Origin of the sequence: Xinfangfangia pollutisoli (assembly GCF_020179405.1) — a bacterium.
Classification (GTDB): Bacteria; Pseudomonadota; Alphaproteobacteria; order Rhodobacterales; family Rhodobacteraceae; genus Pseudogemmobacter; species Pseudogemmobacter pollutisoli.
The window spans coordinates 1-45,192 of record NZ_JAICBZ010000026.1; the positions used below are offsets into that span (position 1 = coordinate 1).

The 45,192-nt window shown below is 68.3% G+C and carries 48 protein-coding genes and 2 riboswitches; of the genes, 14 read left to right on the top strand and 34 right to left on the bottom strand.

The window, feature by feature from the left end; genetic code table 11:
• The 16 genes from K1Y73_RS09840 to K1Y73_RS09915 all read right to left on the bottom strand — a co-directional run.
• The coding region (locus K1Y73_RS09840) for a DUF58 domain-containing protein (RefSeq protein ID WP_404819081.1) at positions 1–482 on the bottom strand (482 nt) is incomplete at its 3' end.
• On the bottom strand, positions 482–1,462 hold the full coding sequence (locus tag K1Y73_RS09845; protein WP_225028168.1) for an AAA family ATPase: 981 nt from the start codon (positions 1,460–1,462) through the stop codon (positions 482–484). The genes K1Y73_RS09840 and K1Y73_RS09845, both read right to left, overlap by 1 nt.
• A gap of 116 nt (positions 1,463–1,578) precedes the next feature.
• Entirely contained in the window at positions 1,579–1,953 is a 375-nt protein-coding gene (locus tag K1Y73_RS09850; RefSeq protein WP_225028121.1) for a hypothetical protein, read from the bottom strand.
• 5 nt (positions 1,954–1,958) lie between these two features.
• A complete protein-coding gene (locus tag K1Y73_RS09855) occupies positions 1,959–2,609 on the bottom strand; it encodes a hypothetical protein (protein ID WP_225028122.1) in 651 nt (216 codons plus the stop codon).
• The gene (locus K1Y73_RS09860; protein WP_225028123.1) at positions 2,606–3,292 is read right to left on the bottom strand and encodes a response regulator transcription factor; all 687 of its coding nucleotides are present in this window, start codon (positions 3,290–3,292) and stop codon (positions 2,606–2,608) included. Before K1Y73_RS09860 ends, K1Y73_RS09855 begins: the two co-directional genes overlap by 4 nt.
• Positions 3,277–4,836, bottom strand: coding sequence for a sensor histidine kinase (locus tag K1Y73_RS09865; protein WP_225028124.1), 1,560 nt, complete (start codon positions 4,834–4,836; stop codon positions 3,277–3,279). Before K1Y73_RS09865 ends, K1Y73_RS09860 begins: the two co-directional genes overlap by 16 nt.
• The gene (locus K1Y73_RS09870) at positions 4,833–6,227 is read right to left on the bottom strand and encodes an ATP-binding protein (protein ID WP_225028125.1); all 1,395 of its coding nucleotides are present in this window, start codon (positions 6,225–6,227) and stop codon (positions 4,833–4,835) included. Before K1Y73_RS09870 ends, K1Y73_RS09865 begins: the two co-directional genes overlap by 4 nt.
• The gene (locus K1Y73_RS09875) at positions 6,227–7,357 is read right to left on the bottom strand and encodes an FIST N-terminal domain-containing protein (protein ID WP_225028126.1); all 1,131 of its coding nucleotides are present in this window, start codon (positions 7,355–7,357) and stop codon (positions 6,227–6,229) included. Before K1Y73_RS09875 ends, K1Y73_RS09870 begins: the two co-directional genes overlap by 1 nt.
• Positions 7,357–8,058, bottom strand: a complete 702-nt coding sequence (locus tag K1Y73_RS09880) for a response regulator (protein ID WP_225028127.1) — start codon at positions 8,056–8,058, stop codon at positions 7,357–7,359. Before K1Y73_RS09880 ends, K1Y73_RS09875 begins: the two co-directional genes overlap by 1 nt.
• 147 nt (positions 8,059–8,205) lie before the next feature.
• Positions 8,206–8,802: a hypothetical protein gene (locus K1Y73_RS09885; protein WP_225028128.1), complete on the bottom strand. Its 597-nt coding sequence runs from the start codon at positions 8,800–8,802 to the stop codon at positions 8,206–8,208.
• On the bottom strand, positions 8,802–9,602 hold the full coding sequence (locus K1Y73_RS09890) for an ABC transporter permease (protein ID WP_225028129.1): 801 nt from the start codon (positions 9,600–9,602) through the stop codon (positions 8,802–8,804). Before K1Y73_RS09890 ends, K1Y73_RS09885 begins: the two co-directional genes overlap by 1 nt.
• On the bottom strand, positions 9,599–10,342 hold the full coding sequence (locus K1Y73_RS09895; RefSeq protein WP_225028130.1) for an ATP-binding cassette domain-containing protein: 744 nt from the start codon (positions 10,340–10,342) through the stop codon (positions 9,599–9,601). Before K1Y73_RS09895 ends, K1Y73_RS09890 begins: the two co-directional genes overlap by 4 nt.
• Entirely contained in the window at positions 10,339–10,590 is a 252-nt protein-coding gene (locus tag K1Y73_RS09900; protein WP_225028131.1) for a PepSY domain-containing protein, read from the bottom strand. The genes K1Y73_RS09895 and K1Y73_RS09900 overlap by 4 nt, the downstream gene beginning before the upstream one ends.
• A gap of 18 nt (positions 10,591–10,608) precedes the next feature.
• The gene (locus K1Y73_RS09905) at positions 10,609–11,046 is read right to left on the bottom strand and encodes a cupredoxin domain-containing protein (protein ID WP_225028132.1); all 438 of its coding nucleotides are present in this window, start codon (positions 11,044–11,046) and stop codon (positions 10,609–10,611) included.
• Positions 11,047–11,067: 21 nt separating this feature from the next.
• Positions 11,068–12,036 (bottom strand): PQQ-dependent catabolism-associated beta-propeller protein, encoded by a 969-nt coding sequence (locus K1Y73_RS09910; RefSeq protein ID WP_225028133.1) that lies wholly within the window; start codon positions 12,034–12,036, stop codon positions 11,068–11,070.
• Positions 12,033–13,214: an ABC transporter substrate-binding protein gene (locus K1Y73_RS09915; protein WP_225028134.1), complete on the bottom strand. Its 1,182-nt coding sequence runs from the start codon at positions 13,212–13,214 to the stop codon at positions 12,033–12,035. Before K1Y73_RS09915 ends, K1Y73_RS09910 begins: the two co-directional genes overlap by 4 nt.
• Before the next feature lie 176 nt (positions 13,215–13,390).
• On the opposite strand from K1Y73_RS09915, the gene K1Y73_RS09920 reads away from it, so the two are divergent.
• Positions 13,391–13,927, top strand: a complete 537-nt coding sequence (locus K1Y73_RS09920) for an SRPBCC family protein (protein WP_225028135.1) — start codon at positions 13,391–13,393, stop codon at positions 13,925–13,927.
• On the top strand, positions 13,924–14,844 hold the full coding sequence (locus K1Y73_RS09925; RefSeq protein WP_225028136.1) for a YncE family protein: 921 nt from the start codon (positions 13,924–13,926) through the stop codon (positions 14,842–14,844). Before K1Y73_RS09920 ends, K1Y73_RS09925 begins: the two co-directional genes overlap by 4 nt.
• 3 nt (positions 14,845–14,847) lie before the next feature.
• Here K1Y73_RS09925 and K1Y73_RS09930 read toward each other — a convergent pair whose 3' ends face one another.
• From K1Y73_RS09930 to K1Y73_RS09965, 8 genes are all read right to left on the bottom strand, one after another.
• Positions 14,848–15,546 (bottom strand): RES family NAD+ phosphorylase, encoded by a 699-nt coding sequence (locus K1Y73_RS09930; protein WP_225028137.1) that lies wholly within the window; start codon positions 15,544–15,546, stop codon positions 14,848–14,850.
• Positions 15,543–15,944: an MbcA/ParS/Xre antitoxin family protein gene (locus K1Y73_RS09935; RefSeq protein WP_225028138.1), complete on the bottom strand. Its 402-nt coding sequence runs from the start codon at positions 15,942–15,944 to the stop codon at positions 15,543–15,545. The genes K1Y73_RS09930 and K1Y73_RS09935 overlap by 4 nt, the downstream gene beginning before the upstream one ends.
• 104 nt (positions 15,945–16,048) lie before the next feature.
• The gene (locus K1Y73_RS09940) at positions 16,049–16,858 is read right to left on the bottom strand and encodes a substrate-binding domain-containing protein (protein WP_225028139.1); all 810 of its coding nucleotides are present in this window, start codon (positions 16,856–16,858) and stop codon (positions 16,049–16,051) included.
• 1 nt (position 16,859) lies between these two features.
• Complete coding sequence (locus tag K1Y73_RS09945) at positions 16,860–17,369, bottom strand: c-type cytochrome, methanol metabolism-related (protein WP_225028140.1); 510 nt, start codon at positions 17,367–17,369, stop codon at positions 16,860–16,862.
• A gap of 215 nt (positions 17,370–17,584) precedes the next feature.
• A complete protein-coding gene (locus K1Y73_RS09950; protein WP_225028141.1) occupies positions 17,585–19,390 on the bottom strand; it encodes a methanol/ethanol family PQQ-dependent dehydrogenase in 1,806 nt (601 codons plus the stop codon).
• Positions 19,391–19,636: 246 nt separating this feature from the next.
• A complete protein-coding gene (locus K1Y73_RS09955; RefSeq protein ID WP_225028142.1) occupies positions 19,637–20,053 on the bottom strand; it encodes a c-type cytochrome in 417 nt (138 codons plus the stop codon).
• Positions 20,054–20,102: 49 nt separating this feature from the next.
• Positions 20,103–20,936, bottom strand: a complete 834-nt coding sequence (gene fghA, locus K1Y73_RS09960) for an S-formylglutathione hydrolase (protein ID WP_225028143.1) — start codon at positions 20,934–20,936, stop codon at positions 20,103–20,105.
• Positions 20,937–21,151: 215 nt separating this feature from the next.
• On the bottom strand, positions 21,152–22,282 hold the full coding sequence (locus K1Y73_RS09965; RefSeq protein ID WP_225028144.1) for an S-(hydroxymethyl)glutathione dehydrogenase/class III alcohol dehydrogenase: 1,131 nt from the start codon (positions 22,280–22,282) through the stop codon (positions 21,152–21,154).
• A gap of 303 nt (positions 22,283–22,585) precedes the next feature.
• On the opposite strand from K1Y73_RS09965, the gene K1Y73_RS09970 reads away from it, so the two are divergent.
• From K1Y73_RS09970 to K1Y73_RS09985, 4 genes are all read left to right on the top strand, one after another.
• Complete coding sequence (locus K1Y73_RS09970; RefSeq protein ID WP_225028145.1) at positions 22,586–23,347, top strand: ABC transporter permease; 762 nt, start codon at positions 22,586–22,588, stop codon at positions 23,345–23,347.
• Between the two features lie 22 nt (positions 23,348–23,369).
• The gene (locus K1Y73_RS09975; protein WP_225028146.1) at positions 23,370–24,380 is read left to right on the top strand and encodes an ABC transporter substrate-binding protein; all 1,011 of its coding nucleotides are present in this window, start codon (positions 23,370–23,372) and stop codon (positions 24,378–24,380) included.
• Positions 24,371–25,174, top strand: a complete 804-nt coding sequence (locus K1Y73_RS09980; RefSeq protein ID WP_225028147.1) for an ABC transporter ATP-binding protein — start codon at positions 24,371–24,373, stop codon at positions 25,172–25,174. The genes K1Y73_RS09975 and K1Y73_RS09980 overlap by 10 nt, the downstream gene beginning before the upstream one ends.
• Positions 25,175–25,281: 107 nt before the next feature.
• Positions 25,282–26,295 carry an MDR family oxidoreductase gene (locus K1Y73_RS09985; protein ID WP_225028148.1) on the top strand — a complete coding sequence of 338 codons (1,014 nt, stop codon included), beginning with the start codon at positions 25,282–25,284 and terminating at the stop codon, positions 26,293–26,295.
• A 19-nt stretch (positions 26,296–26,314) separates the two neighbouring features.
• Here the strand turns inward: K1Y73_RS09985 and K1Y73_RS09990 are convergent, their stop codons facing one another.
• Positions 26,315–27,052, bottom strand: coding sequence for a FadR/GntR family transcriptional regulator (locus tag K1Y73_RS09990; protein ID WP_225028149.1), 738 nt, complete (start codon positions 27,050–27,052; stop codon positions 26,315–26,317).
• A 279-nt stretch (positions 27,053–27,331) separates the two neighbouring features.
• Here K1Y73_RS09990 and K1Y73_RS09995 point away from each other — a divergent pair, with 279 nt between their 5' ends.
• A complete protein-coding gene (locus K1Y73_RS09995; RefSeq protein ID WP_225028150.1) occupies positions 27,332–28,132 on the top strand; it encodes a substrate-binding periplasmic protein in 801 nt (266 codons plus the stop codon).
• Between the two features lie 105 nt (positions 28,133–28,237).
• Here the strand turns inward: K1Y73_RS09995 and K1Y73_RS10000 are convergent, their stop codons facing one another.
• The 7 genes from K1Y73_RS10000 to K1Y73_RS10030 all read right to left on the bottom strand — a co-directional run bounded on the left by K1Y73_RS10000 (position 28,238) and on the right by K1Y73_RS10030 (position 35,455).
• The gene (locus K1Y73_RS10000) at positions 28,238–29,560 is read right to left on the bottom strand and encodes a TRAP transporter large permease (RefSeq protein ID WP_225028151.1); all 1,323 of its coding nucleotides are present in this window, start codon (positions 29,558–29,560) and stop codon (positions 28,238–28,240) included.
• 3 nt (positions 29,561–29,563) lie between these two features.
• The gene (locus K1Y73_RS10005; protein WP_225028152.1) at positions 29,564–30,112 is read right to left on the bottom strand and encodes a TRAP transporter small permease subunit; all 549 of its coding nucleotides are present in this window, start codon (positions 30,110–30,112) and stop codon (positions 29,564–29,566) included.
• Positions 30,113–30,131: 19 nt separating this feature from the next.
• The gene (locus tag K1Y73_RS10010; RefSeq protein ID WP_225028153.1) at positions 30,132–31,202 is read right to left on the bottom strand and encodes a C4-dicarboxylate TRAP transporter substrate-binding protein; all 1,071 of its coding nucleotides are present in this window, start codon (positions 31,200–31,202) and stop codon (positions 30,132–30,134) included.
• A 71-nt stretch (positions 31,203–31,273) separates the two neighbouring features.
• Positions 31,274–31,738, bottom strand: a complete 465-nt coding sequence (locus K1Y73_RS10015) for a CoxG family protein (protein ID WP_225028154.1) — start codon at positions 31,736–31,738, stop codon at positions 31,274–31,276.
• Positions 31,729–34,125 carry a xanthine dehydrogenase family protein molybdopterin-binding subunit gene (locus K1Y73_RS10020; RefSeq protein WP_225028155.1) on the bottom strand — a complete coding sequence of 799 codons (2,397 nt, stop codon included), beginning with the start codon at positions 34,123–34,125 and terminating at the stop codon, positions 31,729–31,731. Before K1Y73_RS10020 ends, K1Y73_RS10015 begins: the two co-directional genes overlap by 10 nt.
• Complete coding sequence (locus K1Y73_RS10025; protein WP_225028156.1) at positions 34,122–34,601, bottom strand: (2Fe-2S)-binding protein; 480 nt, start codon at positions 34,599–34,601, stop codon at positions 34,122–34,124. Before K1Y73_RS10025 ends, K1Y73_RS10020 begins: the two co-directional genes overlap by 4 nt.
• Positions 34,592–35,455: an FAD binding domain-containing protein gene (locus K1Y73_RS10030; protein ID WP_225028157.1), complete on the bottom strand. Its 864-nt coding sequence runs from the start codon at positions 35,453–35,455 to the stop codon at positions 34,592–34,594. The genes K1Y73_RS10025 and K1Y73_RS10030 overlap by 10 nt, the downstream gene beginning before the upstream one ends.
• 157 nt (positions 35,456–35,612) lie before the next feature.
• On the opposite strand from K1Y73_RS10030, the gene K1Y73_RS10035 reads away from it, so the two are divergent.
• From K1Y73_RS10035 to cobD, 4 genes are all read left to right on the top strand, one after another.
• Positions 35,613–36,260 carry a TetR/AcrR family transcriptional regulator gene (locus K1Y73_RS10035; RefSeq protein ID WP_225028158.1) on the top strand — a complete coding sequence of 216 codons (648 nt, stop codon included), beginning with the start codon at positions 35,613–35,615 and terminating at the stop codon, positions 36,258–36,260.
• 50 nt (positions 36,261–36,310) lie between these two features.
• Positions 36,311–36,489: riboswitch (cobalamin riboswitch) on the top strand.
• Positions 36,490–36,532: 43 nt separating this feature from the next.
• Positions 36,533–37,222 (top strand): 5,6-dimethylbenzimidazole synthase, encoded by a 690-nt coding sequence (bluB, locus tag K1Y73_RS10040; protein WP_225028159.1) that lies wholly within the window; start codon positions 36,533–36,535, stop codon positions 37,220–37,222.
• Complete coding sequence (locus K1Y73_RS10045; RefSeq protein ID WP_225028160.1) at positions 37,212–38,030, top strand: propanediol utilization protein; 819 nt, start codon at positions 37,212–37,214, stop codon at positions 38,028–38,030. Before bluB ends, K1Y73_RS10045 begins: the two co-directional genes overlap by 11 nt.
• Before the next feature lie 13 nt (positions 38,031–38,043).
• A complete protein-coding gene (gene cobD / locus K1Y73_RS10050) occupies positions 38,044–39,018 on the top strand; it encodes a threonine-phosphate decarboxylase CobD (RefSeq protein ID WP_225028161.1) in 975 nt (324 codons plus the stop codon).
• On the opposite strand, the gene K1Y73_RS10055 is transcribed toward cobD, so the two are convergent.
• Complete coding sequence (locus tag K1Y73_RS10055) at positions 39,015–40,460, bottom strand: cobyric acid synthase (RefSeq protein WP_225028162.1); 1,446 nt, start codon at positions 40,458–40,460, stop codon at positions 39,015–39,017. The genes cobD and K1Y73_RS10055 overlap by 4 nt on opposite strands.
• A gap of 199 nt (positions 40,461–40,659) precedes the next feature.
• Positions 40,660–41,310 (bottom strand): cob(I)yrinic acid a,c-diamide adenosyltransferase, encoded by a 651-nt coding sequence (gene cobO / locus K1Y73_RS10060; RefSeq protein WP_225028163.1) that lies wholly within the window; start codon positions 41,308–41,310, stop codon positions 40,660–40,662.
• Between the two features lie 43 nt (positions 41,311–41,353).
• Positions 41,354–41,600, top strand: a riboswitch (cobalamin riboswitch).
• 100 nt (positions 41,601–41,700) lie between these two features.
• On the opposite strand from cobO, the gene K1Y73_RS10065 reads away from it, so the two are divergent.
• The 3 genes from K1Y73_RS10065 to K1Y73_RS10075 all read left to right on the top strand — a co-directional run.
• Positions 41,701–42,069, top strand: a complete 369-nt coding sequence (locus tag K1Y73_RS10065) for a DUF1636 family protein (protein ID WP_225028164.1) — start codon at positions 41,701–41,703, stop codon at positions 42,067–42,069.
• Positions 42,070–43,104: a cobalamin biosynthesis protein CobW gene (gene cobW, locus K1Y73_RS10070; protein WP_225028165.1), complete on the top strand. Its 1,035-nt coding sequence runs from the start codon at positions 42,070–42,072 to the stop codon at positions 43,102–43,104.
• A gap of 7 nt (positions 43,105–43,111) precedes the next feature.
• On the top strand, positions 43,112–45,192 hold a 2,081-nt coding region (locus K1Y73_RS10075; RefSeq protein WP_225028166.1), incomplete at its 3' end, for a cobaltochelatase subunit CobN.

The following is a 45,192-nucleotide window of genomic DNA, read 5'->3' on the forward strand; positions in this document are numbered from 1 at the left end:
CGTTCCAGGCAGGATGCGACCAGCGCCATGCCGCGATGGCGCGGCCGCGGCGCCTGCACCTGCGGGCCGGCATCGGTCAGCGCCACCACGCCCACCGCGCCGCCCTGCAAGACCGCGCGCCAGCCGGCCAGCGCCAAAGCCTCGGCCGCCGCGACCGAGCGCAGGCGGCCCTTGGTTCCCCACAGCATCGGCGCGCGGAAATCGGCGATCAGCAGCAGGCTGCGTTCGCGGTCTTCGTGGAAGCTGCGCACATGCGGGCTGCCCGACCGGGCCGAGGCGGCGGCGTCGATATGGCGCGGGTCGTCGCCTTCGGAAAACGGCCTTATCTCGCGGATCTCATGGCCCTGTCCGCGCCGCCGTGTGGCGGTGGCGCCGGGGCGTTCGGCCAGGCTTGCCGCCTCGCCGCCGATGCGCAGGGCGGCCCCTTCCAGCGCCATCAGCCCCGCGGCACCGATATGGGCGGGGTCGCTGCGGCCCGACATCACCAGGGCCGGACCTGGGACAGAAGCCGGGCGATCAGATCGCGCGAGGTCAGGCCTTCCGATGTGGCCCGCCAGCCCGGGATCAGCCGGTGCGACAGAACATCCGGCGCCAAAGCCTCGACATCCTCGGGCAGGGCATGGTTGCGGCCCAGCAATGCCGCCCGCGCCCGGGCCGAAGCCGCCAGTGCCAGCGAGCCGCGCGGTGACACGGCATGCGCGACCAGCCCTTCCAGCGGGCCCGAAGGATCGCGCGTTGCCACCACCAGCCGCACGATGAAATCCTTCAGCGCCGGCGCCAGGAAGATGCCGGCCACCGCATCGCGCGCCGCGGCAATCGCCGTGCCGGGCAGGCGTTCGGCCGGGGGGGCGGGCTGGTGCTGCGCCTCGCCCTCGACCAGATCCAGGATCGCGCGTTCCGCCTCGGCCCCCGGCAGGGCCAGGTCCAGATGCAAGAGGAACCGGTCCAGCTGCGCTTCGGGCAAGGGGAAGGTTCCCTCATGCTCGATCGAGTTCTGCGTCGCCACGACCATGAACGGATCGGGCAGTTTCCGGGTCGTGCCGCCCGCCGTCACCTGCGCCTCGGCCATCGCCTCCAGCAGGGCCGATTGCACCTTGGGCGGCGCGCGGTTGATTTCGTCGACCAGCACCAGCTCGTGAAAGATCGGGCCGGGCAGGAAATCGAACCGCCCGCCATCGGGGCGGAAGATCTGCGTGCCGGTGATGTCCGAGGGCATCAGGTCGGGGGTGCATTGGATGCGGGCAAAGCTGCCCGCCAACCCCGCCGCCAGCAGCTTGACCGCCCGCGTCTTGGCCAGGCCCGGCGGGCCCTCGATCAGCACATGCCCGCCCGCCAGCAGCGCGGTCATCAGCCGCTCGACCAGCGCCTCATGGCCCACAAGCCCCTGCCGCACCTGCGCGGCCAGCGCAATCACCGGCTGCAAGGCCGGCGGCGCGGCCGAAGCCTCGCCCTGTCCATCCATCGCCACGTCTCTCCTCCCCGATCAACGCGTCGTCCTGGCAGGAAGACTGGCAGGCTTGCCGCCACATGGCCAGAAGGACGGGGGTCAGACTTTCGGATGACCGCCGGGCGCCGCGGCTAGAAACACAGCATCTCGGCTTCGGCCTGGGCCCGGCGCAGATCGGCCAGCATGTTGCGCATGGCCGGGGCGCCGCGGAACATTGCCCCCGCCTCGCCGCCGCCCTGGCGCATGCGCAGCACCGTCTCGGCCGAGACGTAATCGTCGAAGGGCAGGATCGAGGCGATCTCGTCGATCGAGCAGGAACAGCGGCGCAGCGCGTCCTGGCTTTGGCCGTTAACTGCCATGCAGGCAAAGACATATTCCGCCCGCGCCTCGGTCGGATAGTCATTGGCCTGGGGCGCGGCGGCGGCGGCACCGGCCAGAGACAGGGCAGTGCCAAGCGCCAGCGCGGGCAGGACCAGGCGGGTCCGGCGGAAGGGGATCGGGTGCATCGGGCCTAATCCTTCAGAAGCTGCAGATGCTCACTATAGCCCTGGGCCCCGGCCGGAGTATCCGCCTTTAGTTCGAGAACCCGGCCCGGCGTGGCCGCATCATAGGTGATGGTGATCGCCAGATCGGCAAAGCCGCCCATCCGCGCGCGGTTGGCATCCTGTGCGAAGGGCGTCAGCGTCAGGCTGTGCGGGCCCTGCCCCGCTGCCAGATCGGCTGCCCCAAGCGCCTCGCGGATGCGGTTGCGGATGTAGAAGGGGCTGCCGCCGGTCTGGGCCGCCATCACCCGCACCACATCTTCCAGAAACACCAGCAGCACCGGGTTCGGGCCTGCGGAGGAAAACGACAGATCGGGCAGGGTCTTGCCGTCTTCGATGCGCTTCAGGACCAGCTGCATCCCATCTTTGGCCGGCGCGGCCAGCAGGTCCAGCCGGCCATCGCCGACCGCAGCGGGCAGCGCATTGCCTTCGGGGGACGGGGCGGGTGCGCCCTCGGCCGGGGCGGGCAGGTCGCGGCGGAAGCCATAGGCGGCAAGCGGGCCTTCGGCCGCCTCCGCCCAGACCCCCGGCGCCAGAACCAGATCGCTGAACGCCCCGGCCTGGGCCGTGCCGGCCAGCAGCGGCAGGCTGGCAAACAAGGCAATGAAAAAAGCTTTCATTCGATCTCCTCCAGCGACAGCACGAAGCCCCGGCCGCGCAGCGTGCGCAGCGCCAGACCATAGGGGGCGAAATTCGCCAGCTTGCGGCGCAGATAGCCCAGATAGACATCGACGACATTCTCGGTCGAGCCGCCATGCGGCGCCCAAAGCGCATCGAACAATTCGCCACGCGTCAGCACCTGCCCGGCGCGCGCGATCAACAGCGCCAGCAATTCGCCCTCACGCTCGGTCAGGATCACCGGCCGCCCGCTGCCCTGAACGCTGCGCGTCACCGGATCGTAGACCAGCCGGCCCAGGGCCAGCGGCGCCAGACGCGGCGCGGCGCGGCGCAGTTGCACCTCAAGCCGGGCCAGCAGTTCCGACAGCTGGAAGGGTTTCACCACATAATCCTGCGCCCCGGCCTCAAGCCCCTCGGCCCGGTCCTCGACCCGCGCCAGCGCCGACAGCATGATCGCGGGCAGGCGCTGGCCCTGGGCGCGCAGATTGGCCAGCAGCGCGGCACCGCTGTCGTCGCCCAGCATCATGTCGATGATCGCGGCATCGAAGCTTTCGGCGCCGCGCACGGCAAGCTCGGCCTCGGCGACGGTTTCGGCCCAAAGCGCGGCATGGCCGGCCGCCCCCAGACCGCGCGACAGGACCGAGGCGATATCGGGGTCATCCTCGACGATCAGGATACGGGCCAAGCTTCCTCCTTCCACAGCGGCAGATCCAGGCGCAGGCGGAAGCCGGGGCCCGGTTCGGGCATCAGCCGCCCATCCGAAGCCTCGGCCACCCAGCGCGCAAGTGCAAGCCCGACACCGAACCCTGCCCCGGCGGCGGGGCCGCCGAAACCGTCCACCGCGGCGGAGCCGCGGGCGAAGCGGGCGAACAGCCGCTCGGCCTGATCGGGCGGCAGGCCGGGGCCGGTATCGGCGATCAGCACGCTGGCGCGGTGATCAACGGCGGCGCCGGTCACCGAGATCTCGGCGCCGCGCCCGGCATATTTCGCCGCATTCTCGAACAGGCCGGCAAAGACCTGACGCAGCCAGTCGGCATCGCCCCGCACCGACAGGGGCGGCAGATCGACCCGCGCGGTCACGCCTGCGCGTTTCAGAACCGGGGCCAGATCGGCCAGCGCCGCCGTGGCGGCCTGGGCCAGATCGACCCGGTCCTGCGCGAGGTCCAGATGGCCGCTTTCCGAGCGGGCGATGCGCAGAATGTCCTCGATCCGGCGGAACAGCCGCTGCGCCCGGGCGCGGATCGTCGCGAAGGCGGCCCGCGCGGCCGGATCGGGCGAGGCCTCGCCCAGTTCCGCCTCGCCCAGGATCACCGTCAGGGGGGTGCGCAATTCATGGCCGACATCGGCAAAGAACCGGCGCCGGGCGCTGTCGATGCCGGCAAGCCGTGCATTGGCGGCCGACAATTCGGCGGTCCGGCCTTCGACAATGCCTTCCAGCCGGCCGAAATCCTGCGCCAGCCGGGCGCGGCGGCGGTCGATCCGGGCCGAGATCTGCCGCAGCCGCGCGAACATCAGCCCCAATTCGTCATGGCCCCGCGCTTGTTCCGGCAGGGCGCCCTGCACCAGCGCCTCGGCCGAGGCGGTGGCCTGGCCCAGCCGGGCGAAAAGCGGCCGGAACAGCCAGAAATACAGCGCCAGCAACAGAAGCGGCGCCGCCAGCGCCACGGCGATCGCAGCGCTCAGCAGCGGGCGGCGCAGGGCCTCCATCGCCGAAAGCGCCTGGTCGCGGCGGCGGACTTCCTGCTCGATCTGCGCCGCGGCGACGCCCGGGGCCTGGGCCGCGTAGAAGGCCAGCGCCGCCTCGGCCGCGGATGAGCCCGGCGTGGCCAGGGCCAGTGCCGCATCCAACTGGCGGAACTGCGCGCGCAGCCGGGCCGGCGCCATGCTTTGGCGGGCGCGGCGGGTGGCTTCGACCTCGTCCGGGGCGGCGGCCACGTCTTCGGCGACCAGCCGGTCCAGCACATCCAGCGCGCCGATCACCGCCGCATCGCCGGGCCGCTGGCCGGTGGTCAGCCAGCCCAGCATCCATTCATTGGCGCGCATCGACAGGGTCGCATAGGCTTCGATCCGGTGCTGGGCCGCCATGGCCTCGGCCGCCAGCGCCCGGGTGCGGCTGAAGCCATAGGCCGCCATCCCCGCCGCGGCCACCGCCAGAAGCGCCAGCAGCAATGCCCCCAGCGCCAGCCGGGCCCGCAGGCCCAGGCGAAGGGGCGGGCGCCGCCGCGTCATGCCTTTTCCAGCCCCGCCTGCTGCGCCCCCGGTGGCTCCGCCGGGCCAGCTTGGCCCAAAGCGGCCTGCATGGCGCGGCGCAGGTCGCCCTCGGCCACCGGCTTTTCCAGGATCGCCACGGCGATATTGCCGGCCTCGGCCCGGATCGCCTTGGCCGATTCCGCGCTGACGATCAGCGCCGGCAGCGCGCGGCCCAGATCCTCGGTCAGGGCGGTGATGGTCTGAAGGCCGGTCTCTTCGCCATCCAGCCGGTAATCGGTCAACAACAGGTCGGGCACCCTGCGGGCCACGGCATCGCGGGCCGCGCCCACGCTGTCGACCGCCTGCACCTCCATCCCCCAGCCGCCCAGCAGGAAGTCATAGGCGCGGCGCATGACCGGATCGTTTTCAACCACCAGCACCCGGCGCCCGCTGAAATCGCCCGCGGTGCGGCGCTGATGGGCCACGGCGGGCGGCCCCGCCGCCGGCGCCCCTGCCCCGCCATAGCGCGCCAGCCGCACCCGGAAGCGCGAGCCGCGGCCGCGTTCGGACCGCAGTTCCAGCGCGTGGCCCAGCTGCTGGCAGGCGCGGCGCACGATCGACAGGCCCAGGCCGGTGCCGGGCTGGTCCTGCCGCGACAGCCGCTCGAATTCCTGGAAGATGCGGTCCTGATCCTTGGCGGCGATGCCGGGGCCGGCATCCAGCACTTCCAGCCAGACGCTGTCGCCCGCGCGCCGGATGCCGACCAGAACCTTCTTCTTGGTGGTGTATTTCAGCGCATTGGTGATCAGGTTCTGCGCGATCTGGCGCAGATAGACCGGGTCGCTTTCCACCGTGACCGACGAGGCCACGAAGCGCAGGTCAATGCCGCGGCTGGTGGCCAGGGGCTGCATGTCGATGATCAGCCGGCGGAACAGCCGGCCGATCGCCAGGGGCGCGGGGTTCATGCGGAAGCTTTGGCTGTCGAAGCGGGCGATGTCGGACAGCGCCCGGATCAGTTCCTCGGCGGATTCGAAGGTGGCCGTCAGATGCGAGACCAGATCGCGCTGCATCGTATCGCCGCTGAGCGCGGCCAGTTCGGTCAGATGCGACAGGAACAGCTTGGCGGCCGAAAGCGGCTGCAACAGATCGTGGCTGGCCGCGCGCAGGAAGCGCGATTTGGCGCGGTTGGCCTCGTCGGCGATTTCGCGCGCCTTGGCCAGTTCGGCATTGATCTTGGCCAGATCGGACAGCGCCTGTTCCAGATCGCGGTTGCGCGCCACGACTTCGCGTTCCAGCACCGCCGCCGCGCGGGTCGCGGCATAGGCGGGGCCGCGGTTTTCCTCGATCCGCTCCAGCCGCTGCATCAGCGCCTGGTTGATGCGCGTCAGCTTGGCAATGGTGCGGGCAGGATCTTCGGGCAGATCGGCCATCAGGGCAGCCCCCGGTCCAGGATCGCCAGGCCCACGAAGGTCTGGTTCACATGGATGCCACCATGCTGTTCGCCATAGGTGTTGAAGCCCGCGATGCGGTGGTCGCGGCACAGCTGCGCCACGGTTTCCTGCTCGCCCGCCTGTTCCACCGCGATCCGGCGCAGGATGCAGTCAAAGCCCAGCACCAGCTGCGCCGGCCCCAGCGCCTCCATCCGGTGGCGCAGGCCCTGGGTCAGGCTTTCGGGCCGGCCCAGCGTCAGGATCGCGCCGGTCTGCAGCGAGGACATCAGGCTGAGCCCGCCCTCGGGCGTCACGCCCGAGATGGCGCGCACGAAATGCCGCCCACCCGCGCGTTCCAGCAGCGGATTTTCCGCGAAGGCCCGCGGGCCAAGCGCGCTGTCGGCAAGGCCGATCAGGCGGGCATATTCCTCGGCCGCGGGTTCGGCATTGATCTCGCGGATCACCCGGTTTTCCGGGTCGGCATCGGTCACCACCATCTTCTCGCCCACGGGGACGAAATGGTCGAAGACCACCTCTTCAATGGCGAAATCGGTGTCGATCAGGCAGAACAGCGCGCTTTCGTCGCGGGTCTCGCCATTCATCGCCAGATGGGTGCGCCCGAAGCGCAGCCCGTCGCCGGCCGAGCCGCCCAGGACCAGAAGCCCCGGCAATGTGGCATCGACCGTCGTCGTCACCAGTTCCTCGCGACCGCTCATCCCGTCGATCAGCAACAGGCCAAAGCGCGACCTTCCCTCGGTTTCCGGCATCCGGTCCGAGATCGTGCGCAGCGCGCGCATCCAGTCCAGCGCCGCATGCTGGCGCAGCCGCGACAGCCACAGCGCCTCGGCCCGGAAGGCGCGGGCCGAGAGGGCGATGCCGATCACCCGGTCGTCATTGTAGCCGTCGAAGGCAAAGCCGCCGGCCGAGGAACAGGCCAGAACCGTGCAGCCGGGCCCGAACCAGTCGGACAGGCGCTGCGACAGCGGGGCCACCATCGTGCCATCGGCGGCAAAGATCAGGATCAGCGCGGGCTGGTCTTCGCTGAAGGCCTGGGTCAGCGTCAGCGCGACGCGCGCCAGATCGCCCTCGGCCGAGGCGACGCGGGCCCGGGGGGCGGCGGTCTTTTCCATCAGCGGCTGAACAGACGCGCCTTGTTGGCAAGAAGCGCCGCCTGCGTCCGGTTGCGCACATTGATCTTGTGCATGATCGCCGCGATATGGGTCTTCACCGTGGCCTCGGTGATCGACAGCTCATAGCTGATGATCTTGTTCGGCCGCCCGCGGCAGATCTGGCGCAGGATGTTCATCTGCTGCGGCGTCAGCGTGGCGAAATTCTGGATCAGCGCCGTCATTTCCTCGTCTTCGGCGGCTTCCTGTTCGAACCCGTCGGGCAGGATCGTCTCGCCCGCCCACATCCGGCGGAACGCATCGACCATTTCGGCCCGCGGCAGGCTTTTCGAGATATAGCCGCGCGCCCCCGCCGCCAGAACTGACGAGACGATCGAGGGCTCGATTTCCGACGAGATCACCGTGACCGTGCCGCGCGGCACCTTGTTGCACAGGCTGACCACGCCTTCGATCCCGGCCACATCCGGCAGGTTCAGGTCCAGGACCACCGCATCGGGCGGGCCTTCGGCCTGGATGCTGGCCTCGGCGGCGGCCAGGCTCCAGACCACGCGGACCCGGCGCAGACCGAAGGCCAGGTTCAGCGTGACCGAAAGCGCCTCGGCCATCAGCGGGTGGTCGTCGACGATCAGAACGTCGCGCACCTGGCCGCTGCCCAGCCGTGCAACATCGCTGCCGGCCCCGTGTCGCGTCACGCGCTGTTCCATGCCACAGTCCTCCCCAAAGCGCCTGCGGACCTCCCCGTCCTGGCGCTGCGGTCATGTTAAGAGATTCTTATCAGAAATCGACAGGGTAATTTCGCCCTGTCCGGCAAATCCTTTGCATCGGCAGGGCCTTGCCGGCGCCGGGTGCCGTCACTTCGGCAGATGGCCCGCAATGGCGCGGCCAAGCGCGAAGGCGCGCTGTTCCAGGATCACCGGCACCTCGCAGACATAGGTCAGCGATTGCTGGCGGTCCTGGAAGATGCGGACCGCCCAATCCAGCTTGGCCTCGGCCGCGTCGATCGCGTCGAAATCGGGCGGGTCGGCGGCGTTCAGCGCGTCGAAGCCGTGGCGCAGCGCGACGATTTCATCATCCAGCGCTTCCTGCTTATGGGCATAGCGGGTGATCGCCGCCATCACCCGGTCGCGCCGAAGCTGGATATGGTCGAAGGCGGCCAGGAACAGCGCCGGCAGCGCCGCCGGATCATGGGTTGCGGCGAAATCGGCGATCAGGGCCTGCGCCTCGTCCAAAGGCGTGCGGCGCAGGGCGATGATCTGGGCCAGGCTTTCGATCTCGGGCGATTTGGCCAGGGCCTGGGCGGCCTCGTCCGGCGGGGGGCCGGCCCAGACCTGCCCCACCGACAGCGCCGGCTGGCGGCGCTGGATGCAGGGCCAGTCGGGATCGGTCGAGCCCGCGCCCCAGGCGGGCGCCGCGGCAAGAAGCGCGCAAAGCAGAAGCGGACGGATCATCAAGCCCCCCCTTTCCGGCCGCGCCAAAGGCCCTTGGCCGGATCATACATGAAGACGGTGCCACCGAAGAACACCAGCGTGCAGCCCAGCGTCACCGCCAGCGACAGCGGGTCGATCTGGCCGTAAAGCGCGAAGCGGATCAACTCAACCGAATGGGTGAAGGGGTTCACCGCGCAGATCGCATGCAGCAGCACGCTGGATTCCTTCATCCGCCACAGCGGGTAAAGCGCCGACGAGGCGAAGAACATCGGGAAGATCACGAAGTTCATCACCCCGGCAAAGTTTTCCAGCTGGCGGATCGCCGACGAGATCAGCAGGCCCAAAGAGCCCAGCATCAGCCCCGCCAGAACCAGTGCCGGCAGCACGGTCAGATAGCCCATCAGCGGCGGGCGGATGCCCCACAGCCAGGCGATGATCAGGAAGGCATAGACCTGCGCCACCGCGACCAGCACGGCCGACAGAAGTTTCGCGCCCAGCAGGAACCAGCGCGGGAAAGGGCTGACCAGCAGGCTGCGCATCGCGCCGGTTTCACGGTCATAGACCATGGAAAGCGACGATTGCATGCCGGAAAACAGCAGGATCATCCCGCACAGACCCGGGGTCACATAGACCTCGTACAGGACATAGGTCTTGTAGGGCGGCGTGATCGACAGGCCCAGGACCGAGCGGAAGCCGGCGGCGAAGATGAACAGCCAGACCAGCGGGCGGACCAGCGCGGCCAGAAAGCGCTCGCGCTGGCGGGCGAAGCGCAGGAATTCGCGCGTGGCGATTCCGGCCAGGGCGATGGACCAGCCCTTCATGCCGGCTCACCCGTCAGGCGCAGGAAGGCCTGGGACAGGCTGTCGCCGCCGGCCAGGGCCTCGGCCCGGCCATCGGCCAGAACCGCGCCGCGATGCAGGACCACGACATGATCGGCGGGGTCGATTTCGTCGAAGATATGCGTGGCCCACAGGGTCGAGACGCCTTCTTCGGCGATCAGCCGGCGCACCAGGGCGGCCACTTCGGCCCGGGCACGCAGATCCAGCCCCGCCGTCGCCTCGTCCAGCAGCAGAAGTTGCGGCCGGTGCAGAAGGGCGCGGGCGATCTCGGCCCGGCGCTGCTGGCCGCCCGACAGGGTGGAAGCGCGCATGCCCGCCTTGTCGGCCAGATCGACCAGATCCAGAACCTCGGCGATCCGCGCCCTTGCGGCGGCGCCGCCGATTCCGTGCAGGGCGGCGTGATAGGACAGGTTCTGCCGCAGGGTCAGATCGCCGTCCAGCGCGCGCGACTGGAACACAACCCCCAGACGCGCCAGCGCCTGCGAAGGCTGGCGGCGCGCATCGAAGCCCGCCACCGCGATCTTGCCCGAAGTGCTGTCGTAAAGCCGGGTGATCAGCGAGAAGAGCGTGGTCTTGCCCGCCCCGTTCACCCCCAGAAGCGCGCAGAAGGCGCCGCGCGGCACGATGAAAGACACGTCGCGCAACGCCTCGACCCGGCCGAACCGGTGGCTGACCCCGCCGATCTCCAAGGCGGGCGGGGTCTGTGCCGGGTCTGCGATCATTCCTTGCGGCGCTCGGCTTCGGTGAAATCGGCGTTCAGCTTGATGTCATACTGGCCATCGGCGCAGATCACGTCATCCAGATCGAAGCCGCCATCGGCCTCGACTTCGATATTCGCCGGATCGACCTCGCAGGTCATGGCGGCCAGCACCTCGTCGATCTTGGCGATCTGCTCGGCGGTGGCCTTGTCTTCGGCCAGAGCCGGCCCGGCGACCAAAGCCAGCACGGCGGCGATTGCGATGCGTTTCATGTCTTCTCTCCCTTCTGGTTAGCGAATGTTGAACTGGGCCTTCTGGCTGTCGCCATGCGAGCCCGGAATCGACAGCGTGTAGCTGCCCGGCACGATGGCGATGAAGCTGACCTCGGCCTCGCCCGCATTGTCGAATTCCAGCGAATGCACCCCCATCGGGCGCACTTCGATGCCGTTGATGACGATCTCGTTGATCCAGATCGCGCGGAAGAAATCGCCGCCCGACAGCGCCAGCTCGGCCGAACCGTCGGCGACGATCTTCATCTTGTAATAGGTGCCGGATTTCAGGTCATAGGGCGCCTCGGCCACCGGCTTGCCCGAGCCCAGCGTCAGGGGCGCCAGCTCGACCCGGTTCGCCTTGCCCATCAGCCCGGCAAAGCCATAGTCAAACTGCTGCGCGGCAGCCCCCCCCGCCACCAGCGCGGCCAGTGCCGCGGCCAGAATCCCTGCCTTCATGTCATCCTCCTGTTTTATCGCTTACGGTGTGGCCACGGCCACCACGCCCCAGGGCTGTTCGCCCACCGGGACCGAGACGGTGACCTCGTCCGTGGCGGTGTCGATCACCGAGATGTCGTTGGAATTGCCGTTGGTCGTGTACAGGAACTTGCCATCGGGCGAGAAGCCCAGCTGCCAGACCCTTTGTCCGACCAGCAGGTAATCGGTGATCTCAAGGTTGGCGACGTCGATCACCGCCACCCGGTTCGCCGGCCCCAGCGCGACATAGGCCTTGGCCCCGTCGGCGGTGACACGCAGCCCCACCGGCTGCAGCGCCTCGGGCAGGATGCCGGCCACTTCGAAGGTCAGTTTCTTGGTGATCTCATTCGTCGCCGTGTCGATCACGCTGACCGTGCCGCCGATTTCGGCGGTGACGAACAGCAGATGCCCGTCGGGCGTGTATTCGGCAAAGCGCGGGCGGCTGTCGACCAGCACATTGGCGACAATCTCGTAGGTCGAGGTGTCGATCATATGCGCCATGTTCGTGGTTTCCGAGGTGTTGACCACGATCTTGCCGTCGGGGCTGACGCCCATGCCTTCGGGTTCCACCCCCACCGGCACTTCGGCCAGAACCTGACGGGTCACCACATCGACCACGGTGACGATGTTGTCATCCTCGTTGGCGATATAAAGCGGGTTGCCCGACGGGTGCAGCACGAACAGTTCCGGGTCCGGTCCCGAAGGCAGCGAGGGCAGTTCCTCATAGGTCGCGGAATCGTAGACCCGCACCAGATCGTCATCCGAGGCGCAGACATAGATATGCTTGCCATCGGGCGAGGCGGTGATGCCGCGCGGGCGCTGCATGCCCTGGATCGTGTGGATCACCTCCAGCGTGGCGGCATCCAGCACGGTCACGCTGTTGCCCTTCTCGTTCGAGACGAAGATCTTGTCGGCCAGCGCCGGCCCCGCCAGAACCGTGCTGCAGGCCAGGGCTGCGAAAACTGCTTTCATTTCTTGCACTCCGTCTCGGGCCGGTCGGTGCCCAGCGTGTCCAGCTGGCTGACCTGGTGAAGGTATTCGTCCTGCGGGCTGACCGAGGCCACGACATTGCCGGCCACCAGCAGGATTGGCTGGCGCAGTTGACCGTCCCAGTCGCGGAAGGTCAGCTTCTGGCCCTTGAAAGCGGCCAGGTCGAACTTGTCCGACAGGATGAAGTCATGCATCACCCCGTAATCGCCGCCCTTGGTGCGGGTCGCGGCCTCGCCGATCACCCGCAGCGCCATCCAGGCCTGGAAATCCTCGGGCCGCGCCGGGCGATGGGCCGATTTCTCGAAGCGGGTCTGGAACTGCGTGCCGCCCCAGGCTTCCTGCGCGGGGTTCCAGCTTTCGGGCACCAGCCCGGCCGAGCCGGCGACGGGCCGCGCATCCCAGGTGTGATAGGGCAGCCAATCGGCGAAAACCCCGGCGCGGTCGGCGGCGATCACCACGTCATGGGCAGGCAGCCCCTGGGTGAAGACCGGCATCTGCTTTTGCACCTGCACATGGCCGGAATCGGTGCGCCGCGCGCCGCCCGTGTCTTCGTAGACGCGTTCCTCGACGATGCGCAGGCCGAATTTCTCGGCCGAATGGCGATAGGCGGCGGCAAGCGCCTGATCCTCGGGGTGGCTGCCGGCGATCAGCACCACCTCGTCCCAGCGCTTCCAGGCCAGATATTGCGCCAGCGCATCGGTCATCATCGCGTCCGAAGGCGCGACATGCAGCAGGTTCGCCCGGCAATCGGCACCGCGCAGCGCATCATCGGTGGCCAGCGCATTGAAGACCAGCGCCCGGTCGCCGGCGATATCGGCCAGCCGCACCGTCGTTTCCGCATCGGCCAGCGTGACGACATAGGTGATCCCGGCATCCAGCAGCCGCTGCAGTTCGGCCTCGACCGTCTCGGGCGTTGCCACCACGGTTTCGGTCACGAAGGACTGGCCCAGGAAGCTGCCGGTCGTGGCATTGTCGGCCGTGCCCAGATCGGCGCCGGCCAGGCCCAGATCGTCGGGCGGCAAGTCCAGCCGGGAAATCGGCATCGGGCCCGGCGCATCGACGCGGATCACCGCGACGCGATATTCCACGCTTTCGGCCAATGCCGGCAGGCCAAGCGCCAGAAGGCCAAGGCCGCAGATTGCCCCATTCAACTTGCTCATCATCGTCTCCCTGCCGGCATTCAGGCATGGCAGGGCGGGGGGGCAAAGCGCTATTGCATGATAAGATTATCATAAGGCAATGATTTCAAAGCTTATACTACTTTTGGCTGATTTCCCAATTCCCCGGCGCCGCCGCATCTTTCGAAAAAGACCGCGGCAGCGGAAGGGAGGATGACATGCAGAAGATTCTGATTGCCCTGGTGGCGGTTCTGGCATTTGCGGCTGGAATTGCCACCAGGGCCGAGGCGCATGGGCCGTCGCGGCTGAAGACCGATCAGACGGTCACGCTGAATGCCAGCCCGGATGAGGTCTGGGCGGCGATCGGGTCGTTCCAGACGATGGATTGGCTGCCCGGCGTGACCTCGATCGAGGCGACGGGCAATGAAAAGGGCGCAACCCGGGTGCGGACGCTGGAAGACGGCACCGTGCTGAAGGAAGAGCTGCTGAAGCTGGACGCCAAGAAGATGGCGATCTCGACCCGGCTGACCGAAGACAATCTGTCCTATGTGAAGGCCACGAATTACGCGCTGCACATCACGGTAAAGGACGAAGGCGGCAAGGCCGTGGTCGATCTGAAGGGCGCTTTCTATCGCGCCTATCCGCAGAATGACCCGCCCGCCGACCAGAATGACGAAGCCTCCACCGCCTCGGTCGAGGCGCTGCATCAGGGGCTGATCGACGCGCTGGTGGCGCGCTTCGGCGCCGGGGGGTGATCCGCGCGGCGACGGCGGGGGTGGCGCTGGCGCTGTGTCTGCTGGCCGGCGCCGGAGGGGCTGAGGTGGCGGCGGTGACCTCGCAGAATGCCGGGGCACTGACGCTGGTCGACACCGGCAGTCTTCAGGTTCTGGCGACCCTGCCCCTGCCCGGCAAACCCGCCGCGGTGGCGGTGGATGGCCGGCGGGGGCGGATCCTGGCCGTGGCGGTGGAAACCGCGCGGCTGCATGTCTTCGATCTGGCCGGCGCGCCTTTGGCCGATTGGCCGCTTTCGGGCGCGCCTTTCGGTCTGGCGATCCGGCCCCAGACGGGCATGGCGCTGGTCACCGATCAGGCCGGCAACCTTCTGCGCGAGATCGACCCCGTCACCGGGCAAGAGCTTGCCCAGTGGCAGACCGGCGCCCTGCCCTCGGGCGTGGCAGAGGCCGAGGGGGTGATCCTGGTCGCCAATCGGGACGGTGAAAGCGTGACGCTGATCCGGGGCGCGGTGCAGCAGCAGATCCCGGTCGGCCACCACCCGTTCGGCGTGACCCTGAACGACGGCCGCGGTTTCGTGACCGATGTCCTGTCGGATCAGGTCAGCGTCATCGACCTGGCAAGCGCGGCGGTGATCGCCACGATCCCGACCGGCGAACGCCCCTATGCGGTCGCCTTCGCCGCCGGGCGGGGCTTTGTGACCAACCAATATGCCGCCAGCCTGACCGTCTTCGATGCGCAAAGCCTTGCGGTCATTGCCGAAATTGCGACCGATGACTATCCCGAGGGCATTGCCGCCACCACTGATGGGCAGATCCTGGTGGCGAACTGGTTTTCCGACACGCTGCAGGTGATCGACCCGGTCGCGCTGCAGGTGAACCAGACGCTGGACATGCCCGAGGGGCCGCGCGCCTTTGGCGCCTTCGTCGGCGGTCCGTGACCGCTAACCCACTGCCTGCAAGGTATAATCCTCGGTCCCGTCCCAGATCAGATCCCAGCTGGCCCCGGGCCGGACGTTCTGGATCGCGGTGGGCGCGAAACAGACCAGGCAAACCCCGCCCGCCGGCGCCCGCACCGACGGGTAGATCAGCCCGCGCGACCCGCCGCGGCGCAGATGCTCGGCCAGGGCCTGGCCTTCGGGATAGCCCAGGGCCGGATCGGGGTTCAGCGCCGGATGCAGCGGCTCGTCGCGCAGATCGTCGAAGGTGCCGATGAAATCGGCCAGCAATTCCACATAGCGGGCGCGGTCATGGAACCAGCCGGCAAAGCGCAATTCGCGGGTGCGGTGAAAGGCCACTTCGGCGACCGAGACCATCACCTCCCAGGCGCAATACCAGGCGCCACGCTCGGGCGGGTTGAAGCGGTTGCCGGTGGCGCGGGTATAGGTGAAGGCGGCGTTGACATGGCTTTCGCCATACAGCCGCAGATCGCGACTGCGGCGCAGCCAGGCCAATTCCCGCGGGTCCAGATGCGGGCTGCGGCCGCGTTCGGCCTGCAGCCGCGCGCTGGTCATCGCCTCGATCCCGGCCAGGATTTCCATCTCGTCGTCGTCGTCGACCAGCCCGCGCAAGGCCGGGGGCTTGTGATAGGTCGCCGGGATCAGCCGCACCAGGGCGCGATCCGACAGGTCCGTCTGCCTCATGCGCCGCCCCGCAGCGCGTCCAGATGGCTGCGCACGGCCAGGATCTGCGGCAGACCGCCCTCGATCGCCACATCGACCGGCCGGGCGCCGTTGAACAGCGGGCCGGCATTCGGCCGGGTGAACCAGACCCGCGCCAGCGGTTCCGAGAAATACAATTCCAGCGCCTTGTAGATGCCGATCAGCGCCGAAAGGCGCAGCAGCTGGTCCTTCGTCAATTCCCCCGCAAAGCCGGGCTTGCGGGCGCGTTTCCAGGTGCTTTCCGACATGTCGGCCAGGGCGGCCGCCTCTTTCAGACCCAGACCCCAGGCTTCGGCCACGCGGGCATAGGCCTTCAGCGCAACCGAAATCACCCTTTTGGGCGAAGGCGGAACGGGGGGATATGCGGTCGCAAGCTGCATTTCGGGCCTCCTTGCCCTGTCTTGGGCATAAGATAGGCCATATGGACCGAAAGTAAAGGCCAGATGAACGATCCGGCCCATTGCCGCCCGACATTACCGCCCGATCAAGGCGCTTTCAGCGCCGTGCCGTAATCATCGACCAAGGGCACGCCCGCGTCGCGCAGGATCGCGTCGATCTCGGCCTGATTGCGGCGGATCATGCTGTTCAACTCGCGCTTCCAGACATCCTCGCCGGCGCGGACGCCCATGGTGATGCGGAAGAACAGCCGCGGTGGCTGGGTTTCCTTCAACAGCGGGATCAGCTTCAGATCGGGATGCGCCTTGACCAGCGGCCCGGCGATCGGCCCCCACATCAGCGCGCCATCCGTCACCCCCGCCTCGACATCGCGCAGCATCGCCCCGGCCGGATCCTCGACCCGGCGGTCGGTCATCAGATCATAGGGTTTGGCCAGTTTCATCAGCCCCAGCCGCGCCACATGGGTTGCGGGCGGTGCCCCCGCCACGACCCCCAGCCTGTGGCCCTGCAGCGCGGGATCGGACAGATGGTCCACCCCGGCCAGATCGCTGTCGGCCCGCACCACCAGCACATGGGTCGAGGTGTAGTAATGGTTGGTGTTCAGCACCAACTCATCGCCCTGGGCAAAGCCGATCACCACGTCGCATTTCCCGGCCGACAGGGTCTTGCGCACGAAGCCCATCACCTGGGGAAACCAGGTATAGTGCAGCGGCACCTCAAGCTTGGCCGCGAACAAGTCGGCGATGCGGTTCTCGAAGCCGCTGCCATCCTCGGCCGACAGCGGCAGATTGGCCGGATCGGCGCAGACCCGAAAGGCGGTGCGGTCCACCAGATCGGCCACCTGCGCCGCCGCCGGGGCGGCCGCAGCGACCAGCGCCGCGACCAGAAGCCCGCGCATCTCAGCCCTCCATGCAGGCGGCTTCGGCCGCGCTATAGGCTTCGGTCTTGGCCTCTTTCTTGGCCGGGCGGCCGCGCGGAATGGCATCGCTGCCGCGGGCGCGCAGATAGGTGTAGATATCGTCCAGATAGCACATGACATTGGGATTGATCCCGAAGGCCGGCATCACCTGGTTCTCGGCCGCGCCCACCTTTTGCCGGCCGGCGGCGACCACGCCGACGAAATCGTAATAATCCATCCGCATCGCCGAATCCTTCAGCGCCGGCGCATAGGTCGAGCCTTCGCCATCGGGCCCGTGGCAGACATGGCATTCGGCGTGATAGCGGCGGAAGCCCGAGAAGGTGTTCCAGTCGACCGTGCCGTCCTCTTCGATCTTGAAGGTCGGGACCTCTTCGGCATTGAACCAGCGGACGCCGTCATTGCTGGCGGGCGCGACATCCGGCGGGTCTTCGGCACGGGCGGCAGTGGCACAGAGCAGGGCAACGGCCACGAGCGGCGCGGCTTTGATCATGGGGTCTCTCCTCCCAAAGAGTATGGGGCAAGCCTAGTCTGAAGGGCCGCTGCGGCAATTCAAACTTTAGTCTGGCGTGGGGCGTTCCGGCGGGTTCCGGCGGGGTTCGCCGCGGGGGCGCGTGCGCCCGTACAGGAACACGCACAGGAAAACGCCGCCCCCGAAGGGACGGCGCCATCGCATGGGCCTGTCGGCCGGGTTTCGTCGGGCCGGGCTTAGTCCGGCAGGGCGAAGATCGTCAGCTGGCCGCCAAGCGCGGTATAGTCGGACAGGGCCGCATAGCCGCCCACGGCGCCCAGACCGTCATTCGAGTTGGTCAGACCCGCGGCCAGACCAATGCCCGCCCAGCCGCCGACACCCGACAGAACGCCGACATATTGCTTGCCGCCATGTTCATAGGTGAAGACATTGCCGATGATGCCCGACGGGGTCTTGAACTTGTACAGCTCCTTGCCCGTCTCGGCATCGACCGCCTTCAGATAGCCTTCCAGCGTGCCGTAGAACACCACGCCGCCCGCGGTGGCCATGGCGCCCGACCAGACCGAGAACTGCTCGGGCAGCGACCAGACGATTTCACCCTTGGTGGCGTCCCAGGCGATGAAATTGCCCATGCCGCCATGGCTGTCCGGCGCCGGGAACATCGACAGCGTCGCGCCGACATAGGGCTGACCGGCGGTATAGCTGACGCGGAAGGGTTCGTAATCCATGCAGACATGGTTGGTCGGCACGTAGAACAGGCCGGTTTCCGGCGAATAGGTCGCGGGCTGCTGGTCTTTCGAGCCAAGCGCCGCCGGGCAGATCCCGGTCGAGTTCACATCCTCGCCGTTCTGTTCGGTGGAATATTCGGCCACAACCTGCGGACGGCCGTATTGGTCGGAATTCGGGTCCATCACGACTTCGGTCGCCCAGTTCACCGCCGGGTCGTATTTCTCGGCCACCAGCAGCTCGCCCGTTTCGCGGTCAAGCGTATAGCCAAAGCCGTTGCGGTCGAAGTTGACCAGCAGCTTGCGCATCGTCCCGTCGATTTCCTTGTCGACCAGGATATTCTCGTTCACCCCGTCAAAGTCCCATTCGTCATGCGGGGTCTTCTGGTAGAACCATTTCGCCATGCCGGTATCGGCATCGCGCGCCATGATCGTCATCGACCATTTGTTGTCGCCCGGCCGCTGGCTGGGGTTCCAGGTCGAGGGGTTGCCGGTGCCGTAATAGATCAGGTTCAGCTCGGGGTCGTAGGTCGTCCAGCCCCAGGTGGTGCCGCCGCCGATCTGCCACTGGTCGCCTTCCCAGGATTTCAGCGACGAATCCGCGCCGATCGGCTTGCCCAGAACCATGGTCTTTTCCGGGTCGACCAGCATTTCGGCATCCGGGCCGGTGGAATAGGCGCGCCAGGCCAGGCTGCCATCCTTGATGTTATAGGCGGTCATATGGCCGCGCACGCCATATTCGCCGCCCGAGATCCCGACGAACACCTTGTCCTTCACCACAAGCGGCGTCGCGGTCGAGGTTTCGCCCTTGGCCGGATCGCCATTCTGCACCGACCATTTCACCGCGCCGGTCTTGGCATCCAGCGCCACCAGCGTGGTGTCGGCCTGCGACAGGAAGATCATGCCATCGGCAAAGGCCAGCCCGCGATTGACCGTATCGCAGCACATGACGCCGATCACATCGGGGTTCTGCTCGGGGTGGTAGCGCCACAGGATCTTGCCGTCGGCATTCAGATCCAGCGCATAGACATTGTTCGGGAAGGGCGTGTGAACATACATCACGTCGCCGATCACCAGGGGCGAACCCTCATGGCCGCGCAGCACGCCGGTCGAGAAGGTCCAGGCCACCTGCAGCTTGCCGACATTCTCTTTGGTGATGCCGGTCAGTTCCGAATAACGGGTGCCGGCATAATTGCCCAGCTGCATCACCCATTGCTTGGCATCGCTTGCCGCCTGGGTGAGCGATTCATTCGCCATCGCCGGCACGGCGGCAGACAGCATGAGGCCGGCTGCCAGCCCCAGAATTCCCTTTTTCATCGTCATCCTCCCTGATGCGATTGCTGGACCGAGACTGCCGGTGGCCCGCGGTTCCCTCCCCTTGGACAGGCGGCAGCTTCTTATTCCGTTCTTATGAAGCGGCCCGCAGGCCGGGCTGTCAACGCGGGGGACGGTGTTTCCAACCAAAGTATGACCCGCGTCAACCCGCTGCGGCGGCGCAAAAAACACCCGCAGCGCAGGGCTTGCCATGCGCTGCGGGCAAAGGCCGGTCTTTTGCCCGGCAGATCAGTTCGTGGCGGCGGGCGCCTCGGCGCCGGCGGGGTTCAGGCTGACCAGATAGGCGATCACATCGGCCCGCTCTTCGGGCTTCTTCAGCCCGGCGAAGGACATCTTGGTGCCCGGCACCATGCCCTTGGGATCGGTCAGGAACTTGTCCAGCTCTTCGACCGTCCAGATATGGCCCTCGGCGCCCAGGGCGGCCATCGGGTCGGAATATTTGAAATCGGGCGCCGTGCCGGTCTGCCGGCCCACGACATCGTGCAGATTGGGCCCGACCTTGGCCTTGGCCCCCGCCTCGACGGAATGGCAGGCCAGGCATTTCTTGAACACCTTCTCGCCCTTGGCGATATCGCCATCGGCAAGGGCCGGGGCGGCAAGCGCGATCAGGCTGGCGGCAAGGGCGCCGCGGGCAAATCCGGTCATGGGTCCTCCTTCAGGTCTGCTTGGGGGTCTGGCACTGCGCCGCCGGGCCTTAGCCCGCGCCCAGCTGGGCGGCGTGGAATCGGATGTGATCCTCGATCACGCTGGCGACGTAGAAATAGCTGTGATCGCAACCCTCGATCATGCGGAAGCGGAAGGGCTGGCGCCGCTTGGCCGCCGCCGCGACCAGGGTTTCGGGCTTCAGCAGGTCCAGGAACTGGTCGGCCGCGCCCTGATCCACCATGACCGGGCCCGGATAGCCGCGCTCGGCCATCAGCAAGCTTGCGTCATGGCCGGCCCATTTCGTCTCGTCCTGGCCCAGATAGGCGGTCAGCTGCTTGCGGCCCCAATCGCTGGCACAGGGATTGGCGATGGGCGAGATCGCCGACAGTGCCCGATAGGTCTCGGGAAGGGTCATGCCGATCGTCAGCGCGCCATGGCCGCCCATGGAATGGCCGGTGATGCCCTGCCGCGCCGGATCCAGCGCGAAGCTCTCGAAGACCAGCGCCGGCAATTCGTGGACGATGTAATCCCACATGCGGAAATGCGGCGCCCAGGGCGCCTCGGTGGCGTTGACATAGAAGCCCGCGCCCTGACCCAGATCATAGGCCGGATCATTGGCCACCCCCTCGCCGCGCGGCGAAGTGTCGGGGAAGATCAGCGCCAGGCCGGTCTCGGCCGCCCATTTCTGCGCGCCGGCCTTGGTCATCGCATTCTCATGCGTGCAGGTCAGGCCCGACAGATACCACAGCACCGGCACCTTTTCCCGCCGCGCCTGGGGCGGCAGATAGACCGCGAAGGTCATTTCGCAGCCGCAGACATCGGAGGCATGGGAATAAACCCCCTGCACACCGCCGAACGCACCATTTTCCGAAAGGGTTTTCATTCTGCCTCTTCTGGCTGCCTCGTCTGGTCTGGCGGGAAAGCCGGGGCGCATGCCGCCCCTGCCGCCAAGGGCTGTGACCCGATGGCGCCCGGCTGACTGGTCGGAAGGATATTATTCTGGCCCGGTCGAAGGGCAGTTGGCCGCGGCCCCTGCCTTCCTCTCTGCAGAAATATCCCACGGGGGTCCGGGGGTGTGAAACCCCCGGCGGCCTGCGATCAGAACACCACGACGGCGCGGATCGACTTGCCCTCATGCATCAGGTCGAAGCCCTTGTTGATGTCTTCTAGCTTCAGCGTGTGGGTGATCATCGAGTCGATCTCGATCTTGCCGTCCATGTACCAGTCGACGATCTTCGGCACATCGGTGCGGCCGCGCGCGCCGCCGAAGGCGGTGCCTTTCCACACCCGGCCGGTCACCAGCTGGAAGGGACGGGTCTGGATCTCGGCCCCGGCCGGCGCCACGCCGATCACCACCGAAACGCCCCAGCCGCGATGGGTGCATTCCAGCGCATCGCGCATCACCTTGACGTTGCCGGTGCAGTCAAAGCTGTAATCCGCGCCGCCGATCTGGTCGAAAGGCGTCTTGGTCATGTTCACGATATGCTGGACGATCGAGCCTTCGATTTCCTTCGGGTTGACGAAATGGGTCATCCCGAACTTCTCGCCCCATTCCTTCTTGTCGTTGTTCAGATCGACCCCGATGATCATGTCGGCGCCCGCCATCTTCAGGCCCTGGATCACGTTCAGCCCGATGCCGCCCAGGCCGAAGACCACCGCCTTGGCGCCGATTTCCACATTGGCGGTGTTCAGGACCGCGCCGATCCCGGTCGTCACGCCGCAGCCGATGTAGCAGATCTTGTCGAAGGGCGCGGCCGGATCCACCTTGGCCAGCGCGATTTCCGGCAGCACAGTGTGATTGGCGAAGGTCGAGCAGCCCATGTAGTGATAGATCGGCGTGCCATCCAGCATCGAGAAGCGGGTGGTGCCGTCGGGCATCAGGCCCTGACCCTGGGTCGAGCGGATCGCGGTGCAGAGGTTGGTCTTGCGCGACAGGCAGGACGGGCATTCGCGGCATTCCGGGGTGTACAGCGGAATGACATGGTCGCCCGGCTTCAGCGTCGTCACGCCTTCGCCCACTTCGATCACCACGCCCGCGCCCTCATGGCCCAGGATCGACGGGAAGATCCCCTCGGGATCGGCGCCCGACAGGGTGAATTCGTCGGTGTGGCAAATGCCGGTCGCCTTGATCTCGACCAGAACCTCGCCCTTTTTCGGGCCTTCGAGGTTCACTTCCATGATCTCAAGCGGCTTGCCGGGGGCGACGGCGACGGCGGCACGGGTGCGCATGGGCGGGGTTTCTCCTGCAGCGGGCAGACGCGCTGCCGCGGCCTGCCGGATTTCTTTCTGGTCCGTTCCCTTTGCCCCGAAGCGGGCGGCGAAGGGAAGGGGTTGGGCCGGCGCAGTCTCTGCGATCCGCTGCCGCGCGGCAATTCAGCCAAAGGGTGGAGCCCGGGTCAAGCCATCGCGCTTGCGCGCGGGCGCGTCCTGCCGGACACTCGCCCCATGGGAGAGAGGACTGTCACCGCGATGCCAGATCGCAGCGAAGCCCGGACGCAGGCGGAGGATGCCCCGCGCGCCCGCGGGCCGGCTGTGCCTGGCGCGGAAACCGCCCTTGGCACGGCGCTGTTGCGGCTGGGCTTTCTGGGCCTGGTGCTGATCGTCTGGGCGCTGGCGGCGCGGGCTGCCCCGCCGGGGCTGTTCGCCTCGCCCTTGGCGGTGGCGCAGGCGCTGGGGCGGCTGGTGGCCGAGGGGCGGCTGCTGCCGGCGCTGGGGGCCAGCCTGCAGGTTTACCTTCTGGGCACCGGGCTGGCGATCGTCGCGGGGGCGGCGCTTGGCTGCGCGATGGGCACGTTCCGTCTGCTGGGCCGGACGCTGGACATCTATGTCATGGCGCTGGCTGCGACGCCGCGGGTGGCCTTCATTCCCCTGATCATCGTGGCGCTGGGGCTGGGGCTGCAGGCCAAGCTGCTGATCGTGTTTCTGGGCGCGGTGATGCCGGTGATCCTGAACGCCTATGCCGGGGTGCGCGCGGCCGACCCCGAACTGGTCGAGATGGCGCGCGCCACCGGCGCCTCGCGCCCGCGGATCCTGCGCCATGTCGTGCTGCCGGGCGCCCTGCCCTATCTGATGACCGGCATCCGCATCGGCGCCACGATCGGGCTGATCAATACGGTGGTGGCGGAATTGTACACCGCGATCAGCGGCCTGGGCGGGCTGCTGGCCGTGTACGGCTCGCGGTTCCGCATGGCGGAATATCTGGCTGTCGTCGTGGTTCTGGCGCTGATCGGCGCCGCCGTGACCGAAGCCTTGCGACTGATCGAGAAGCGGCTTCTGCGCTGGCGCGAAGCCTGATCCAGGGGAGAGGAAGACCATGATGCGTAAGATTGCCATGGCCGTTGCGGCCTGTATCGCCGGTGCCTTCGCCGCGCCGCTTGCGGCCGAGCCGTTCCGGCTGATCGTCTCGGATGCCGAGACGCCGCTGGTGCCCAATTCGGTGATGGAACTGGCCAAACAAGAGGGCTATTTCGACCGCGCCGGGGTGGATGTGGAATTCGTCCGGGTCGAGCAGTCGCCCATGGTCATGGCCGCCCTGCGCGCGGGTGAGGGCGAGATGGCCAATGTCTCGCTTGAGGCGCTGCTGCAGGCCGTGGGCTCGGGCGCGACCGATCTGCGCGGTGTGATGTCGCCGAACAAGGCCCTGCCCTATCTGATCGCCGGCAAGGGCGTGGCCGATCTGGGCGCCTTGTCGGGCAAGCGTTTTGGCATCGGCCGGGTCGGCAGTGTCGACCATCTGCTGTCGATGCGGGTCCTTGAGGCGGCGGGCGTCGATGTGGCCTCGCTGGAACTGGTGGCGCTGGGGCAGCCGCAGGCGCGGGCGCAGGCGCTGCTGGCCGGGCAGATCGACGCAACCACGATGGGGATCGGCACGTTCACCGCGGTTGACGATGCGGCGGATGTCTCGGTTCTGGTGACGCCCGACGATTTTTACCGCGCCGCGCCGGTTCTGTCGAAGCTGAACGTCGTCACCGCGGAAACGCTGGCGGCGCGCGGTCCCGAAGTGCAGGCGGTGATCGAGGCGCTGGTGCTGGCGGCGCGCGATTTCCAGGCCGATCCGCAGCGCTGGGTGGCGGCGATGGAAAAGGCGCGGCCCGACGTGGCGCCCGAGGATCTGCAGATGCTGGCCAAGGCCTTTGCCGGGTCCTGGACGGTGAATGGCGGGATCAGCGAGGGCGAACTGACGGCGGCTCAGGACTGGCTGCATGAAAGCGAGGATTTCGCCGGGGTCGACCGGGCGCCGCTGGCCAGTTTCGCCGAATTCGCGCCGCTGCGCGCGGTGATCGAAAAGCTGGGCGTGTCGGACAAGGGCGACATGGCTTGGAACTGAAGCCGGAACTGGGGCTGCGCCAGGTCGGGCTGCGGTTTGGCGGCCGGCCGGTGGTCGAGGGGATCGACCTGGGCGTCGCCAAGGGCGAGGTGCTGGTTCTGCTGGGGCCCTCGGGCTGTGGCAAGACCAGCCTTCTGCGGCTGATGGCCGGGCTGATCGCCCCCAATGCGGGGCAGGTCACGCTGAATGGCGCGCCGCCCCGGCCGGGTCAGGGCACGGCGATGGTGTTCCAGTCCTACCGGCTGCTGCCCTGGAAGACGGTGGCGCAGAACGTGGCCTTCGCGCTGCCGGATCTGGCGCCCGCGGCGGTGGCCCAGCGGGTGGCCGAGGTTCTGGCGCTGGTCGGGCTGGCGCGGGTGGCCGATGCCTTGCCCGCCCAGCTGTCGGGGGGGATGAAACAGCGGGTCGCCCTGGCCCGCGCCCTGGCGCCGCGGCCGGATTTCCTGCTGATGGACGAACCCTTCGCCGCGCTGGATGCGCAGGCGCGCGAGTTGATGCAGATGGAACTTCTGCGCCTGACCGGCGCGCAGGGCGGGCCGGGCGTCGTCTTCGTCACCCATAGCGTCGATGAGGCGCTGGTTCTGGCCGACCGGATCGTGCTGCTGTCGCCGCGGCCGGGGCGGATTCTGGCCCGGGTCGAGCTGCCCTTCGCCGCGCCGCGCTGGCGGGAAGACCCGCGCAGCCATCCGGCCTATGCCGATCTGCGGGCCCGGCTTTGGGCGCAGCTGCGCGATGCGGTGCTGAACGATCCGCAGTCCGATTTCCACCGCGCCGCGGCCGACCTGCGCAGCTGACCCGCCGCCAGGCAGTTTTCTGTTGCGTCTGCGCTTGATTCCATATTTCAATATGGAAATAGCCGCCCGCCCCCGGAGCGGCCCCTTGCTGCAGATGGAGCCGAAGCATGAGCGCCGCCCCCACCCCGCCGACTGCCGATTTCGAGGCCCTGGTGATCCGCGATGTCGAAGGCAAGCCGCGCGCCGGTTTTGAACGGCTGACCCGGGCCGACCTGCCCGCGAATGACGTTTTGGTCGAGATCAGCCATTCCAGCCTGAACTACAAGGACGGGCTGGCGGTCAGCGGCAAGGGCCGGATCGCGCGCCGCCTGCCGATGGTGGCCGGGATCGACCTAGCCGGGACGGTGGTCGAGTCGAAGGTGCCGCAATGGCAGCCGGGTGACCGGGTGATCGTGAACGGCTGGGGCCTGTCGGAAACCGAATGGGGCGGCTACAGCCGCTATCAAAGCCTGAAATCCGCCCATCTGACCCGCCTGCCCGAAGGCTTCTCGCCGGCCGAGGCGATGGCGATCGGCACGGCCGGCTATACCGCCGCGCTCTGCGCCCTGGCGCTGGAGGATTGGGGCGCCATGGCCCCGGGCCAGGGCGAGGTTCTGGTGACGGGCGCCGCGGGCGGGGTCGGCACGGTGGCGATCGCGCTGCTGGCCAAGCGCGGCTTTACCGTAGTCGCGGCCACCGGGCGCGAAAGCCAGCATGATTTCCTGTCCGGCCTTGGGGCTTCGGGTTTCGTCGCCCGCTCGGCACTGGCCGAGCCGGGCAAGATGCTGCAGGCCGAACGCTGGTCGGGCGCGGTCGATACGGTGGGCAGCCACACGCTGGCCAATGTGCTGGCCCAGACCGTCTATGGCGGCGCCGTCGCGGCCTGCGGCCTGGCGGGCGGGGCGGATCTGCCGGCCTCGGTCATGCCGCATATCCTGCGCAGCGTGGCGCTTCTGGGGGTGGATTCGGTCATGGCGCCGCAGAAAAAGCGTGACCGCGCCTGGGCTTACCTTGACGCCCATCTTGACCGCGCCAAGCTGGCCCAGCTTACGACCACCGCTCCTCTGGCCGAACTGCCCGCGCTGGCCCAGGCCATCGTCAAGGGCGAGACGCGCGGCCGCTATGTGATCGAGATCGGCTAAGCCCGCGGTTCGGGCGGCTTCAGCCCCCGGCGTCCTGCGCGCCGCGGGCCTCCAGCGCCAGATCGTAGACGCTGCTTTGATAGTCGATCAGCGCGTCGAAGGCGGCACAGGCCTGGGGCGCATCCCGGGCCAGAAGTGCGGCGAAGATCTGCCGCTGCAGCGCCACCACCCGGTCGCGCTGGCGGAAGCGGAACGAGATCATGTTGGCGGCCGGGATCAGCGACTGGTTGACCATCTGCATCACCAGCCGCAGCAGCGCATTCGGGCTGGCCGCCGCCACCGCCTGATGGAATTCCACCTCCAGCCGGCAGAAATCCTGATCCGAGATCTCGGCGTGATCCAGCGCCAGCAGCGCGGTCTCGATCCGCTGGTGATCCTCGCGTCCGGCATGGGCGCAGGCGGCTTCGATGCACAGCCGGCCCAGGCTGCGGCGGGTCTCGACGATCTCGGGCAGGCCGACGGCGCCCAGCGAGACCAGCCAGGTCGTCACTTCCTGCAGCATCTGCGCCGCGACATCCAGCGAAGGCGGGCTGACGAAGACCCCGCCCTTGGGCCCGCGTTTCGACCGGATCAGCTTTTTCGCGGCCAGGATCTTCATCGCCTCGCGCACCGTGGGCTGCGACACCCCGAACCGCTGTGACAGATCGGCCTCGGTGGGCAGGCGCTCGGCCGCGCCCAGCCGTCCGGCGATGATGTCTTCCTGCAGCCGCTCGGCGATCTGCCGCGCCAGACCCTGATTGCGGTCGATCTCGGCCATATGCCCCTGCCTGTGATGCCTGACGCGCAGCCTAGCGCAGATGATCCGGTATTGAAATATGCCAATCCGGGCCGGGGCGCGCGCCCGGCCGGACCTGCCCGAAAACCGGGCGCAGATGCGGGGTCTTTGCGGCTGGGTGCTGCATCAAAGCTGTACAGTCCATGCATGTTTGGGCGAAACTGAATCGTCAGCGCCGGTGCCGGGCTTCCGGCTGTGGGGTCGGGCGCTGGGATGGGGATGGACGGGATGCCACGCCGGATATCGCGCATCGGATCGGCAATGCGGCCGCTTCGGATCTGCGCCTGTGTGCTTGGGCTGGGGCTGCCTGCGGCGGCATGGGCCGAGCGGCTGCTGCTGGGCAGCGAAGGGGTCAACCCGCCTTTGTCGATGCTGGCCGCCGATGGCGGGCCCGGCGGTTTCGAACCCGATCTGGCCCGCGCGATCTGCGCCCGGATCGGCGCCGATTGCGGCTTTGTCGTGATGGATTTCATGGAGCTGGTTCCCGCGCTGAAGGCGGGCGAGATCGCGATGGTGGTCGCCAACCTTGCGCCGACGGAAGAGCGCCGCAAGACGCTGCTTTTCACCGATCCGATCCTGAGGAACCCGGTGAATTTCGTCGTGCCGCAGCATTGCAATGCGCCGATCGTGCCGCAGACCCTTGTCGGCAAGGGGCTGCGGATCGGGCTGTTGCGCGGCGATTCCACCGGGCAGCAGGTCGAGGACAGGTTCGGGACGGTGCTGTCCTATGTCTATTACGATTCCGTCGAAACCGCGGTGCAGGATCTTCAGGCCGGACGGGTGGCAATGCTGGCCCTGCCCCGGATCACCGCGGCGCTGCATCTGATCGACACGCCGCAGGGCGCGGGCTGGAAGCTGGTGGGCGATGGTGATGCCGAGGGGATCGGGGCGGATCCGGGCATGGCCTGGGCGCTGCGCCCCGATGCGGCGCCGCTGGCGGCGCAGGTCAATGCGGCGCTGCAAGAGATGCTGGCCGATTGCAGCTATACCGCGATCCGCAAGGCCTATGTGGGCGTCCCGCTGCTGCCCGGCGATGCCGCATGCGACGCGGCGGGCAGATAGGCGGGCGGCACGGCAGGCAACGTGCCAGGCGCATTGCCCCGACGCCGCGGCAGATCCTGCGCGAAAGCTGCGCCGCCGCTCTTTAAAGGGCGGCGCAGACCCGTCTCAATAGACCACCAGCGCCGGCACGGCCGCCAGAAGCGCCAGCACCGCCAGCATCACGCCGATGAACGGAAGCGCCCCGGCGAAGATCGATTCCAGCGAGACGCGACGGTCGCCCAAAGCGGCGTGGATGGTGAAGACCGAAATCCCGAAGGGCGGGGTCAGAAGGCCCACCTCGACCGCGATCACGGTCAGGATGCCGAAATGCACCAGATCGAAGCCCAGGCTTTGCGCGATGGGCGCGGCAATCGGCACCACGATCAACAGGATCGAGCTGCTGTCCAGGATCATGCCCAAAAGCAGCACCAGCAGCAGATAGACCAGCAGAAAGCCGGTCGGCCCCAGGCCGATCTCGCGCACGAAGCCCTCGATCGCCGAAGGCACGCCCGCCACCGCCAGCATCTGGCCATAAAACCCCGCCGCGACCAGCAGGATCAGGATCGAGACTGACACCGCCCCGGTTTCGGTCAGCACCTTCCACAGCCGCCCCTGCCCCAGGCTGCGGCGCAGAAGCGCCACGACCAAGGCGGCAAAGGCGCCGACGCCGCCGGCCTCGGTCGGGGTGAAGAAGCCGCTGTAGAGCCCGCCGATCACCGCGCCCACCAGCACCACGATCGGCAGGCCCTTCGCGATCAGCCCGCGCGCGCCCAGCCGCGGCGCCATGGATTGCGCCGCATGCTTTTCGCGCAGCTTCGCCGCGTCGAAGACCAGTCCCGGCGCCAGCCAGGCCGCCAGCACGATCATCAGCGCGAAGGACAGCGCCAGGATCAGCCCGGGCACCAGACCGGCCATGAACATCTTGCCGATCGAAACCTCGGCCAGGACACCGTAGATGATCAGCAAAAGCGAGGGCGGGATCAACATGCCCAGCACCGAACTGCCCGCAACCGTGCCGGTGGCGAAAGACGGGCGGTAGCCGTGGCGCATCATCTCGGGCACGGCGACGCGGGTGAAGACCGCGGCCGAGGCGATCGACACGCCGGTCACGGCGGCGAAGATGGTATTGGCCGCGACCGTGGCGATGCCCAGGCCGCCCAGCACCCGGTGCAGCAGCGCATCGGCCACATCGAACGTGTCGCGCCCGACATTGGAAATCGACACCAGCTGCCCCATCAGCACGAACAGCGGGATGGTGGCGAACAGGTAATTGGCGACGCCATTGTAGCTGGCAATCGACATCAGCTTCAGCGCCATGGCCATGTTGCCGCGCAGAAGCCAGACGCCCAGGAAGGCCACGCTGATCAGGGCAACGGCGATGCGCATGCCCAGAAGGATCAGCACCAGCAGAAGGCCGATCAGCAGAAGGCCGATGGTAACGCTGCTCATCGCCTAGATCTCCACCATCTCGTCGGGCCCGGTTGCGGGCTGGATCAGCGCGACCAAAAGGCCAAAGCCCGTCGCGATGCCGCTGATCACGATGATCAGGCGGAAGGGCAGCGTCGGCAGGGTCCAGACGCCCTGCACGCCGAAGAATTCACCCCGATGCCAGGCCTCGGCCGTGTCGGGCCAGGCCGACCAGGCGATGGCGAAAAAGATCGCCACGCCCACCAGCGCGAACAGCGTGTCCAAGAGCCGCACAAGCCCGGGGGCGACCTGGCGGATCCGGCTGACCAGAAAGTCGGCACGGATCATGTTGCCGCGCAGGGCCGATGCCGGCAGCATCAGGAAGACGATCGCCACGACCGACCGCGCGGCGATTTCGGCCACGCCGGTGACCGGATGGCCCAGAAAGTTGCGGCCGACCACATCGGCCATGATCAGCAGCATCAGGGCGAAGATCCAGACCGTGCCGATGGCGGCCATGGCGTCATAGACAAGCTGCAGGCCCCGCCGGAACGGCGGAACCTGATGCGGCGGTGCGGTTGGAAATTCTGCCATGATGCTGCGGGTCCGCTGCTTAAAGCCCTTGGGTCCAGTCGCGTGCCGGCGTGATGCCCCGCGCGGCCAGCGCGTCGAAATAGGCATGCAGTACGGTCTTCGCGGCCTCGCCATTGGCGGTCAGCCAGGGCTCGACGATGTTCGGCAGCTTGGCCGCCCATTCGGCCTTCTTGGCATGGTCGAACTCGATGATCTCCAGCCCGGCCGCCTGCATTTCGGTGATCGCCTGGGTCGAGCGTTCCGTGACATAGGCGCCATGCGCGGCCGAGGTCAGTTTGCCGGCCTCGATGATCGCTTCGGCCACTTCGGCCGGAAGGCGCGCCATGAAATCCAGGTTCGCGGCGATGCCGCCGAAATACATCGAGCCGAAGCCGACCCGCGCCAGTTTCGGCGCCACTTCATAGGTGCGCGTGGGCTGGATGCCCGAGGCGAAGGATAGGGTGCCTTCGGAAACCCCGGTCTGGATATCGGTGTAATAGGTGGTCAGCGCGCCATCGACCGGGGTTGCGCCGGTGCCGGCCAGCCAGTTCGCCGAGGTGCCCGGCGCCGAAAGCCGGCGGTTGGCCACATCGGCCACCGAATTGATCGGGAAATTCGCGTAGATGTCGTAGCTGTCGGTGATCAGCGACGACAGGTGCAGCATGTTCTGCGCGGTCCAGCTGTCTTTCAGCTCGGGCAGCGTCGCCGTCAGTTCATCGAAGATCTCGATCACCGCCAGCGGGTCGTTATTGGCGAAGGGCGTGTAATAGGTGATGTTCTGCAAGGGCATGGCCGAGCCTTCCCAAAGCGTGCCCACCATGCCGATATCGACGATCCCGTCGCGCACCGCGGCGCGGGTGTCGGTGAACTTGTACAGCGTGCCGCCGTAATTCTCGTGCCAGTTGATCGTGTAATTGCCGCCCTTTTCGGCCAGGATCCGGTCGACTTCGGGCTGCAGGGCGTTCTGCATCGCATAGGCCCAGATATTCGTGGTCGGATGGCTTGACCCGATCTGGATGTCGATCGCCTCGGCCGCGCGGGCGCGGCGGGCCAGGAACGGAAGCGCAAGCGCGCCGCCGGTTGCGGTGATGAAGCTGCGTCTGGTCGTCATTCCTTGGTCCTCCCTGGGGCGCGGGTCCGGCGCCTGTTCCTCCATGCGCGGCCCGCGGTTATGTCAGTCGGTCAGTCGGTGGTGGCGGTGGTGGTGGTTTCGTTCAGCACATCGGCGAAGCGGGTGAAGAATTCGTCGGCCAGCTTCGCCGCCGTGGCCTGGATCAGCCGGCTTCCCAGCGCGGCCAGCTTGCCGCCCAGGGCCGCTTCGGCGGTGTAGCTGAGAACCGTGCCCGTGCCTTCAGGCGCCAGCGTCACCCGCGCCGCCCCTTTGGCGAAGCCCGCGATCCCGCCCGAGCCCTTGCCCGACAGGGTGCAGGCGAAGGGTGGCTCCTTGTCGGCCAGTTCGACCTCGCCCTTGAACCGGGCCGAGACCGGGCCGATCTTCAGCTTGACCGTGGCGGCGAAGGCGTCGTCCGAGGTCTGCGCCAGCGTCTCGCAGCCCGGGATGGCGCGGGCCAGCACTTCGGGGTCGAACAGCGCGCGCCAGACGGTTTCGGGCGGCTGGGTCAGGCTGTGGCTTCCGGTCAGTTCCATGTCTCATCCCGTTCGGTCGGACCGATGCCCAGGGCAGCCAGGATGCGCGCCGGGGTCATCGGGGTTTGGCAAAGCCGCGCGCCAAAGGGGCGCAGCGCGTCGTTCACGGCATTCATCACGGCCGCGCCGGCGGCGGCGGTGCCCGCCTCGCCCACGCCCTTGGCGCCAAGGATCGTGTCCTCGGTCGGCGTCTCGACATGGCCGATCAGGATATCGGGCATCTCGCCCGCCATCGGCACCAGATAATCGGCCAAGGAGCCGTTCAGCAGCTGCCCGGCATCGTCATAAAGGCATTCCTCATACAGCGCCGCGCCCAGGCCCTGCACCACCCCGCCGCGGATCTGTTCATCAACCAGAAGCGGGTTGATGATCCGCCCGCAATCCTCGACCACCCAGTGCTTCAACAGCTTGACCAGGCCGGTTTCGGTGTCGACCTCGACCCAGGCGGCCTGCACGCCATTGGTGAAGCCGAAAGGATAGCCCTGCGGCGCGAAGTGCTGGGCGACCGACAGCGAATTGTCGGTGCCTTCGGGCAGCGTGTCGGGCCGGTAGGTGGCAATCCGCGCCAGTTCGGCCAGCGCCAGCCGCTCGGCCCCCGTCGCCGCATCGACCACCGCGCCCCCCCTCAGCGCCAGGCTTTCGGGCGCCGCCTGCAGGATCGCCCCGGCGATGCGGCACAGCTGTTCGGCCAGCTTGCGCCCCGCCCGCAGCGCGGTTTCGCCGCCGATCCCGGCGCCGCGGCAGGCCCAGGTCGCCCCGCCCGAGGGCGTGGCATCGGTGTCGCCCGTTACCACCTTCACCTGATCGGGCGTCAGCCCCAACTGGTCGGCGACGATCTGGGCGATGATGGTTTCGGTGCCCTGCCCCTGTTCGGTGACGGAAATCGCGCAATGCGCCTCGCCCCCCGGGGTCAGCCGCACGACCGCCCCATCCTGGGCCGAGATCCGCGCCCCGCCGACGCCATAGAAGGCCGCGCCGGGATTGGTGATTTCCACAAAGGTCGCCAGACCGATGCCGCGGTGAATGCCCTTTTCGCGCAAGGCCGCCTGTTCGGCCCGCAACCCGTCGTAATCCATCAGCGCCCGCAGCCGGCGCAGGCTTTCCTGATGCGACAGCTTTTCGAAGCGGTAGCCGGTGGCCGAGGCACAAGGATAGGCGTCATCCGCCACCACATTGCGCGCCCGCATCTCGAACGGGTCCAGCCCCAGCTTTTCCGCCGCCAGGTCGATCAGCGCCTCGGTCACCTGCACGGCGATCGGATGGCCCACGGCGCGATATTGGCTGGTCTGCACCTTGTTCTGGAACAGCACCTCCAGCACGCCGTGATAATCGGGCATCGCATAGGGCGCGCCCATCAGGCGGATCACCTGATTGCCCTCGGCGACCGAGGTGCGGGGATAGGTGGAATAGGGGCCGATCAGCGTGCGGTCCAGCACCTCCATCGCCAGCACCTGGCCCTGGCCGTCCAGCGCCATCCGCGCCTTGACCTTATGGTCGCGGGCATGGATGTCGGAGGTGAAGCTTTCCAGCCGGTCGGCCACGAAACGCACCGGGCGGTGCAGCTTCAGACTGGCGGCGACCGTGGCCATTTCCTCGTGATAGAGATGCAGCTTCATCCCGAAACTGCCGCCCACATCGGGCGAGATCACCCGCACGCGGTTGTCGGGCAGGCCGAACTGGCGGGCATAGACATCCTGAAACTGGAACGGGGTCTGGGTGCCGTGATGCACGGTCAACTGGCCGCTGGCCGGGTCGTAATCGGCCACCACCGCCCGCGGCTCCAGCGTCACGGCAGTGTGGCGGCCAAAGCGCCATTCGCCTTCCACCACCAGCGCCGCCCCGTCAAAGGCCGCCGCGGCGCCTTCGGTCTTCAGCTCGGCCCGGAAACACAGGTTCGAGGCGCTGGCCTCGGCCGCCGCCGGCATGTCGGGATCCAGCGCCGGGGCAAAGCCCGCGACGGCGGGCAGGTCGTCGATATCGAGCAGGATCTTCTCGCAGGCATCTTCCGCCTCGGCCCGGGTCCGGGCGATCACCATGGCGACCGGATGGCCGACCCACAGCACCTCTTGATCGGCCAGAATGCTTTGGGCCGGGCTGGTCATGCCGGCGAAATGGCTTAGGACCCCGGTCCAGCCCTGACACATCGGGTTCAGATCGGCGGCGGAATAGACGGCGATCACCCCGGGCGCGGCCCGCGCCTCGTCCAGATCCAGCGCGGTGATCCGGCCATGTGCCATCGGGCTGCGCAGGAAGGCCGCATGCACCATGCGCGGCAGCGCCAGATCCGAGACATAGGCGCCCCGCCCGGCCAGATGGCGCAGGGCGTTGCGGCGCAGATGCGGCTGGCCGATATGGGCCGGGCGGTCGGGGGCAAAGCGCTGGGTCATGCCGCGCCCCGCTTCGCCGCGGTGGCGGCGATGGCATCGACGATCGCCTCGTATCCGGTGCAGCGGCAGAAATTGCCCGACAGCGCCTCGCGGATTTCGGCACGGTCCGGCACCGCGCCGCGTTTCAGCAGCGCCTGGGCGGTCATCAGCATGCCGGGCGTGCAATAGCCGCATTGCAGCGCGTTGCGGGCGTGGAATTCCGCCTGCAGATCGGCGATCTCGCCCGAGGCATCAAGGCCTTCGACCGTGGTCACCGCACAGCCCTGCGCCTGCACCGCCAGCGTCAGGCAGCCATGCACGGGCTTGCCGTCCAGCAGCACCAGACAGGCGCCGCAGACGCCCATCTCACAGCCCAGATGGGTGCCGGTCAGCCGCAAGCTGTCGCGCAGCACATCGGCCAGCGTCTGGCGCGGCTCGACCATCAGCGCGACCGCCTCGCCATTCACCTGCAATTCAAGCGCCTGTTTCACGCCCATTCCCCCTGAACACGCCGCAACAGCCGGCCCAGAAGCACGCCCGCCAGATGCAGCCGGGTCGCCGCCGGCAGCACCGGGTCGTCGCCCGGCTGCAGATCCTGCGCGACGGCGGCGCAGGCCGCGGCGATTGTGGCCGCGTCCAGCGCCTGCCCGATCAGGGCGGCCTCGGCGGCCACGGCGCGCATCGGCGTCAGCCCGACACTGTGAAAGACGATATCGGCCGTGCCGATCACGCCCGCCTTAGGCACCAGCCGCACCGCCGCGCCGACCATGGCGAAATCGCCCTGCCGCCGCGCCAGTTCGGCGAAGGCCACAAGCTGGCCCGGCGCCGGCGGCGGGATCAGCACCGCGCGCAGGATCTCGCCCGGCTGCAGCGCCGTCGTGTACAGATCCAGGAAGAAATCCTCGGCCGCGATCTGGCGCGCGCCTTCGGGCCCCTCGACCTCAAGCTCCGCGCGCAGGGCGCGCACCACGGCCGGGAATTCCGACGCCGGATCGGCCAGCACCAGATTGCCGCCAAAGGTCGCCCGGTTGCGGATCGCCGGATGGGCGACATGGCGGGCGGCCTCGGCCAAGAGGGGCGCATGGGTCGCGACCAGCGGATCTTCCAGCAGCACCGCATGCGGGGTGGTGGCGCCGATGCGCAGCCCTTCGGGGCCCAGCGACACGCCGGCCAGCGCCGCAATGCGCGAGATGTCGATCAGCAGCGCCGGCGCCTGCAGCCGCAGCGACAGCGAGGGCACGATCGAATGCCCGCCGGCCAGATAGACCGCATCGCCCGCCGAACGGGCATAAAGATCCAGGGCCTGCGGAAGATCCTCCGCAAGCCGGTATGCGAATGGCGGCGCCTTCATTGCTTCCTCACAGCCGGTCAGGCCGGGCTCCACTCCCAACTTCTGACCAGTTGGTTACAAATGACAGGCGCGACGATTCCGCGCAAGCACAAAAATGACCACTTGGTTACAACTTTGGCATTGGCTAATCTGCCCGAAGTTGAGGAGGCATTCGCCCATGGATGAAACGGCCGCGCCCGCGCCCCGGCGCAAGAACATGCGCCGGGATGATCGCGACCAGCAGATCCTGGAAGAGGCGGTGAAATTCTTCGCCGAATGCGGCTTTGAAGGTCAGACGCGCGAACTGGCCAAGCGGCTGGGCGTGTCGCATGCGGTGATCTACCGGCATTTCGACAGCAAGGAGGCGCTGATCGAGCGGGTCTATGAACATGTCTATACCAGCCGCTGGCGCAGCGAATGGGAAGACTGGATCACCGACCGCAGCCAGAAGCTGGAAGATCGGCTGATCCGCTTCTATCGCGCCTATGCCGACTCCGTTTTCGAATATGAATGGGTGCGGATCTTCATCTCGTCGGGGCTGAAATCCTACGGTCTGCCGGCGCGCTATCTGGCGATCGTGCGCGACCGGATCATCCGCCCCGCCGTGGTCGAGGCGCGCCACGAGCTGGGCCTGCCGGCGCAGCCGCCCAGCGAGGCCGAGGAAGAGCTGTTCTGGGGCCTGCATGGCGGCGTCTTCTACATGGCGATCCGCAAATACATCTACGGCACCGGCATTGCCGAAGATGTCGGCGGCGCGGTCGAGCGCACGGTGCGGGCCTATCTGTCCGGCATCCCCGCGCTGATGAAGCAAGACGCGGGCGGCTGAGGCTTGGCGATCCCGCACCGCAAGCCCGATTGCGCGGCGTCCGGCTTGCGGCTACAGCTTCGGCGTCTGGTGCCCGCACCCGCGGGATAATCGGGAATGCGGTGCAAGGCCGCAACGTGCCCAACGCTGTAAGGTGGATGGGGCTGCATATGCCACTGGCCCCCGGGCCGGGAAGGCGCCGCCCCGCGCGAAACCGAGTCAGAAGACCGGCCAGACGGAACCGGGGCGGCTGTTGGTCAGCAGCCGGCCTGATTTCATGCAGGGGTTCTGCCATGCCGTCCGTCTTCTCCGCCTCTCTCGCCCCCGCCGGGCCGTTTTCCGAAGCCGAGCGCGCCGCCGTCTATCGCGCCATCTTCACCCGCCGCGACGTGCGCAGCCAGTTCTCGCCGCGTCCCGTCGACGAGGCCCTGCTGACCCGACTTCTGACCGCCGCGCATCACGCGCCCTCGGTGGGCTTCATGCAGCCCTGGGATTTCGTGGTGATCCGCGATGCGGCGGTGAAGGCGCGCGTGCAGGCCGCCTTTCGCGCCGCCAATGCCGAGGCGGCGGCGATGTTTCCCGACACCCGCCGCCCGCTTTATGACGCGCTGAAGCTGGAAGGCATCATCGAGGCGCCGGTGAACCTTTGCATCACCTGCGACCGCAACCGCGGCGGGCCGGTGGTTCTGGGCCGCACCCATGCGCCCGAGATGGACCTGTTTTCCACGGTCTGCGCGGTGCAGAACCTTTGGCTCGCCGCGCGGGCCGAGGGCGTGGGGATCGGCTGGGTCAGCATCTTCCGCGAAGGCGCCCTGCGCGAGATCCTGTCCCTGCCCGAAGGCGTGGTGCCGGTGGCCTATCTGTGCCTTGGCCATGTCGAGGCGCTGCATGACCAGCCGGAACTGCAGGCCCGTGGCTGGCGCGACCGGCTGGCGCTGGAAACCCTGATCCACCGGGATGGCTGGGGGCAAGGTGCGGGCTGAGGGACGCGCCATCGCCCTGCCCTGCCATTTCGGCGAATGGCTGCAGGGCCGGATCGGGCCGCAGGGTCCGGTCGCGCTGGTGACCCTGCGGCCCGAAGGCTGGGGGATGACCGGGCGGCGCCTGCCCGGGCCTTTGACCGCCTGCCGCTTTGGCGCGGGACAAGGCCGCATCGCCGCCCCGGTTCTGGCACGATTTCTTCGCGATCTGGGCCTGCCTGCAACCGGCCGCTACCTGTTGCGCCCGCGTTTCGCGCCGGGCCTGGGCACCGGCATGTCCACCGCCGCGCTGATCGCGGTGGCGCGTCTGGCGGGTTTTCGCGGGTCGGCTGAGGCCTTGGCCCGCGCCTGTCTGGCCGCCGAAGGCGCGAGTGATCCGCTGATGTTCGCATCCCCCGACCGCATGCTTTGGGCCTCGCGCCAGGCGCGGGTTCTGGCGCCGCTTCCGGCGGTGCCCCGCGCGCATCTGCTGGCCGGCTTCTGGGGCCCGGCCCTGCCCACGCGGGCCAATGACGACGATTATCCCGATATCTCGGACCTGCTGCCCGCCTGGGCCGCCGCGCCCGGTCTGGCCGGCTGCGCGGCCATCGCCCGCGAAAGCGCGCGGCGCTGTCTGGCCCGGCGCGGCCCGGCCGATGACCCGACCGAGGCGCTGGCCCGCGATCTGGGCGCGCTTGGCTGGGCGATGTCGCATTCCGGTGCGGCGCGGGCGCTGATCTTCGCGCCGGGCGGCATCCCCGAACATGGGGCAGACGTCTTGCACAGCGCCGGTTTGCGCGGCATCTGCCGGCTCAGGACCGGAACGATCTGACAGGGGGCAGGGCATGCGCGATCATGGCGGCAATATCGACCAGGCGATCCGCGCCTATGGCGGCGGCGACTGGATCGACCTGTCGACCGGCATCAACCGCCGGCCCTATCCGACGCCCGCGCTCAGCGCCGACGACCTGCGCCGCCTGCCGCCCCGCAGCGCCCAAGACGCGCTGCTCGATGCCGCCCGCGGCGCCTGGCAGGTTGCGCCCGGCTGGGCGGGTCTGGCGCTGGCCGGCGCACAGGCCGCGATCCAGCTGGTGCCGCGCTTGCTGCCGCGCGGCCGCGCGCGGGTGCTGGGCCCGACCTATAACGAACATGCGGCCACCCTGCGGGCCGAGGGCTGGGAGGTGGCAGACTGCCCGAAAGCCTCAGATCTGGATGGCGCCTATCTGGCGGTGGTGGTCAATCCGAACAATCCCGATGGCCGGGTGCTGACCCAGGCCGCGCTGACCGCGCTGGCCGGCCGCGTGGGGCTTCTGGTGGTCGATGAAAGCTTCGCCGATCCGCTGCCGGGCCTGTCGCTTCTGCCGCAGGCGCCCGGCGGCAATGTGCTGGTCCTGCGGTCTTTCGGCAAGTTCTACGGGCTGGCCGGGCTTCGGCTGGGCTTTGCCTTCGGCCCGGCGCCGCTGATCGACCGGATGGCGGCGATGTCGGGGCCCTGGCCGGTCTCGGGCCCCGCGCTGGCGGCCGGGCGGGCCGCGCTTTCCGATATCGGTTGGGCAAGGGCGATGGGCGACCAACTGGCGCAGGATGCCGCGCGGGCCGATGCGCTGGCCCAGGCCGCCGGCTGGGCGCTGGTCGGCGGCACGCCCCTGTTCCGCCTGTATGACACGCCCGATGCCGCCGCCGCGCAGGACCGTCTGGCCCGGCACCGGATCTGGAGCCGCAGCTTCCCCTATTCCGCCCGCTGGCTGCGCCTGGGCCTGCCCGGGCCCGAGCCGGAATGGCAGCGCCTGACAGACGCGCTGAGCAATTCCGGCACCTAGCGCGCCAGCGCCAAAAGCCCCGCCACGTCCAGATGCGCCTCAAGATGATCGGCCAGTGCGTCCAGCGTGGCCTCGACCGTCGCGGCATGGCTGCGCGCCGATGCGGCAATCCCCAGCCCGGCCAGATAGGCCGCCCGGAACGCGTCCGAGGCGAAAAGCCCGTGCAGATAGCTGCCGGCGATCCGCCCATCGGTGCTGAGCGCGCCCTCGGCCCGACCCTCGACATGGGCGAAGGGGCGGGCGCAATCGGGGCCCGAACTGCGGCCGATATGGATCTCGTAGCCCGAAACCTCCAGCCCGCTGGCGGCATGGGTGGCGCTGACCCGGGCAAGCCGCTTGTCGGGCGTCATGACGGTTTCCACCTCCAGAAGCCCAAGCCCCGGGGTTTCGCCGGCCGGCCCCTCGATCCCCTCGGGGTCGCGCACCACATGGCCCAGCATCTGATAGCCGCCGCAGATCCCCAGCACATGGCCGCCGCGCCGGACATGAGCGGCCAGGTCGATCTGCCAGCCCTGGGCACGCAGAAACGCCAGATCGCCCCGGGTGGATTTCGAGCCGGGGATGATCACCAGCCGCGCATCGCCCGGAATGGCTTCGCCCGGGCGGACCATCACCAGATTGACCCCCGGCTCGGCCTTCAGCGGGTCGAGATCGTCGAAATTCGCGATGCGCGACAGCATCAGGCAGGCCACGGTCACACCGCCCGGCCGCGCCGCGCCGGCAATGTCCAGCGCGTCTTCGGCCGGCAGCAGATGCGCCTGCGGGAACCAGGGCAACACACCATAGCCGCGCCAGCCGGTGCGCGCCTCGATGAAACGGTATCCGTCATCGAACAGCCGCGGATCGCCGCGGAACTTGTTGATCAGAAAGCCCGCGACCTGGGCGGCATCCTGCGGGTCGATCACCGCCTGCGTGCCCACGATCTGCGCGATCACCCCGCCCCGGTCGATATCGCCGGCCAGCACCACCGGCACATCCGCCGCCCGGGCAAAGCCCATATTGGCAATGTCGCCCGCGCGCAGGTTCACCTCGGCCGGGCTTCCCGCGCCTTCGACGATCACCAGATCCTGTGCCGCCGCAAGCCTGTGGAAGCTGTCCAGCACATGGGTCATCAGGCGCGGCTTCAGCGCCGGATAATCGGCGGCCCGCGTCGTCGTCAGCCGCCGCCCCTGCACCACGACCTGCGCACCGGTTTCGGATTCGGGCTTCAGCAGCACCGGGTTCATGTCGGTCACCGGGTCGAGCCCGCAGGCCAAGGCCTGCAGCGCCTGGGCACGGCCGATCTCGCCGCCATCCACCGTCACCGCAGCATTGTTCGACATGTTCTGCGGCTTGAACGGCGCCACGCCCAGGCCCCGCCGCCGCGCCGCCCGGCACAGGCCCGCCACCAGCATCGACTTGCCGACATTCGAGCCGCAGCCCTGGATCATCAGCGCGGGCATCGCATCCCCCTGACCGGGTGCGAGCGGAGAGTGCGGAAGCCTCCGGCGGGGATATTTTTGCAGAGAGGAAAGCCGAACCTGTCTTTGTGGGCTTCTATGGTGCTGGAATATCCCGGGCAGAGCCTGCGAAGGCGCCATCGGTTCCCGCCCGCCGGCGATGGGGCGCGCGCCGCGGGGGCGGGGGCCGGGCGCTGCGGCATCAGAATTCCACCCCCGGCTGGCCCTTGATCCCTGCGCGGAACGGATGTTTCACCAGCGTCATCTCGGTCACCAGATCGGCGGCCTCGATCAGCGCCTCTTTGGCGTTGCGGCCGGTCAGGCAGACATGGGTCAGCGGTGGCTTTTCATCGCGCAGGAAGGCCAGAACCTCGTCGAGATCAAGGTAATCGTAGCGCAGCGCGATGTTGATCTCGTCCAGCAGGACGAAGCGGATCTCGGGATCGCGGATCAGGTCCTTCGCCTTTTCCCAGCCCTTGCGGGCGGCGGCAATGTCGCGGGCCTTGTCCTGGGTTTCCCAGGTAAAGCCCTCGCCCATGGCGTGGAACTGGCAGAGATCGGCGAAATTCGCCTCGATCAACCGGCGCTCGCCCGTGTCCCAGGCGCCTTTGATGAACTGCACCACGGCGCAGGGCATGCCATGGGCGATGCAGCGCAGGATCATGCCGAAGCCCGACGAGGACTTGCCCTTTCCCGTGCCGGTATGGACGATGACCAACCCCTTCTCGCCGGATTTCCCGGCCATGATCTTGTCGCGCGCGGCCTTCTTCTTGGCCATCTTGGCGGCATGGCGGGCCAGGTCATCGGTCTCGGTGGCGGCGGCGGCGGCGGGAATGTCGGTGGCGTCGGCCATAGCGGCGGTCCTTCTTCTTGACACCTCCACGCGTTGTGGCATGGAAGGGGCGAGTAGCGCTGGTGCCTGTCGTAAGGCAGGCCAAAAGGGAATGCGACAGGATTTGCGACCGTCCGGGGGTTTCCGGCGTCGCCGGCCCGAAGCGCAGCCGCCCCCGCGACCGTGACCGGAAAGGTCTGTCCAATGCCACTGGCCGCAAGGCCGGGAAGGCGGGCAGAGCGCCGGGGAAGGGCCGATGCCCCGCCCCGATATCCGCAAGCCGGGAGACCTGCCAGCGCCCGGACTGAAACGCGCGGACGGGGTGAGCCGCGACCTTTCGGACAGGGATCCTTCCCTCCGGATGGCCGATTGCGCCCTGTTGCCGCGCCCTGCGCTGCGAAGGAGGGGCCGATGGGCGCCGTGCTACATGTCTGCATGACCTGCCGGGCCGGCCAGCCCGTGCCCGAGGGCGAGACCTGCCCCGGCGCGCGCCTGCATGCGGCGCTGCTGGCAGAAGGCGCCCCCGATGGGGTGGAAATCCGCCCGGTCGACTGCCTGTCGGCCTGCGATCACGGCTGCAATGTCGCGCTGACCAAACCCGGCGGCTGGTCCTATGTCTATGGCCGGCTGACGGCCGAGGACGTGCCCGAAATCCTGCGCGGGGCGGGGCTTTATGCCGGCGCCGATCAGGGAATCGTGCCCTGGCGCGACCGCCCGGTGATCTTCCGCAAGCAAAGCATCGCCCGCATCCCCCCGTTCGTCACCGCCGAGGAGGCCTGAATGACCGACCTGACCAAGATCCCCGTCACCGTGATCACCGGCTTTCTGGGTGCGGGCAAGACCACGCTGATCCGCCATCTGATGCAGAATCCGCAGGGCAAGCGGCTGGCGATTCTGGTCAATGAATTCGGCACTGTGGGGGTGGATGGCGAGATCCTGAAATCCTGCGCCGACGCGAATTGTCCGGTCGAAAACATCGTCGAGCTGGCCAATGGCTGCATCTGCTGCACCGTGGCCGACGATTTCATCCCGACGATCGAGGCCCTGATGGCGCTGCCCGAGCGGCCCGACCATATCCTGATCGAGACTTCGGGCCTTGCCCTGCCCAAGCCCTTGCTCAAGGCCTTCGACTGGCCGGCGATCCGCTCGAAGATCACCGTCGATGGGGTGGTGGCGCTGGCCGATGCCGAGGCGGTGGCGGCCGGGCGCTTTGCCCCCGATGTGGCGGCGGTCGATGCGCAGCGGGCGGCGGATGCGTCGCTGGACCATGAAACCCCGCTGTCGGAAGTGTTCGAGGATCAGATCGCCTGCGCCGATATCGTGCTTTTGTCCAAGGCCGATCTGGCCGGCGAGGCCGGTCTTGCGGCCGCCCGCGCGGTGATCGAGGCCGAGGCGCCGCGCAAGCTGCCGGTGCTGCCGATGACCGATGGCGTGATCGACCCGCGGGTGATCCTGGGGCTGAACGCGGCGGCCGAGGATGATCTGGCGGCGCGGCCCAGCCATCATGACGGCGCCGACGACCATGAGCATGACGATTTCGATTCGGTGGTGATCGAGCTTGCGGAAGTCGATGACATCGAGGCGCTGGTGGCCAAGGTTCAGCGCCTGGCGCGCGAGCAGCATATCCTGCGGGTCAAGGGCTATGTCGCGGTCACGGGGCGGCCGATGCGGCTGTTGCTGCAGGCGGTGGGCGAGCGGGTCCGGCATCAGTTCGACCGGCCCTGGGGGGCCACGCCGCGCCAGACCCGGCTTGTCGTGATCGCCGAACATCACGACATCGACGAGGCCGCCATCCGCGCCGTGCTGGGGGCCTGACGCCACGATGCATGTCGTCTTCCGCGAAAGCCATGGTCTGGACGAGGCGGAAACGCCCTTCGACCCCGGGCAGGACCCGGGCGACCTGGTGGTGCTGTCCTTTTCCGACAGCGACCTTGGGGCTTTCGCGGCGGGCTGGCATCGGGCGGCGGGCAAGCTGCCCTCGACCCGGCTGCAGAACATCGTCGCGCTTAAGCACCCCGTCTCGGTCGACACCTATGTCGAGCGCACCTTGTCGGGCGCCAGGGCGATCCTGATCCGGCTGATTGGCGGCGAGGCCTATTGGCCCTATGGCCTGGCCTCGATCCGCGATCTGGCGCAGCGGCGGGGCATCGCGCTGGCGGTGCTGCCGGCGGACGGGCGGCCCGATCCGGCGCTGGATGCGGCCTCGACCCTGCCGGTGTCGACGCTGCGGCGGCTGGCGGAATTGTGCGATGCCGGGGGCGCGGTGGCGGCCGAGGCGGCGCTGGCGCAGCTGGCCCTGGCGGCGGGGCTTTATGCCGGGCCGGTGCCGGGCAACAAGCGCGTGCCCGATTTCGGCTTTTACGACCCGGCGCAGGGGGTGATCGCCGCCCCGCCCGAAGGCGCGCCGGTGCTGGTCAGCTTTTACCGCAGCTATCTGACTTCGGCCGATACCGACCCGGTGGATGCGCTGATCCATGCGTTGCGCGCCCGGGGCCTGCCGGCCTGCGGCGTCTTCGCGCCCTCGCTGAAGGCGCCGGGCTTTCCGGACTGGCTGGCGGCGCAGATGCAGGCGCGCCCGCCCGCTGCGGTGATCAACGCCACCGCCTTCTCGGCCCGGGGCGATGACGGGACAACGCCGTTCGACGCCTTCGACGCGCCAGTGTTTCAGGTGGCCCTGTCCACCGCGCGGCGCCGCGACTGGGCGGGTTCGGATCGCGGCCTGTCGCCCGCCGATCTGGCGATGCATGTGGTCCTGCCCGAGGTGGACGGGCGGCTGTTCGCCGGGGTGATCTCGTTCAAGTCGCCCGGCCGGCGTGACCCGGATCTGCACTATGCCCGCTTCGCCCATCGCGCCGATCCGGCGCTTGTGGCGGCAGCGGTCGACCGCGTCTGCGCCCATCTGCAGCTTGCCGCCACCCCCGCGCCCGCCCGCCGCTTCGCGCTGGTCCTGTCCACCTATCCCGGCCGCGCCCATCAGATGGCCCATGCGGTGGGGCTGGATGCGCTGGCCTCGTCCGAAGCCGTGCTGACCGATCTGGCGGCCGCGGGCTATGACCTGCCGCCGCCCCCGCCTTTGGCCAAGCGGCTGACCAGCGCCTCGCTGTCCTGGCCCCTTTCCGCCTATCTTTCTGCGCAGCAATCGCTGCCCGAACCCCTGCGCCAGGACCTTGCCGCCGCCTGGGGCGCGCCCGAGGCCGATCCGGCCTTCCGCGATGGCGCCTTCCACTTCACCGCCCTGCAGCACGGGGCGGCGCTGATCGCGCTGCAGCCTGAACGCGGCGAGACCGCCGCCCGCGACGCCGAATATCACGACCTCTCGCGTACCCCCCGGCATGGCTACGTGGCCTTCTACCTGTGGCTGCGGGCGCAGGGTCTGGATGCGCTGATCCATATGGGCGCGCATGGCACGCTGGAATGGCTGCCGGGAAAATCCGTCGCCCTGTCAAAGACGTGCTGGCCCCAGGCGCTGACCGGCCCCCTGCCCGTCCTTTACCCGTTCATCGTCAACGATCCGGGCGAAGCCGCGCAGGCCAAGCGGCGGATCGGCGCGGTCACGATGGGCCACCTGCCGCCGCCGCTGACCTCGGCCAGCCTGCCGCCGGGTCTGGCCCGGCTGGAACGGTTGCTGGATGAATATTCCACCGCCGACGGGCTGGACCCGGCCCGCCGCGACCGGCTGATGCAGGATATCCGCGACGAGGCCCGCGCCAGCGGGGTGGAAGACGATCTGGGCCTGCCCCCCGGCGCCGGCATGGCCGAGGCGATCACCCGGCTGGACCGTTTCGTCTGCGACATCAAGGAAAGCCAATATGGCGACGGGCTGCATGTGCTGGGCCGCGGCGCCTGCGGGGCGCAGGAACGCGCGGGGCTTCTGGCCGCCCAGGCCCAGCCGAAGCATGCGGT

Bases quoted from the DNA above. Each gene is read 5' to 3' on its own strand.
- fghA (WP_225028143.1), bottom strand. From the start codon at position 20,936: ATGAAAACCCTTTCGGAAAATGGTGCGTTCGGCGGTGTGCAGGGGGTT.
- K1Y73_RS09895 (WP_225028130.1), bottom strand. From the start codon at position 10,342: ATGATCGCAGACCCGGCACAGACCCCGCCCGCCTTGGAGATCGGCGGG.
- K1Y73_RS09885 (WP_225028128.1), bottom strand. From the start codon at position 8,802: ATGATCCGTCCGCTTCTGCTTTGCGCGCTTCTTGCCGCGGCGCCCGCC.
- K1Y73_RS09990 (WP_225028149.1), bottom strand. From the start codon at position 27,052: ATGGCCGAGATCGACCGCAATCAGGGTCTGGCGCGGCAGATCGCCGAG.
- K1Y73_RS09850 (WP_225028121.1), bottom strand. From the start codon at position 1,953: ATGCACCCGATCCCCTTCCGCCGGACCCGCCTGGTCCTGCCCGCGCTG.
- K1Y73_RS09865 (WP_225028124.1), bottom strand. From the start codon at position 4,836: ATGACGCGGCGGCGCCCGCCCCTTCGCCTGGGCCTGCGGGCCCGGCTG.
- K1Y73_RS10020 (WP_225028155.1), bottom strand. From the start codon at position 34,125: ATGACCCAGCGCTTTGCCCCCGACCGCCCGGCCCATATCGGCCAGCCG.
- K1Y73_RS09915 (WP_225028134.1), bottom strand. From the start codon at position 13,214: ATGAGCAAGTTGAATGGGGCAATCTGCGGCCTTGGCCTTCTGGCGCTT.
- K1Y73_RS10055 (WP_225028162.1), bottom strand. From the start codon at position 40,460: ATGCCCGCGCTGATGATCCAGGGCTGCGGCTCGAATGTCGGCAAGTCG.
- K1Y73_RS09900 (WP_225028131.1), bottom strand. From the start codon at position 10,590: ATGAAACGCATCGCAATCGCCGCCGTGCTGGCTTTGGTCGCCGGGCCG.
- K1Y73_RS09905 (WP_225028132.1), bottom strand. From the start codon at position 11,046: ATGAAGGCAGGGATTCTGGCCGCGGCACTGGCCGCGCTGGTGGCGGGG.
- K1Y73_RS09910 (WP_225028133.1), bottom strand. From the start codon at position 12,036: ATGAAAGCAGTTTTCGCAGCCCTGGCCTGCAGCACGGTTCTGGCGGGG.
- K1Y73_RS09845 (WP_225028168.1), bottom strand. From the start codon at position 1,462: ATGGATGGACAGGGCGAGGCTTCGGCCGCGCCGCCGGCCTTGCAGCCG.
- K1Y73_RS09985 (WP_225028148.1), top strand. From the start codon at position 25,282: ATGAGCGCCGCCCCCACCCCGCCGACTGCCGATTTCGAGGCCCTGGTG.
- K1Y73_RS10025 (WP_225028156.1), bottom strand. From the start codon at position 34,601: ATGGGCGTGAAACAGGCGCTTGAATTGCAGGTGAATGGCGAGGCGGTC.
- K1Y73_RS09935 (WP_225028138.1), bottom strand. From the start codon at position 15,944: ATGCAGCTTGCGACCGCATATCCCCCCGTTCCGCCTTCGCCCAAAAGG.
- K1Y73_RS10065 (WP_225028164.1), top strand. From the start codon at position 41,701: ATGGGCGCCGTGCTACATGTCTGCATGACCTGCCGGGCCGGCCAGCCC.
- K1Y73_RS09975 (WP_225028146.1), top strand. From the start codon at position 23,370: ATGCGTAAGATTGCCATGGCCGTTGCGGCCTGTATCGCCGGTGCCTTC.
- K1Y73_RS10005 (WP_225028152.1), bottom strand. From the start codon at position 30,112: ATGGCAGAATTTCCAACCGCACCGCCGCATCAGGTTCCGCCGTTCCGG.
- K1Y73_RS09920 (WP_225028135.1), top strand. From the start codon at position 13,391: ATGCAGAAGATTCTGATTGCCCTGGTGGCGGTTCTGGCATTTGCGGCT.
- K1Y73_RS09870 (WP_225028125.1), bottom strand. From the start codon at position 6,227: ATGGCCGATCTGCCCGAAGATCCTGCCCGCACCATTGCCAAGCTGACG.
- K1Y73_RS10030 (WP_225028157.1), bottom strand. From the start codon at position 35,455: ATGAAGGCGCCGCCATTCGCATACCGGCTTGCGGAGGATCTTCCGCAG.
- cobW (WP_225028165.1), top strand. From the start codon at position 42,070: ATGACCGACCTGACCAAGATCCCCGTCACCGTGATCACCGGCTTTCTG.
- K1Y73_RS09890 (WP_225028129.1), bottom strand. From the start codon at position 9,602: ATGAAGGGCTGGTCCATCGCCCTGGCCGGAATCGCCACGCGCGAATTC.
- K1Y73_RS09940 (WP_225028139.1), bottom strand. From the start codon at position 16,858: ATGCGCGGGCTTCTGGTCGCGGCGCTGGTCGCTGCGGCCGCCCCGGCG.
- K1Y73_RS09855 (WP_225028122.1), bottom strand. From the start codon at position 2,609: ATGAAAGCTTTTTTCATTGCCTTGTTTGCCAGCCTGCCGCTGCTGGCC.
- cobO (WP_225028163.1), bottom strand. From the start codon at position 41,310: ATGGCCGACGCCACCGACATTCCCGCCGCCGCCGCCGCCACCGAGACC.
- K1Y73_RS09965 (WP_225028144.1), bottom strand. From the start codon at position 22,282: ATGCGCACCCGTGCCGCCGTCGCCGTCGCCCCCGGCAAGCCGCTTGAG.
- K1Y73_RS09875 (WP_225028126.1), bottom strand. From the start codon at position 7,357: ATGGAAAAGACCGCCGCCCCCCGGGCCCGCGTCGCCTCGGCCGAGGGC.
- K1Y73_RS09995 (WP_225028150.1), top strand. From the start codon at position 27,332: ATGCGGCCGCTTCGGATCTGCGCCTGTGTGCTTGGGCTGGGGCTGCCT.
- cobD (WP_225028161.1), top strand. From the start codon at position 38,044: ATGCGCGATCATGGCGGCAATATCGACCAGGCGATCCGCGCCTATGGC.
- K1Y73_RS10000 (WP_225028151.1), bottom strand. From the start codon at position 29,560: ATGAGCAGCGTTACCATCGGCCTTCTGCTGATCGGCCTTCTGCTGGTG.
- K1Y73_RS09945 (WP_225028140.1), bottom strand. From the start codon at position 17,369: ATGATCAAAGCCGCGCCGCTCGTGGCCGTTGCCCTGCTCTGTGCCACT.
- K1Y73_RS09880 (WP_225028127.1), bottom strand. From the start codon at position 8,058: ATGGAACAGCGCGTGACGCGACACGGGGCCGGCAGCGATGTTGCACGG.
- K1Y73_RS09955 (WP_225028142.1), bottom strand. From the start codon at position 20,053: ATGACCGGATTTGCCCGCGGCGCCCTTGCCGCCAGCCTGATCGCGCTT.
- K1Y73_RS10015 (WP_225028154.1), bottom strand. From the start codon at position 31,738: ATGGAACTGACCGGAAGCCACAGCCTGACCCAGCCGCCCGAAACCGTC.
- bluB (WP_225028159.1), top strand. From the start codon at position 36,533: ATGCCGTCCGTCTTCTCCGCCTCTCTCGCCCCCGCCGGGCCGTTTTCC.
- K1Y73_RS09930 (WP_225028137.1), bottom strand. From the start codon at position 15,546: ATGAGGCAGACGGACCTGTCGGATCGCGCCCTGGTGCGGCTGATCCCG.
- K1Y73_RS09950 (WP_225028141.1), bottom strand. From the start codon at position 19,390: ATGAAAAAGGGAATTCTGGGGCTGGCAGCCGGCCTCATGCTGTCTGCC.
- K1Y73_RS10035 (WP_225028158.1), top strand. From the start codon at position 35,613: ATGGATGAAACGGCCGCGCCCGCGCCCCGGCGCAAGAACATGCGCCGG.
- K1Y73_RS10010 (WP_225028153.1), bottom strand. From the start codon at position 31,202: ATGACGACCAGACGCAGCTTCATCACCGCAACCGGCGGCGCGCTTGCG.